We start from the raw sequence: 57,671 nt of genomic DNA on the forward strand, positions 1-57,671 counted from the left end.
AGTGATGATGGCAAAGAGGTCACACCCGTTCCCATACCGAACACGGAAGTTAAGCTCTTTAGCGCCGATGGTAGTTGGGGGCTTCCCCCTGTGAGAGTAGGACGTCGCTAGGCGCAAAAAGTCGCTGCTGACAAACTCAGTAGTGGCTTTTTTATGCCCAAAAACAACAAAATATGAGACATTTCACCAGCACATCTACATCTGGTTGAAATGTCTCTTTTTTTGCTAGATTTGATTCAGTTGAAATACCTTTGCTATGGATACCCAAGCTCCTATTCCTAAAATAGAGGAATCCACTGTTTACTTTTCTTCTTTTGAATACAAAGAAACTGCAAAATATAATTGGGTTACTAGATCTTTTTAAACAGTTGCTGTTCGTAGTTCTACACGTCGAATCTTACCAGAAGTAGTTTTAGGTAATTCATCTATAAAGACAATGCTACGAGGGTATTTATATGGTGCTGTTAATGCCTTAACGTGCTCCTGTAGCTCTTTTGTTAATTCCTCTTCATCGCGATCTCTAAAGGCTTCTCGTAAAATAACAAAGGCTTTCACAATATGTCCTCGGATTTCATCTGGTGCTGCTACAACAGCACATTCTTGTACAGCCTCGTGTTTATTCAAAGCATCTTCTACTTCAAATGGTCCAATTGTATAGCCTGATGAGATAATGATGTCATCTCCCCGACCTTCAAACCAAAAATAGCCATCCTCGTCACATTTGGCCTGGTCACCAGTAATATACCAATCGCCACGGAAGGCAGCTTGTGTACGTTCAGGCTCACGATAGTATTCTTTAAACAAAGCAGGAGATGACTTATGTACAGCGATATCTCCAACTTCTCCAACAGATGCTTCATTACCTTCATTGTCTACAATACGTACAATATTACCAGGAGTTGGAACACCCATTGAACCAGGACGTAACTCAGTATTCTCTAGTGTGCCGATTAGCAGTGTATTTTCTGTTTGACCATAGCCGTCTCGGACTTTAAGACCAAAATTATTCATAAATGCTTCGATAACCGGTCGATTTAATGGTTCACCAGCAGAGACTGCGCTTCGTAATGATGATAGACTGTAATCTTTTAAATTATCAATTTTCGCCATAATACGATATTCAGTTGGTGTACAGCATAATACATTTATCTTTTCATCTTGAAGTAGCTGAAGATATGTTTTTGCATCGAATCCTCCATGATAAACAAATGCAGTTGCACCTAGCATTATAGTAGATAAAAACGGACTCCAAATCCATTTTTGCCATCCTGGAGCTGCGGTAGCCCATACTAAGTCACCTTCACGTACACAGAGCCATTGTGAAGCTGCTGTGCGAATATGTGCATATCCCCAGCCGTGCGAATGAACAACACCCTTAGGTTTACCAGTTGTACCAGAAGTATAAGAAAGAAATGCCATATCATCACGTTTTGTAGGAACTGCAGTAAATGTATCTGGCTGCGTGCTAGCTAATTCATCTAACGACGTCCAATTCCCTGTAGCAGTTCCGATAACCAATTTGTTTTTTAAAGCCTCAACAGAAGAAGTAATACGATCTACTTCACCAGTGAATGCCTCAAAGGCAATCACTGCACTTGCAGAGGAGTGCTCCATACGATATTCTAAATCACTTGCACGCAACATCTCAGAGCAAGATATAGGAACAATCCCAGCTTTTAGACAGCCAAGAAAGACAAAGTATGCCTCAGGTAGTCGTGGAGTAATGACTAATACGCGATCGCCTTTTTGAAGCCCCCTCTTCGTAAAGGCATGTGCGTATTGGTTCATTTTTTGAACAAGTTCAACATAGGAAATAGTTCGGCGCTCCTGTTGAGTATTTAACCATCTTATTGCTTGACGTTCACTATCTTGAGAAAATTTCTCTAATTCCTCAGTAATGTTATAAAATTCTGGTGCGATTAAATTGTTTGTAACCATTTGAACATTCCTCCCCGGAAATAATAGAAAATTCGTAAAACTATTTTTATTTTATCAATTACAATAATATACAGCAAGAATATTAAATACGCAAAATAGAAATATTAGATTTAATAGAGAACTATTTTGATTTTTAATGGTTTCTACAATACCATTCGACAAAAAATATAAAATTTTTTATAAAAAGTGTTGCATAATTTACAATGCTTGCTATAATAATAAATGTACTTAAGAGTTTTTAGAAAACTTAGTTGAATAGCATTGTTCCGAAGTAGCTCAGTTGGTAGTAGCACCTGACTGTTAATCAGGTTGTCGCAGGTTCGAGTCCTGCCTTCGGAGCCATTTTTTTGCCCATTTTTAGGATACTTTTATACATAGTTCAAGAAAATATAAAAAAGTATTGCATTAAGTTAGAAATAATGGTAATATAAATCTTGTCCTGTTTGGAACATTAATGAAATGGCCCCTTGGTCAAGTGGTTAAGACACCGCCCTTTCACGGCGGTAACACGGGTTCGAATCCCGTAGGGGTCACCATTTTAAAGCTTTGTAGTAATGCAAAGGCTTAAAAAGAAAATAAGCTGTTAAGAAATGAACACCTGTTTCTATGGAGGATTAGCTCAGCTGGGAGAGCATCTGCCTTACAAGCAGAGGGTCGGCGGTTCGAGCCCGTCATCCTCCACCATATAGTGTTATTTCGGAGGGGTAGCGAAGTGGCTAAACGCGGCGGACTGTAAATCCGCTCCTTAGGGTTCGGCGGTTCGAATCCGTCCCCCTCCACCAGTTTTATAAATGATTGGGGTATAGCCAAGCGGTAAGGCAACGGATTTTGATTCCGTCATGCCTAGGTTCGAATCCTAGTACCCCAGCCATTTTTTTCTTTTTATGAGCCATTAGCTCAGTTGGTAGAGCATCTGACTTTTAATCAGAGGGTCGAAGGTTCGAGTCCTTCATGGCTCACTTTTCTTAGTATAAATTATTTAAAAAGTGTTACATTAACTACAGATACTAATCTCTTGCTGAAAACAGTAGGAGATTTTTTTTATGTTCAAAATATATGCATAAATATGCAAAAAAATGTACAGTTGAGCCAAGGTAGATATAGGCTTTACAATAACCTTACAACTAGAAGGAGGTATAAAAAGATGAATAAACTTGATATTTCTATTATTGGGGTTCCAACTGATTATGGGCAAGCACGTAGAGGTGTAGACATGGGCCCTAGTGCGATCCGTTATGCGGGAGTTGTGGAACGCTTAGAAGCAATTGGTCATAAGGTACAGGATCTAGGGGATATTCGAGTTAGTCAAACACTTAAAAATGCCGTTGTAGATGAGAAACTACTTAATTTAGAGGAAGTTATTGATGTTAGCACAGCTTTAGCAAATAATGTACATGGAGTATTAGAACAAAAAAGGTTTCCATTAGTATTTGGTGGAGATCACAGTATTGCTATTGGTACACTTGCTGGTCTTGGAGAACATTATAAAAACCTAGGTGTTATTTGGTATGATGCACATGCTGATTTAAATACACCTGAGACAACACCTTCTGGCAATATACATGGTATGCCTTTAGCTGTAAGCATTGGGCTTGGCCATGAGCGCTTAGTTCGTATTCGGGATTTTGCGCCAAAAATTAAACCAGAGAATGTTATCATTATCGGAGCTCGATCTGTAGACCCAGGAGAACGCGAGCTTATTCGTCAGCAAGGGATTAAGGTGTACACAATGCACGAAATTGATCGCCTTGGTATGACGCGTGTTATGGAAGATGCTCTTGCCTATTTAAAAGAACGGAATGTAGATGGCTTGCATTTATCCCTTGATTTAGATGGTCTGGACCCACTGTATACACCAGGAGTGGGGACACCTGTTCCAGGGGGAATTACGTATCGTGAAAGTCATTTAGCTATGGAAATGCTACAAGAATCAGGTATGTTAACATCCGCTGAATTTGTTGAAGTAAATCCGATTTTAGATGAAAAAAACACAACAGCCAATGTTGCAGTTGCCTTAATGGGTTCTTTATTCGGAGAAACACTAGTTTAAAGAAAATTAACAAATAATTGTCTTTCACCACAATGAACAAAAATCTTTTGCTATAATTAAAAATAATAAAAATAAATTGAAACTTTTCTTATCAGAACCTCGTATAGTATAAGACAGTTGTAAAGGTGGAGAAGTCAACACAATGGATGCGTTAGTAAATAAGAGAATAAAACAAGTGCTTAAAGGCGATCAAAACGCATTTGCCGATATTGTGAGTCTCTATCAGCACAAACTGTACCAAGTATGCTATAGGATGTTAGGAAATAAACAAGAATCTGAGGATATTGCTCAAGAAGCATTTGTTCGTGCCTACATGAATTTGCATACTTTTGATCAGAAACGAAAATTTTCGACGTGGCTTTATCGCATAGCGACTAACCTCTGCATAGATCGTATTCGGAAAAAAAAGCCGGATTATTATTTAGATGCAGAAGTAGCTGGTACAGAAGGGCTTGATATGTATTCGCAAATCGCAGCAGATGACCAGCTACCAGAGGAACAAATAGAGCAAATGGAGCTACAGGATCGCATTCAATATGAAATTGGACGTTTGCCAGATAAATATCGTTCAGTTATAGTATTGAAATATATTGAAGAGTTATCGTTGCAAGAAATTAGCGAGATTTTAGATATGCCTCTTGGAACGGTGAAAACGAGAATTCACCGCGGACGTGAAGCATTACGTAAGCAATTAAACAATCTGTAGGAGGGGGAGCGTCATGAATACTTGTCCAGAGCATATTATAGACTATATGCATGATTATTTAGACGGTGACATTAGTCGTGAGCATGAGCAAGAGTTAAAACAACACTTGCATTCATGTAGTGATTGTAAGCAATTGATGCAGGAATTGAGTGAAACAATCGCCTTTGTGAAGAGTGCTTCCCATATTACAGCACCTCCGCATTTTGAAGAATCCGTGATGGCTCGTTTACCGAAACCCAAAAGTCGTGTAGGCATGCAAAAATGGATTCGCCGGCATCCATTATTTGTGGCAGCAGCAGTATTTTGCTTATTCATGAGTGCAACTTTAATAGGGAACTTCATGGATGATCAACATTTCTCTGTGACCAAGCAGCCAAACTTAGTTGTTGATGGTCAGACAGTTATTGTACCTGAGGGAGAAGTGGTGAAAGGCGATATTGTTGTTAAAAATGGTGATTTAATTGTTGAGGGTGAAGTTGATGGCAATGTCACTGTTATTAACGGGCAGTATATGGCTTCTTCGGCAGTTGTATCAGGTAAAATAGAGGAAATTGACGAAGCATTCGAATGGTTATGGTATACAATCAAAAATTCAGTAAAAACCGCTTTGACATTCGAGGATAAAGAAGAAACTAAATAACACTCTATACGTCCTAAAAGATAGTGCACGTGAGAGGCTGAAAGGTCTACTCTTATGAGTAGACTTTTCATTTGAAAAAAGTTACATTTGATAAGAATGTGCTATACTTAAATGTGTATGGATTCGCAATGAAAAGTGGGGGATGCCACGTGCAAATTATCGAACATTTCGCTGATTTAACACCTGTGAATATTGTTATTAACTTCTTAGATGTACTGCTTGTTTGGTACGTTGTTTATAAAATTTTAACCCTCATTAAAGGTACGAAGGCTGTCCAATTATTAAAAGGGATTTTCGTAATTATTATTGCGCGCATCATTACGGACTTTTTAGGGTTAGAAACGTTAGGCTGGATGCTCAATCAAGTCATCGAGTTTGGTTTCTTAGCGATAATTATCATTTTCCAACCAGAAATCAGACGGGGTCTTGAACAAATTGGTCGAGGTAAGCTATTCCAACGATCTACCAGTCAGGTCGAGGAAGAACAAACAAGGCTAATTGAGGCTATGAAAAAATCTGTTAGTTATATGGCAAAACGACGTATAGGGGCGTTAATTTCTATTGAAAAGGAAACAGGTTTAAATGAATATATTGAGACAGGCATAGGTCTTAATGCTACAATCTCTTCTGAATTACTTATTAACATTTTCATACCTAATACACCACTTCATGATGGGGCTGTTATTATACAGAAGGATAAAGTAACTGCAGCTGCTTGTTACTTACCTCTCTCTGAAAGTCCGTTTATTTCAAAGGAGCTTGGGACACGCCACCGTGCCGCACTTGGTCTAAGTGAAGTGACAGATGCGATAACGATTGTTGTATCAGAAGAAACTGGTGCTATTAGTATTACACTAAATGGCAATCTACACCGAAATCTTTCTCTAGAGGAATTTGAAACACTGTTACGTAACATGTGGTTTGGAACAGCACAAGAATCAAATGCAGCCTCTAAGTTGACTTGGAGGGGGAAAAAGAATGGATAAAATGATGGATAGCCCATGGGTGTTACGAATCATCGCACTATTTCTTGCCTGTTTGCTCTTTTTCTCCGTTCGTACGGAGCTAACTTCTTCAAATAAAACAACCTCTAATGAGCAAACAGATGTAATTCGTGATGTGCCTGTCGATGTTTATTATGACAATGAGAATCTTATTGTTACAGGTCTGCCGAAAACTGTTGATGTGACAATAAAAGGTCCAATGCAACTTGTTTTACAGGCAAAGGCAGCAAAAGATTTCTCGGTATTTGTGGATTTAAGTAACTTGCTAATAGGAAAGCATAATGTTAGGCTGCAGTACGAAAATATTTCCAATAAATTACAAGTTACTTTAGACCCAGCGATGGTGAATGTAAATATTGAAGAGAAAGTCACACAGGAATTTCGTGTTGACCCTGAGATGAACAATCGTTTAATCGAAGAAGGATTTATCTTAAAAGGAATGACTGCTAAGCCAGCAACAGTGTATGTAACAGGTGCGAAAAGTGCAATTGAAAGCATTAGTTATGTCAAAGCTACTGTAACAGGCGAGCAAGGTTTAACGGAACCATTCTCTCAGGTAGCAGCTGTTAAAGTGTTAGACCGTGATTTAAATAAATTAGACGTGACAATAGAACCAGAGACTGTGAAAGTAAAAGTTGATATAGCAGAATATAGTAAGGAACTCCCTGTTGTTATGAAGGAAATTGGAAAAGCGCCAGATGATGTGACCATTAATGAATTAACACTTAATCAAAAAATGGTGAGAGTGTATGGAAGAAAATCAATTATAGACAGTTTAAATGGAATTCCTGTAGAAGTGGATTTGTCAAAAATTACAGAATCTAAAACGTATGAATATGATGTAAAATTACCAGAAGGCGTGACAAAAATATCTGACACAAAAATTAAAATAAAGGCAGATATTACAAAGGTAGAGCAGGAGAAAACAACACCAACAACTTCTACTCCTCCACCTTCACCACCTTCTGAGGAACCTAATACCACACCTTCTGATGAAAATACTCCTACTGAGAAAACAGAAGATATTGATTCTTAAACAATAACTGACTATAATTTTATTTTGATTCAGTAGAGATTCATTCTCTATCGGTAGAGTATTCTTTCTCGGATAAGAAAAAGCATGAACGATAATAGATACTCAAGCTAAATCGAAATACTCTATGTTTATTCTTTGCATTTTTAGAAGTTGCTTATAAAATTGAGAGACTTGTTCAAATTCAGATAATAAGCATAGAAATTTAATTAATAGTTACCAGTGAATAAACGAAAATTGACTTTTCCAAAAGTAAGCAGATGGGTGATCTTTTTGTCACATGGATGAACTGATCACCGACATGCATTGAAGGAGAGAATAATCAAAATGGGTAAATATTTTGGAACAGATGGCGTCCGTGGTGTCGCGAACAGTGAGTTAACACCGGAATTCGCATTTAAACTTGGCCGAGTAGGGGGCTATATTTTAACAAAGGATGCAACTGACCGTCCCAAGGTTTTAATTGGTCGTGATACACGTATCTCTGGTGAAATGCTAGAAGGTGCACTTGTGGCTGGTCTTTTATCAATCGGTGTAGAAGTGATGCGTTTAGGGGTTATTTCAACTCCAGGTGTGGCTTACCTTACGAGGATTCTGAGTGCAAATGCAGGCGTCATGATTTCAGCTTCACATAACCCAGTTGCAGATAATGGCATTAAATTTTTCGGTCCAGATGGTTTTAAACTAACAGATGCGCAAGAGGATGAAATTGAAGCATTACTTGATGCACAAGAAGATACATTGCCACGTCCAATAGGGGCAGATTTAGGTTCCGTAAGTGACTACTTCGAGGGTGGACAAAAATATATTCAATACTTAAAACAAACTGTAGATGAAGAGTTTGATGGCATCCATGTAGCACTAGACTGCGCACACGGTGCTACATCTTCTCTTGCTACACATTTATTTGCTGATCTGGAAGCAGACATTTCAACAATGGGTGCTTCACCAACAGGTCTAAATATTAATGATGGTGTAGGATCTACACATCCAGAAGGACTAGCTAAATTTGTCACTGAGAAAGATGCAGATGTTGGCCTAGCATTCGATGGCGATGGTGATCGTCTGATCGCAGTTGATGAAAATGGCAAAATTGTAGATGGTGATCAAATTATGTTCATCATCGGTAAGCATTTAAATGCAGTGGGACGCTTGAAAAAACAAACAATCGTATCAACGGTAATGAGCAATATGGGCTTCTACAAAGCTGTAGAAAGCAATAGTATGAAAAGTGTTCAAACAGCAGTTGGTGATCGATATGTTGTGGAAGAAATGCGTGCCCATGAATATAACTTAGGTGGCGAGCAATCAGGGCATATCGTTTTCCTTGACTATAATACAACGGGTGACGGCTTACTAACAGGTATTCAGCTAGTGAATATTATGAAAGCGACTGGAAAAAAACTTTCTGAGCTAGCATCCGAAATGAAAATTTTCCCTCAGCGTTTAGTAAACGTTCGTGTAACTGACAAGCATGCAGTAACTGAGAATGCTAAGGTTGCAGCTGTTATTGCTGAGGTTGAAGCGGAAATGGCAGGCAACGGTCGTGTGTTAGTCCGTCCTTCTGGTACAGAGCCACTTGTACGCGTAATGGTGGAAGCTGCAACAGAGGCAGACTGTTCACGTTATGTAGATCGCATTGCTGATGTCGTTCGCGCTGAAATGGGTCTAGCAGAATAAAAATCAGTCAAACTCGATTTCCATTACAGGAAATCGAGTTTTTTCTATGGACATACGTACCTAAATAGAATGTTTGAAAGTAATGGGATTGGGAATAGTAGTACAGAATCACAAAAACAAGGAGTGTTTGATGAATATGGCTAAAATTGCTACTGTCATTACTGATATGTTCGAGGATATAGAATATACAAGTCCAAAAGAGGCGTTGGAAGCAGCAGGTCATGAACTAGTAACAATTGATACGAAATCTGGGAAAGACGTACAGGGCAAGCATGGGAAGAAAGTACAAATAGATAAAGCAATTGACGAGGTGAAGGCTGCTGAGTTTGATGCACTGTTTATTCCAGGTGGATTTTCTCCAGATATATTACGTGCAGATGATCGTGTGGTTGCCTTTGTAAAGGAATTTATGGATGATATGAAGCCGACGTTTGCCATTTGTCATGGACCTCAATTACTCATTACGGCTAAGACTTTAAACGGCCGTGATGCAACTGGCTATAAATCGATTCGTGTAGATTTAGAAAATGCAGGTGCTAAATTTCATGATGAGGAGGTATTTGTTTGCCAGAAACAATTAGTCACAAGCCGTACACCAGATGACTTGCCAGCATTTAATAGAGAAATTGTGAAATTACTTGAAAATAAAGAGCGATAAAAAGAGGTAAACTATCAAAATAAGAAAAAATGAATGTTTCCTTATTTTGATATTCATTTTTAATTTCCGCAACTTTAATAATACCGATACCCGCAATTAAAATATCAACCCATCCTCACCCAAGATATATCTTGTATCCATCACCGTGCCCTACTAAACAGCCAATGCATAAGCCTAAAAAGGAAATCCACCATAATTGCCCATACTCCCAAATGTCATGAGTTGCGTACTATTGCAGGAAGCTTTCATTTAAATCAACAGCTTGCTCTGAGTAACCAGTAAATTTTTAATAGTTGTCTCATTATTGTCAATATAAAGGGGTGAAGGGAGATATTTTTATAACGATAATTTGACGGATAGCATATGATTGAGTATGATGGAGAAGTTGAAGATAAGGTCCGACCTTATCCTTTAACGAACGCAGAAGGAGGAAAGAGAGCGTAAAATCGGAAAACAATTATAGCGCCTGAGCTGAGGAAATTGGACGGAGAAATCTTCAGCAGACGAGGTGGAGGTTTATCGAAAATTCGGCGGATGCCTCCCGATCGACATACCCGATTGTCATTTTTCATTTTGAAAGCATTCGAGTGATTGAATGTACAGAAAATGGAAAAGGTATTAGTGAAAGCAAAGATAAATAGAGAAACTTCACGTATCGATTGACTACTTTTCAGTCGGCTGAGTAAGTAGTAGTAAGGTGCATGTAGTTGTATGCTTTTTTTCTAAGAAAAAAAGCATTACTTCTCCATTCACAAAAATTCGATAAGCTGAGGTCTAATTTGTCATTGCATGAAATTGACGATATCGGAGGAAATAAATTTTATGTGTGGAATTGTAGGTTATATTGGTGAATCGGATGCAAAGGAAATCCTATTAAAAGGTTTAGAGAAATTAGAATACCGTGGCTATGACTCAGCAGGTATTGCTGTACGTAATGAAGAAGGCGTAACGGTTTTTAAAGAAAAAGGACGTATTGCTGACTTACGTGAGGCCGTGGACGAAGAAATTGCAGCGAAAATTGGGATTGGCCATACACGTTGGGCAACGCATGGTGTGCCAAATCGTTTAAATGCTCACCCTCATCAAAGTGCATCAGGACGTTTTACACTTGTGCATAATGGGGTTATTGAAAACTATCATTTATTACAAAAAACTTATTTAAAAGGCATTCCAATGAAATCTGATACAGATACAGAGGTTATCGTGCAATTAGTAGAGTTATTTGTGAAAGAAGGTCTGAGCACAGCAGACGCTTTCCGTAAAACTCTATCTCTATTACATGGTTCATATGCACTTGCACTATTAGATGGGGAAGCGGCAGATACAATTTTTGTAGCAAAAAATAAATCACCTCTATTAGTTGGAGTAGGTGAGGGCTTCAATGTTGTAGCTTCTGATGCAATGGCAATGCTACAGGTAACAGATCAATACATTGAGCTTCATGATAAAGAGGTCGTAATTGTACACAAGGCTAGCGTGGAAATTACAAAATTAGATGGTTCAGTAATAGAACGTGCACCATATACAGCAGAGCTTGATATGAGCGACATTGAAAAAGGAACTTACCCTCACTACATGCTAAAAGAAATGGATGAACAGCCAACAGTTATTCGCAAAATTATTCAAGCGTATGAAGGTGAAAATGGCGCATTAACAATCGACGCAAATATTTTAGAAGCATTAAGAGCAGCAGATCGCCTGTATATTATTGCAGCCGGCACAAGCTACCATGCTGGCCTAATCGGAAAGCAATATTTTGAGAAAATGGCGGGTATCCCAGTAGAAGTGCATATTTCAAGTGAATTCGGATACAATATGCCTCTATTATCAGAGAGACCATTGTTTATTTTTATTACACAATCGGGTGAAACAGCAGACAGCCGTCAAGTACTTGTAAAAATTAAAGAGCTCGGCTATCCAACATTAACGATTACAAACGTACCTGGCTCAACACTATCACGTGAAGCAGATCATACCTTGTTATTACATGCAGGGCCAGAAATTGCGGTAGCCTCCACAAAAGCTTATGTAGCACAAGTAGCCGTTCTTGCTGTAGCAGCCTATGTAACAGCTAAGGTAAATGGCAAAGGCTTAGAATTCGATTTAAAACAGGAGCTTGCAATTGCCGCAAACGGTATCCAAACAATTATCGATTCTAAGGATGTATTAGAAGATATCGCAGAAGACTATTTAAAGATCGCACGCAACGCATTCTTCATAGGTCGTAATATTGATTTCTATGTAAGTCTTGAAGGTGCTCTAAAGCTAAAAGAAATTTCTTACATCCAGGCAGAAGGCTTTGCTGGTGGTGAACTGAAACACGGAACAATTGCCTTAATCGAAGAAGGTACACCAGTATTCGCCCTTGTCACACAAGAAGATGTAGCGCTAAATATTCGTGGTAATGTGAAGGAAGTAACAGCCCGTGGCGCATATCCATGCATTATCGCGATGGCTGGCGTTGATGAAGATGGTGATCGCTTAGTAATTCCCCATGTCCACGAATTACTAACACCACTTGTTTCTGTGGTGCCATTACAATTAATTAGCTACTATGCTGCATTACACCGCCGTTGTGATGTCGATAAACCACGTAACTTGGCTAAATCGGTGACTGTGGAGTAATATAATGAAGTTACATTTTCTGTGATGTGTGTACACAACTTAATTGTACCCTACACAACTCAACTGTACCCTGTACAACTCAATTGTACCCTAGTATATTTAAGTTAGTAGCTAATTTATGTAGGGCTGGTATATAAAATAAAATTAGTTGATTTTAGGCTTAAAAAGCTAGTGCCTTCCTCTATTGTATAAAGGAAGGCACTTTTAAATTATGGCTGTTTTTTAAAATTGTTACTGTTCAATCATAATGGCAGAGATAATCTACAAATGTTTGTAGATTGAATCTTTTTTGTTTTGATGTTTCGTAAGTCGATTATACGAATATTGATTCCTGTGATTTTCCATTCAAATCTTAACAAGAATGCTTGTTGTATTAAACTGCCCCGTTAGCGCCGGAAAAGTGCTGATTACAATCTTAGGAAATATACACGATTTAAACGTTAAGCCATAATCGTGTAAATATTGGTGTATCAAGTGTTTACGCTTCATGTATAAAAAACTGTATAAATAATGTTTATAAGAAAAGCCGCGAAACGTTGTTTTAACAACATTGATGGCTTTTAAATGTGCGCCAAGACTTGCGTTTGGGAACGCTTTTTAGTTTATTGATGTATACATTATAAATCCTTGTTGCACTAAAGTACCACGTTAGTTAATTAATAATATATTTTTTCACTAAATAATAGTAACAAAAAAATTATGCAACGCGTGCAACAACACAACCGACCATAATGAACCTGTCTTTTTATAGACAAAACCAAAAAGTAAACCTAATGCAAAAACATATATATGGGTCCCAGCTATAAAGAAATCATAGAATCCAGCATTGTAAATCCAAATTGGGTAGTGAATGACCAAAAATAGTAAAGCAGTCACAATATTTGCTTTCCAAAAAGCCATTTTTTTATTGATTTCTTGTAAAATTAATCCCCTGAAAACAATTTCTTCAGCTAGCCCTGCCATAAGAAAACCATTAAGGTAATCATCAAGGGATAATGAAAATTGAAATGATTGCTGATTAATAATATATGTTTCAAATGCAAAATATAAGCCAACTAACAGTGAAAGAACTACTCCCCAAAATAAACCTCTTTTAACATTAACGTTCACTCTTAAGTGGTCAAATGGGTTAGTATGTAAATAATATTTTATGTATAACCAAGTTGGAACAATCCATACGAACCCCTTAACCAACGCCTCTAATAATGGGGAGATTATTTCACCGAACGAATAAATGTAGTCAATTAACCATAATTCTTTAATTGTCCATGCCAAATAAAATATGAGTAGAAACCCTATCATTGTTTTTACATCATTATTTTTCACTTTACGTACAACACTTAATTGCGATTCCATTTATACCTCCATTAATGTAGTTATTTCCTATTTTTGAATATTTACCAAGATTGCATTTGGGAACGTTATTAGGTTTATTATGTATATCTTATAAATCACTTTTTCCGGTAATTGCTGAAACCTAAACTTAGGCATCTCGTTTACGGTAAGATACAATAGATACTGTAATAAAGATCAGTGTCCATAACATCAAAACACCTGTCCCTTGCATTGGTGTAAGGACATTTATTTCATCAGAGGAAGGCGGCATATACATATAATATCCTGCCGTATCCGGAAAATAATTTTTAATACCGGGTAAAAAATCTCTCAATAATGGACTGACAATGAAATAATGACCAAGCAGTACCACTAAAGCAGGAGTGGTTCGTCTGAGTAGAACACCTATAGCTGCACTGAGAAGGGTGGTTAATGTTAGATAGCCGGTTGCACCTACTAAAATTTTTATTATAGCGTCTATTTCAATCACTAATGCTGTGTCTCTCATCATAATAAAAGCATATAGTACACCTGATGCAGCAATAATAAACGCCATAGGAATGGTTACAATTGCCAAAGCTAAATGCTTCGTGGATAGTTGAAACCCTCGCCAAGGGATCGTAGTTAAAGTAGTTCGAATCTGTCCACCCGTATACTCTGAACAAGTAGCTAAGATACCTAGAATAATGAACCCTGCTTGAAGATATCCCATAGAAGCAAGTCCTATTTTCAGTATACTTTGCGTTCCTGCTGCCCCTTGTAGACCAGCAGAAGTAAAAGCTGCTGCTAAACCTAAATTTAGAATGAATGTCCCCATAAGAGTGAGCCATACCAATGGTAATGTAACTAATTTTTCCAGTTCAGCACCGAGGATTAGTGTTATCTTTCTACTAGAAGAGACACTCATGATGTAACGTCTCTCCTATGGAATACAATGGCTGCGACAATGAAAAGAACAGCTACCCAAGCAAACATGATTAAACCACCTGTGAATGGGGTGTGAAAACTGTCGCTCGTAAATATAAACATATCAAGGCCAGCCTTATCTGGTAAGTAAAACGCTAATTTTGTAACCTTAGCAAGGAGGTAAGAGACTGTCACAACTGATGAATTTATCATGAGCACAGCAAGCGGGATAATGCCATTCTTAGTTAGAACCGTAATCCCAAATGCTAAAAGAGCAGTAAATATCCAGTAACAAACCGCGCCAATCAGTCTAGATGCTTCAAATGCAGGGGCGTATTCACCAAGAATAAGATTTGTTGCTGACACAGTTGTTAGAATAGCAACAATGGAAAGCAGTATGCTGATCACTGTCACTGCACTTGCTTTTGCCAGCAAAAAGTGGAAACGGGATGAAACAACAGTTAAACTCGTTGTAATCTGATTCCCTCCACCAGATTCACTGCTCTCTGTCAAATACTCACTGCTGACAGCAAGCACACCAAGAATAATGACACCTTGTACACCAAGACCTAAACCAATATAGCCAACTTCCGATAGACGTGTGCTAACTCCAGCTATAATCTTCTCTTTTTGTGCTGTACTGTCCAAGGCAGCAATGACCGCTGGGGCAAATGCTCCAATAAGAAAGGCAAGCCAAATACCCGGCAGGGAGAACAATTTAGATAGTTCCGCGTTAAATGCTCTCATACAACATCACCTGCATTTTTAGATGTCAGGGCAAAAAAAGCTCCCTCCAGCGTGGAATGATTACCTATTACTTCTTTCAATGTTCCATTTGCAACGATTTTTCCATGATTAATAATCACCACATCATCAACAGTCTCTTCAAGCTCTCCCATTAGATGACTGGATAGTAACACCGTGTTGCCAGACTCAGCGCGTTCACGTAAAAATGTCCGAATCCAACGAATTCCTTCTGGGTCGAGCCCGTTTACAGGTTCATCTAAAACCAATATTTTTGGATCACCAAGTAGTGCAGCTGCCATTCCAAGTCTTCTTCCCATACCCAGGGAATAACTCCCAACTCTTTTACCAGCTACATTCGTAAGACCTACTATTTCCAGAACTTCCTCGACACGTGAGCGAGATAATCCTGAGGCACGAGCAATCCAACGCAGATGTGCTCGTCCTGTTCGCATGCGATGAGCTCCAAATCCATCAAGTGCGGCACCTACTGTTACTAGAGGATTATGTAATTCTGCGAATGTCTTTCCATTAATTAGTGCACTCCCTGAGGTGGCACGATCTAATCCAAGCAGGATGCGAAGTGTAGAACTTTTACCTGCCCCATTCGGACCTAAAAAACCAGTTACTCTACCTGGTCTAGCTTTAAAACTGATACCTGATAAGATTTCTTGAGCTCCGCGATGTTTGACTAAGTTATTAATCGTAAGCAACCACAACACTCCCTTTCTGTTATGGTTCTAATTATAAAAAAGCAAAGTTAAATCTCGGTTATCTTGCTGTTTACTTCTGGGTTAACTTTAGGTTAAGCTCTACCAATAGCTACTCTTGTACCATTTTCATTTGATGTAAAGTCAGCTTTCAGCTTCATTTTTTTCAACATATAATTTGAAGCCGATAAACCAATCCCTGCCCCACCCTTATAGGAAGAGTTATCCATACCTGGACCTCTGTCTGCAACAATGATCAGTTCTTTTTCTATATCAACCACAATGTTTGTATATTTTCCCTCTGCTGCATGGCGAAGAATATTCTGAAATAAATTATCCAGAACCCGTGTTATCCATTTAGGATCTGCTTCCCAATAAAAAGTCTTCTCTGTCGGTAAATCAACATCTAACTGAATTTCTTTTTCTTCAAATGCAGGATACCACTCAGCGACAGATGCTCTTACTAATCGTACAATATCTGTTGAAGTGGGATGAAAAGGATGTTTCCCTGATGAGAGCAATGTATAGGCAAGTAAATCATCCATTAGATCTCCGACTCTTGTAATCGTATGGTTCATCTCTGCTAATGAGTCTTGCCCTTCAAAACTCATGGATTCTTTATTTAATCTGGTGATAAGTCCTCTCAAAATGGTAAGTGGCGTTCGTAAGTCGTGAGATAAATTCGCAATGAGTCGATGGCGTAATAATTCCTCTTCATATTCTCGCTTGCGACTGCCTTCAAGCTGCTGAATCATCCAATTAAAAGAACTTCCTAACTGGTCTATTTCATCCATACGATCCGTTTGAACAGATATTGGTTTAGGAAATGAATTATGTTTAGCTGAAAATGACATGACTTCCTGTAAGCGGGTGAGACGTTTACGAAGTCTCAAGAAGAACAGCCAAGAACTTACAACAAATGCGACAATAATAAAACCAAACAAAAGTACGGTAAAGTAAAACAGATTTAACATATTCATTTCTTTTTCATTGCTATCAGGAACGAACGCAGTGAAGAAAATCAGCACAAGAAGAGGAAAAAAGATAAATAGAAAATGCACTTTTAGAAAACGACTAAATAATGATCTATTCTGTTTCATAGTTTCACCCGATAGCCTATTCCCTTCAATGTTTCAATAATTTCTGGGGAATCTGGATGACGTTCCAACTTTTGACGCAATCGATGGATATGCACCAGTATTGTTTTATCACCAGTTATGTAAGTTTCGTTCCAAATCGCTTCATAAATTTGCTCTTTTGGTAACACTTGATTAGGGTGGCGTAAGAAATACATTAAAATTTGATGTTGTTTCCCTGTCAATATAATTTCTTCTCCTGTGTACTTGTCATATACCATTTGGACTTCTGGATCTACTTCAATATGATTTCCTAATGCAATTCGTTCGGAATGTATACCACCACTTCGACGGATTAATACTTCTAATCTTGCAACTAATTCATCCGTATGGAATGGTTTCGTTAAATAGTCATCAGCAAATTGTAAACCATCTACCTTATCATCTATTGATGTTCTGGCAGATAATAGCAATATCGGAACAGCAGGAGCTGCCTTTTTTAATCGTTTTCCCACAGTAAATCCGTCTAAACCGGGTAACATGATATCCAAGATAACTATTTCATGCTGATTTACTTCTTTTTCAGCCCCTTCGCCAGAAAGCAGCCACTGAACTGAAAATCCTCGCTGTTCCAATTCTCCTTTTACCCAACTGCCTATTTTCTCATTATCTTCAATATATAACACGCTTCTTTTCAAGTAACATTTCCCTCTCTAAATTTCAAATTTATCTTGCATCATTTACAGTAACAATTGGATGCTTTTGTGTGCCTTTGAAATTGCTTTCTATTTTTTTCTGAAAATTAATCTTGCATTCTTGCATTCTTCATAATCTTTATCATTTTTAAAAAGTAATGAATCTGTATTTATAATCCAAGTTAATGTTTCCATGTTCAACTTATATCTTTTTGTATCGCTCCAAAATTTTTTTCTCCCAATAGCCATTTTAGCATCAATAATTTTTCGTAACTTCATATCTAAAATTTCTACACTTTTCTTCATTCTAAGCCTAAAATCAGTCATAAATAATAATTCCCCTTTGCTTAATATTTTATTTGGGAATAAAGTGTATTCCCACCACTATTCTACCGAAAGTATGTAAGATGGTAAAAAAAGTGAAGAAAAATAATTATATAGTTCTATACAAAATATAAGTATGTTCATTATAAGTAGACTCTACCTAAACAAGCTTGAATGTAGTAATACTAAGGTTTAGGATATTTACTTTAAGTTGTTCAATTGTTACTTAGAATAGAGTTTGATTATGGATGTTTTATCAAGATTTGTTGTAGCTTTTGAATAAAGTTTGATAAAAGATAAGTTGCAAACGCTAATTTTATACAGAAAGAAACCAACTGTTTTGAAACAAAGTTTGATCAAAATAGTCGGTTCTTTATTTATCTAGTTTGGTCTTTATAATAAAGATTGTTTATTTCGGTATGCGAAACTTCAATTAAAGCACTACACTATATTGAATAACAACATTCTTTTAGAAAACAGCCTTATAAAAAGTTTATACATACGAAAGCCTAATGAAAACCCTTAGGGATTTCATTAGGCTTTAGATTAACCTTTTAAGAACTTCTGAAGCCACACTTGTTAAATATCTGAATATTTGGTATTAATAGTGGAAAGAAGTCGATTGGTGGCGGTATTTTGTCAGTAAATAAATATACTTGGACAGAAGAAAAAATAGCAAAATTTTATGCGGAAGGAAGAGGTTCTGGGGAACTGAATCATTATCTACCGTGGATTAAAACAAATGAAATACCCAGTAATGGACGAGTACATCTTCCTCGTGATTGGAAAACTAATAGAATTCATCATCTTTTATCTGATTTAGAACTTTCTTATTTTTTTTACTTGGAGTGGAGTAAAAAGGTAATTGATATAAGAGAACAATTTCCACTAGAACGTAAAAAGACAATGAAAATTGCTTCTGAGAAAGGAATTAATCACCCATTTGAAAATGAAACCCAAACCAATATTGTAATGTCTACAGATTTTCTAGTCACAATTAAAAATGAAAATAAGGTAATGCACATAGCGCGTTCAATAAAACCAAGCAGTGAATTGGAAGACCCTAGAGTTATGGAGAAATTAGAAATAGAAAGGCAATATTGGGAAGATTATAACGTGGAATGGTGTCTTATAGATGAAAAAGTTATGGACACACAGTTTGTAAAAAATCTTAAATATATACATGGACATTATTATCTTAATGAAAAAAAGGAAGAAGAGATGAGTTTATATTTACTCACCTACCTAGGAAATATACAACAGCAAAATCCCGAAAAACAGTTAATTACATGCTGCAATGAGTTTGATTCTCTTTATAATCTTGAGGATGGTTCTGCAATTTATTATGTGAGACATTTATTTGCAAGACAATATATTGAAGCCGTAAATATGGAATTTCCTATACAACCAATAAAGATAAATCTTATAGATATTGTTATTGATAAAGGAGGTCTTAATGAAAATTATGGTGGTTCTATCAGTTAATGAAATTATTGTAGATGTTGATACAAATAATTTCTATAGAATTATATGGATTGATAGCGGTTACATGATTGTATATGTTATCGATATTAACGACCCTATCGCAATCCCCTTTATAATGCTCATTAAAGAAATTGAAGAAAGAATAGAAACTGCAGAAATAGTAGTACAAATAGATAAAGGTATCTTTCTAAAAAGAGAACCTACAAAAAAGGATATTGAACATAGAGACAGAACTTGGGATGCAATTAAAGAATTAGTAAAGTTAGAACCGGAAATTTACGATAAAAATAAGCGTAAAAAATTAATTATAGAGGAAATGGTTAAACATGGTGTGAAGTCTCATAAAACTCTTTATAAATATTTAAGAAAGTATTGGCAAAGAGGTATGATTAAGGACTGTCTATTTCCAGACTACGCATTAAATAAAGTGGTATTGAATTATAAAGTAAATGAAAAAGTTAATTCCATTAGCGGAAGCAGAGCTGGTTTGAGCATGTATACATATTTTTCATGGGGTATCTCGAAGTCCTAAATCCAGTACATCAAAGGTTACCGCATCCGTTTTTATTTTGGGGTCAAACCATCACAAAAAAAGTCATGATGTCTGTCTGGTTCATGAATGTTTATATTGTTTATCGTTTATACGGAAGTGACGAGTTTGTATAAAGCCGTTCGTAGAGAATGTGTATTGTTATGTAATCTAATTTGGGGTACTATCTACTCAGGCTAAACGATAATGATTATCATTATAAATAATCGAATTGTTTTGCTACTATACATAAATTATGGGAGTGAATTTAATCATGGCAAGATTGATACTTATGAAAACAGGATGGATATCACTTATAACCGCAGGAATGATTACGATGGCAGGTTGCACCTCGACAGGCGATCAAGCTGTGGGGACGGCCAATCAGCCTGCAAACGCAACGGCAGTGACAAGCGAAGGCACGCCTCAGAACGAAACACGCGTCGTTACAGATGGATTCGGAGAGGTAGAAATTCCGAAAAATCCGAAGCGAGTCTCAGCTCTTTATCGTGAAGATTATTTGGTTGCACTTGGGGTAACGCCCATTGTGCAATACTATAACCCTATGTGGGGCAAACAGGATTATTTGAAACTGGATGTGCCATTGTTCGACGTGACTGGGAACATCGAAGCTTTGCTTGTATCCGAGCCAGACTTGATTATCGGCGCTGGAGAGGTAGATGCCGAACAATACGAGCTCTATTCCAAGGTTGCACCGACGTTCCGCTTGCCGGACGATGTACTTGTGGATACGCGCAAAACATTGACCTTAATCGCCGATTTGCTTGATCTAAGCAATAAGGCGAAGCAGGTTCTTGCTGATTACGATGCACGTATTGCGGATGTGAAAACAAAGCTGAACGCGGCGATTGGCGATGAGAAGCTTGTTGTTCTGCGAATGAACGTCGTAGACAAATCGATTAATATTTTTGGCATTCATAACACGTTTGTCGGACAAATCTTATATGAGGATCTTGGGCTGAAGGCTCCAGGGTTCGCTGAGGCAATGACGGAGGGCAATATCGTCTTGTCGAAGGAGGTCATTCCAGAACTTGACGCGGACCATATTATTTTGCTTCCATCCAATGGGACGTGGGAGGAAGAGAGCAACGCGAGAGCTCTTGAGGAAATGAAGGCAGATCGGTTATGGCAGACCGTTCCTGCATTTAAGAATGGCCATGTATATCCAGTAGAGAGATCGTATTGGCAGACGGGAGCCATTACGGCTAACGAGTTAAAGCTGGATGATTTACTTCGATTACTGGCTCCTTAGTACGAAATAGGGTGATTACGTTCCTTGGCATGATTCATCGCCATAATTAGGAAATTTAACTGTACCCTTTGTAAAGGACAATTTTAAGAAAGGCTAGACACTTTTTTGAAGCTGCCGTCTGTATTTTGCGGCAGCTTTTTCAATTTCTATTTACATTTTTTTCACTAAGCTTAATTCACCTTCTGATGAACGTCTTGTATTTGTTTTTTGCATATATTGTAAACTTACTACTCCAGTTATACGGGAAGCGTTACGCCAACGTTTCTCCTGAATACGCTTTAAACCAATTATTTCAACATCTAAACCTGCTGCTTTAAAATTTCTTTAGGTAATTTACCATTTTCAGTTTCGCAATAAAATGAAGGTTAAATTCTTTTGTATATGTAATCGTAGCCTGTATATTTGGATTGCATTTTATTTTTTTCTGATCTGCTTTAGTAAAGTATTTATTAGACATTTCTACTTCGACTTCTTTTTCCTCAACTTAAAAGGTACAGTTTAAGGTTGATGGGAGGCTCTTTTTGATTTACACTAAATTCATTGAGAATGAATATCAATTAAAGGGCGGTTGTTAGTAACAATGGATATTGAACAGTGCGAGCAAGCGGAGATGGCACCATTAGTCCAATATATGCTGCGATCGATCCGCTTCATCGTTGTGGGCGAACAAGCAGAAATGAATGATTCGGATGGCAGCAATAGAAACGATACAGAAAGCTTTGAACTCCTCTTTATTATGAGTGGCACGGGACAAGGAAAATGTTATTTACAGGGACCTGGCAGATATTTCACTATTAATCATAAGGTTTCGAACTGCAGTTACTACCAGGTGCGCTTCGTAACGAGAGGCTATGATGCAGCTTCAGGTTTGCTACCGGATAAGCAAGAGCTTGCCTGCTCACCCTTCGTAAAGACAATGGAGATCCTTAATGAGTTATATGAGCTCCGCAGAGCGAGCGACGAGCTCAAGCTGTTCCAACGATTTGTGAAATTCCAAGAGTTGCTGCTCTTTCTATTCCACCAAAATGCACCTGCAATCGAAGAGAGGGGAACGGATACCGAGCATCATGGGGTAGGGCTCAGTATACGGCACATTCATCAATATTACCGTGAGCTGCTGACTGTGGAAGAGCTGGCCTCCCTCGCAGGCATTGATCGTTGGAAGTATACCCGTCTGTTCAAAGAGGCTACTGGTCAAGTACCACTTCAGTACTTGAATGAAGTACGGATTAATCAAGCCAAGAAGTGGCTGGCGAGCGCCGATGACAAGTTGCTCGATATTGCGCTAAATGCAGGTTTCAGCAATGAATATTATTTCAGCCGTCGTTTCAAGCAGACGGTAGGCATATCACCCGGACAATACCGTCGCAGTCGCAAGGGAAAGCTTAGAGTAATAGCGCCATATTTGGAGGATTTCATCGTCGCGCTGGATATGGAGCCTATCGCCCAATATTGGCATGTTAAATGGGGAAAACAAGACTATCTAGGCTTAAACCATATTCCGACGTTTGAGGAGAACAGGGGCAATCTTGACAAGCTTTCCTATTATAAACCAGATTTGATATTGCTTGTGGATCGTTACGAACAACAGCAATATGCTCAGTGCCGACGCATATCCAACACGTGCATCCTGCGTGAGCATACGAATAATTGGCGTACACTGCTACGTACCGTCGCCGATTATTTCGGGCGAGCGGAGTTGGCCGATGAAGCTATCGCAAATTATGATTTCAAAGCAAGGAGTGCGAGTCAAGCGCTGAGTCATCTTATGAAAGGTCAGAGTGTTGCTTTTTTGCGTATCTCGGCGGACCAGATCATCCAATATACGGAAGGAGGGCAAGGTTTTGTTTCAACAGTTCTCTATGGCGATGTTGGATTGCGCTCCCACTCCGCAGTAGGTTTAGCTTCAAAAGCGAACAGGCCAGGTATGTTCACTCTCTCTGTAGAAGATCTGCGTATGTTATCCGCAGATCACCTGTTCATTACTTTCGATAAATGGCATAGCCAGGAAGAAGGTAAGGAGAGGGAACTGCTTGAGAAGCCAGAGTGGCGTAATCTGCCAGCTGTTAGAAACAACCGTGTTTACGAGGTTGATTTTCTAACTTGGATGAATAATGGAATTATTTCCAACAGCAAAAAACTCGATGATATACTGCGATCGTTAGTTTGATTTGGTTTTGCTTACGGGTCTCAACTAATACTGTTAACGGTAAGCACCTCATCCAAGGTATTAGCCAGACTATTGTTCGGTTACTTGGTGGATCACTATTAGTTTCAGTGCCGTTTATTTATAGTCAGGCTTTGGGTGCAGAAAATAAAATGAAATCAGAGATTTACCAAAAAGTTACTTATGAATCAGAAGTATTTAATTACAACGATTTAGTACGTCTAATATCCAATAGTTTAATTGAAACAGGCTATGGTCTAAGTGTAAGTCATAAAGAGTTACCAGATAATCGACATTTAATACAAGTAAAATTTCCGAGATATAATGTTACCCCAAAGGTCACAAAGGAACTAATGCAACGAATTGAAAATGTAATAAGTTCGAATAACTTTGATAAAAGGAACTTATTAATTAAGGTAACGGGTTATATTGATAAAGCTGAACAGTCTTCCCCACAGGAACAAGAAGAATTAGATACATTTTACAAGGAACTTAATAGAGATGGAGGATTTTTTGAACAGGTTGGAAAAGAGTTAGACAAAGCTGGATACTCTTATGAAGCGGGATACGGTATAGTTGGTATGGTTTATTCTACAAATGATGTAAGTTTAAAAATTATTGCAGAAAATGAAGAAGTAACGGAGAAAATACAAGTTGAAATAAATCGCATTTTCAAAGATAAAATTACAAAGTTTAAATTAGATGATGTGACATTTACTGTTAAAGCAATCCATATTAATGAGCTAATTAGTGAAATAAATGATTCTTAGTTGAATAGAACATACAAATCCATACAAAATAACGTTTCCCAAATGAAAGTTTGGAGGCGAACTCAAAGGCCACTAATGTTGTTAAATCAATGTTTGTGGCTTTTCTTATGAACATTGTTTACACGTTGTTTTATGCACTTTTGTTAAAAGTCAGTCATAGCAAAGGTTTTGAAGTATTTGAAGTAATGTTGCACCATCATCTTTGATGAATAAATAAAAATTGAAGTCTTATCGTGTAAATCCGCATAAATCTGACGAGTCCCCTTTTAGAAACTGCATATATTTTTATGCAGTTTTTTCTTTACTTTTAAATAATTATTTTGTAAGATAAAGCCAACTTCAAAAGTGGCCAGACCACTTTTATATTCATTCAGTAAAAGACGCCATCATCTGAAGGTGGAGGATTTTGTTTCTTTTATAGTAGGTATCCAAACACCTACTGAATGAAGATAAAGCCTTTGGATACATTGTTTATCTGCACGAAAGGAAAGCGACAGCAATAATTATTCCAAGGCGAATAGATTGACCGAGGAGTTGATCGTATGGAAAAAAAACCGAACAAAAGAAAGTGTTTTTAGATATCGTCCAACAATTACGACAACTTATTAAAATGGAAGAAATACAGGCTGGAGAAAAACTACCTTCCGAACGAGTTCTTTCAGAGCGTCTAGGTGTAGGGCGATCCTCTGTGAGAGAGGCATTGCGAAGCTTAGAATTGTTAGGTCTTATTGAAACGAAACATGGGGGAGGTACGTTTCTAGCTTCTACACATAAGAATCAGCTCGTAGAAATACTGTCAATGTTTATATTAGAAGATGAAAAATGGAAAAAAGATGTCGAATTAACGCGACAAATTCATGAAAAGGAAGCCATTCGCGTAATAAGTTGTACAGAGACTCTGCGAACACTACCTGTGTGGGACAGTTTTTTTGTAAGGCTAGAAATAGAAAGTACGATTAATTGTCAAGATGTATTACGAGAAATAATAATCACGGCGGGAAATCGTCTTTCACTAAAAATCTGGTTTCAGTTAGCAGCTTATGATGGTGACCGTGTAAATCAAAGCTCAACAGAAGAAGAAAAAATAATCATTCAAACTATGTTGAAATCGATGCAGATTGGCTATGAAGCATTGCAAGCTTACGAGCAGTGGATGAAGACTTTACAAAGCATGTAGACAACAAAGGGGGAGACGAATATGGCAATACGTAGCTTATTTAGTAAAAAGAAAGAGGACGGACAGGAAAAGGGATTTCCTGAAGGACTTATGACAAAATGTCCAGAATGCCGTCACATTCAGTTAACAAAGGAATTAGAAAAAAATCATAAAGTGTGTACAAAATGCGATCATCATTTCAAAATGACTGCACAGGAGCGCGTAGCATATTTCTTAGATGAAGGTTCATTTGTTTCAATGGATGATCATTTACAAACAAGTAATCCGCTTAATTTCCCTGATTATGTAGAAAAAATTTCAGTGGCTAAACAACAAACGGGATTAAGCGAAGCTGTACTAACTGGGTTAGGTACTCTTAATGGGGAAGAAATTGTTGTAGCAATTATGGATTCTCATTTCCGTATGGGCTCAATGGGTTCAGTTGTAGGAGAAAAAATCACACGCGCCGTTGAAAAAGCTATTGAATTACGTGTACCGGTTATTATCTTTACTACTAGTGGTGGAGCGCGCATGCAAGAAGGTATTCTATCATTAATGCAAATGGTAAAAACGAGTGCGGCATTAAAACATCATAGTGAAGAAGGACTATTGTTTATATCTATCATGACGCATCCTACATACGGTGGCGTTTCGGCAAGCTTTGCTTCTATTGGAGATATTAATATTGCTGAGCCACAAGCATTGATTGGCTTTGCTGGTCGTCGTGTAATAGAAGAAACATTAAGAGAAAAACTACCAAATGATTTCCAAACATCGGAATTTTTACTAGAGCATGGTCAGCTTGATGCAATTTTCCATCGAAAAGATTTACGAAATCAAGTAGCAATGCTTGTAAAAATGCATACGAGAGGTGGCGTGCAACATGACTAAAAAAAATTTAGCTTTTGAAGAACCAGTAATACAATTACGAGAAAAAATTGATGAATTAAAAACGATTGCTACAAAGGCAGATGTAGACATGACAGGCGAAATCGAAAAGCTTGAAACACGTCTAACACAGCTAGAACAATCTATTTATGCCAATATGAAGCCATGGGATCGTGTACAGGTTGCTAGACATCCAGAACGACCAACAACTTTACAATATATAGAAGCTATGTGTGAAAACTTTATTGAGTTACATGGAGATCGTACATTTGGTGATGATGCAGCAATTCTTGGAGGAATTGCTCTCTTTGAAGGACAGCCCGTAACAATTGTTGGACACCAGCGCGGAAAATCAACTAAAGAAAATATTCGACGAAATTTTGGTATGCCACACCCTGAAGGATATCGTAAGGCATTACGCTTAATGAAGCAAGCTGAGAAATTTAAGCGCCCGATTATTTGTTTTATTGATACAAAAGGAGCCTATCCGGGTAAGGCAGCCGAGGAACGCGGCCCAAGTGAAGCCATTGCTAGAACTCTCTCTGAAATGGCGATTCTAACAGTACCAGTTATTAGTATTGTTATTGGGGAAGGGGGAAGTGGGGGTGCAATTGCATTAGGGGTAGCTAATCGAGTCTTTATGTTAGAGAACTCAACGTATTCGGTTATCTCGCCTGAAGGGGCTGCATCGATCTTATGGCGAGATGGTAGCCTAGGGAAGCAAGCAGCAGAAGCAATGCGTATAACAGCACCTGACTTAAAAGAGCTTGACGTTATTGATGGAATAATCCCTGAAATAACTGGTGGAGCACACCGCAATGTTGCGAAGCAAGCATTTTATATAAAAGAAAGTATAAGCGTCACACTAAAAGCATTGAATTCTCTAAATGGCGAACAATTAATTGAAGATCGCTATGAGAAATTCAGAAATATTGGACAATATACAGAAGCTTAAATTTATTTTTAGGTTTTTGGACATGTGAATTTGCTCGTAAAGAGATAAAAATTGTATCTTAAATAAATTAATATCTTAATGATGGAAGAAAAAAGAGTTGTAGTTTGTAAAAAAGATTGATCATTTATATTTAAGTTCGATTATTTATAATAAAGATCGATAATTTGTAATATAGTTTGATAAAATAACTTCGCATTTAAATAAAACCCATTCATTTCTATCAAACTTTTTTCAAAATGCGTGGGTTTCTTCTATTATAAAATCAACGTTTGCAACAAACTTTTAATCAAACTTTATTCCAAACTCTGGCCGACCTTATAATACGAACGGTGCAGGTTAGTTAAATAAGACATACTTAAACAAATCATGTGAGTAGTTTGATAATACTATAATAATTAAACAAGTATTCTGAACTCGTTTGGTCAAATATATAACTTTCAAGTAAACTTAATAAATACTAATAGGTGGCTAAACATTTTTGTTGTTATTCTTTATTTTGAAAATGAACGATTTTTCCCAGTTAGTCGTATTACATATAAATCATTATTGTATGGAGTAGATCTCATGGATGAAAAGGATTTAATTCGAAAGGCGAAAAAAGGAGATACATTGGCTCTTTCGAAACTGCTACAACAGAATTATTCGTTCCTCGTAAAGTATTTAATGAAAGTTACCCTTCATCCACAAATCGCAGAAGATTTAACACAAGAGACGATGATAAAGTGTATTGAAAAAATCCAACTGTATAATGGTGAATCCAAGTTTTCCTCGTGGCTCATCACAATCGCAACGAACCTTTTTATCGATCAACAGCGTAGAAAGAAGCGGGAGAAAAACTGGCTAGAGCAGGAACAAGCGCTCCGAAAAATGAAATGGAATGCAGCCATTATGAATGAAGAATGGACTGATGTACTTGATGTACTTGCTCAAATTAATGAAGAAATACGCATGCCAATCGTGTTAAAGCATTATTATGGATATTCATATGAGGAAATTGGAAAAATGATGGGTATTGCAGCAGGAACAGTAAAATCTCGAGTTTCAAATGGTCTAAAAAGTGTACGAAAGGAGTTGGCTGAACTTGAAGGAGTATGATTCTAAAAATAATAATTCTATGTTGGATGATGAAGATGAATTAACGGTTAAGCAATTAATAGATGGTTTAGAAAAACTGGATCAATGGAATCCAGTATCTACTCCAAACTTACAATGGTTTCAACAAAATGTCGAATTAGAGAAAAAAAGAATACGAAAAAAACAATGGAAAGACCTCCTCATGTTTATCTCTGTTGCAGTATTTGTGCTTTCGGTTGGGATTGCTGTCGTTTATCGTCAGCCAATTCTTTTTCTTTATTTTCAGCTTGTGGGGATTATCTTATTGCCCTTAGCTCTTAACGAAACTAGAAAGAAGGTCAGTAATAATGAGCTCAAACGAACTAAGTAACACACCGCTTTGGTTATTGGTCTTGATTGCATTCATTCTGATTTGCCAAGGCTCATGGATGTTTTGGGATGCACGGAAGAGGGGACACAATGCTTGGCTATGGGGCTTTTTAGGCCTTATTACATTTCCAATGTATCTTATTATCTATCTTATTTTTGCAAGAAAAATATTTAAAAGAAAGGTCTCAGGATCAAATTCCTGAGATTTTTTTGTTTATTTTTTCTTGAGTGAACGATTAGAAGAACGTAATCGTATTAAGGGTGAATAAACAATTTGAAGGAGGGAAACAAGAATGAACTGTTTAATAGAGTCTTATAGTAAATAAAACAAATATTGATATTTATAAGAATCTTATACTGAAATCAAGGAGGTTACTTATGACAAAGCAAAAAAGTGTTAAAGGACTATTCATTTATCTCTTGCTTGGAATCATTGCATTCGTTCCCTTATATCTTAAGGCACTATCGACACTATCGACAAACCCGGCCCAATTAGAGCAAGCGAGGGAAATGATGGGGATTTCAGGATCACCTGAAATGTTAGCCTTACTTGGCACACTTCCCAATTATATTTTCTTAATCATTGCTCTTGTTATAGGTTTTTTTACTGCTCATAAAGTTGGTTTAAAATCTGTGATTATGCACCCGAATGCTAGAGAAAAGTCAAAGTCAGAGTGGATAAAAGGTATTAAACTAGCTATCGTACTCGGTTCGATTGCAGGAGTTGTTATAAGAGGATTCGATTATCTTTTATTCCCACTCTTGCCGGAGGGTCTAAAAGAACTAATACATCCTTATAATGCAATAGAATTTTTAGCAGCTTTACTCTACGGAGGGATTGTTGAGGAACTATTAATGCGTTTTGGGTTTATGAGCTTGTTGATTTTTATTTTCTGGAAACTATTTGATCGAAAATCAGCAAAACCTTCGAACTGGGTCTTTATCCTTGCAATATTTGTTAGCACATTATTATTTGCAATAGGTCACTATAGTGGAACTGCAAGTGTGATAGAAATGAACGCATTTATTTGGTCCCGAATGATCTTATTGAATGGTTTACCCGGCTTCTTCTTTGGCTGGATTTATTGGAAGCACAATCTAGAACTTGCGATGCTTGCACATATGTTTGCTCATATTGCCATGCATTTTCTAATGTTGATTGTCTCCTTTTTTATGTAAAAATATATATGGTGCATATACACTTTGAAAATTTGCTTGTGTAAAATATAACTATATGAGGAGCTAGACAGGAAAGGCAAAGGGTATATGATTGAAAAAAGCAAATGGATATACTGCCCAATTTGTAGTTCAAAAACACGCAATAAAGTATATGCAAATACTATATTAATTAGTTTTCCTCTTTTCTGTCCAAAATGTAAACAAGAAAGTTTAGTAAACATAAAAAAATTTAAAATTATCATAGTTAAAGAGCCAGACGCTAAGACGCAGAGCCGATAAATTGAGATGTATGTTAACCTCAATTTAAATCCTATATGGTTTTAATACGTTACTTCAAGCAACTGGATTTAATCGAATCATCAATGGATTGCTACCTTCTGATCAAACAATTGAAAATGGCTATACCGAAAAAGAAATCAGTGATAATAAATTATTTTCTTATCATGTTGTCAACGATACGATCATTAATCAGGCTTTGAGTTTAAATGACAATGTCAATGAGGTAAACAGCATCGTCTTCCCTTCAGAAGTACCTGTACTGAAACTAATATCCTCAGACTTTCAAAAACGAGTAAAAGATGGAGATGAGATTCAAAAAAGTCACGTAAAACGACTTGGTGCAAATGCCGGGTCCCAAATGATTGACGGCTCTCATGGATTCTTTCAAACGCATGTCACAGAGATCCATGATGCCACAAGTACTTTCCTTAAAAAATCGACTAAGGACTTGTTACAAATACAGACTAAAGGGAGCTAGAAATATAATCTCAGCTCCCTTTTTGTTTTAAATACAATTATTCATAATCTCAATATAGAGAATGAAAATGGGGGGTAAATGTTTCCTTAAAGTGAATGAAAACGTTCCTCAAAAATATAGCCCTTCAATGCAAATAGACGCATTCCTTATTAGAGAAATGCACCCGATCGCTGAATATCAATTCTGTGATTTGTCTTTTGCTTGTTAAAGTAAAGCACCTCGTTAATTAAATAGGGATATTTTTCTAGATTGTTTCCAAAATCTCTTTTGCAATTTCATTAAGTTCTTCTGCGAGTTCATTATCTGTAGGTGTTTCAGCCACTCTTGTTAAATACTCTCTAAACTGAACTCTTGACTCTACTGGCAATTTGATAATTAAAAAATGTAGAATAAACCACTTCCAGTTATCATCATCTGAAGATAAAACATCTTGCACATGTGGGGCAATTTCTTCTGGAAAAGTTAAAAGTAATTCTAATACCCTTGGTGTCACTGGCCAATTCATATCTTGAATCCATTCGAGAAGGTAGGCAGTAAAGGCAATATTTTATCTCTATCCATTTTTTTAATCATTTCTACTCTATCATGATCATGCTTAGTCTTGGCAAAAGATCTTCAAAGTTTTCCATTTGCGTCTCTCCCTTAGATTTTTATACATGGCAATCTATTTATTGTATAGTCTTTATTAAACTAATCTGTACGTTAGTTTAAGTGAGAAACTTCACAATCTTACTCTATAATTCAACAATAATATCCAATTTTATTGAAAACGTTCCTCAACAATCTGGTCCTTTCCATGAATAAAGACGCTTTCCTTATTAAAGAAAAGCGCCAGATTGCGGAATAGTGGAAAATACGAAAGAGCTGCAAAATGTCATTTCTAAATTTTTTCTAATGCACCCCATCCTTGATTATAGTAACATCTTTTTTAGTCTCGCTAAAATTCCTTTAAGAAATAAAGCATTTTTTTCAATTCCACGGCGTTTACACCACCCGATACTATTAAAGCATCTGTAAATCGATAAAAAGGCAATACAATTACCTGTTAAAGGATATCTAAAATAGCCTTTACCCGTTATTTATTTTGGTGCAATTATTTCTTTACCACCCATGTATGGTCTTAAAACTTCAGGAATTACTACGCTTCCATCAGCTTGTTGATAGTTTTCTAGGATAGCGGCAACTGTACGACCAATGGCAAGACCTGAACCGTTTAATGTATGAACATATTCTGGTTTTGCATTTGGCTCACGACGGAAGCGGATATTTGCTCGTCGTGCTTGGAAATCCTCAAAGTTAGAGCAAGAAGAAATTTCACGGTACATGTTTTGTGCTGGAATCCAAACTTCTAAATCATATTTCTTCGCTGCAGTAAATCCTAAATCAGCAGTACACATTTTTAGTTTACGATACGGTAAGCCTAGTAATTGCAGTACTTTTTCAGCATGACTTGTTAACAACTCTAGCTGTTCATATGACTCCTCTGGTTTTACAAAGCGTACTAATTCCACTTTGTTGAATTGATGCTGACGGATTAAACCACGTGTATCACGACCCGCAGAGCCTGCCTCTGAACGGAAGCACGCACTATAAGAAGCAAAGCCTTGTGGTAAAGCCTCAGCCAGTAAAATTTCATCGCGATAGAAGTTTGTTACAGGTACCTCTGCTGTTGGAATCATGAAATAATCTGTTTCCTCTAATTTAAATAAATCTTCCTCAAATTTAGGAAGGTTTCCAGTACCCGTTAAGCTATCGCGATTAACAATGACAGGTGGCAGCATTTCCTCATAACCATGCTCTTCTGCATGTAAATCCATCATAAAAATCATCAGTGCTCGTTCTAAGCGAGCTCCAAGACCACGGTAGAATAAGAAACGGCTACCTGTTACTTTTGCACCTCGTTCAAAGTCAACAATCTTCAAATCTGTAGCAAGATCCCAGTGTGCTTTAATGTCAAAATCAAATGTTGGAATTTCACCCCAAGTATATTCTTCTACATTGTCTTCTTCTGTTGTCCCTACTGGTACAGATTCGTGTGGAATGTTTGGCAAGCGCATCATCATATCTTTAAAGCGCTCTTCAACATCATTTAGTTGAACATCTAGCTCTTTAATTTCATCGCCTACTTGACGCATACGAGCAATAACTTCATCTGCATTTTCCTTGTTGCGTTTCATAATTGAAATTTGTTCAGATACTTTATTTCGTTCTGCTTTTAATTCTTCTGTTTTAGCAATTAACTCACGACGCTTTGCATCTAAATCCTCAAAGTCATCTAAGTTGCCTAAATCTTCATTACGTGTTAATAGCATTTCTTTAATTTCCGCGAAATTATCGCGTACGCGTTTAATATCTAACATAGTCATACCTCCAGTAGTTTAATGACACTGCATCCATTAAGTCTTGGTTTAATTGCGTTGCAAGCTAAACTCGAATAGCTCTGCTTTGAATCAAAATAAACACAAAAAAGCCCCCATCCCTAAAAAGGGACGAGAGCTACCCGCGTTGCCACCCTAATTGATTAGGCATATACCTAATCCACTTATTTCATAACGGCATTTCAGCCGGCTACAGCCTACTTTACATTATTTCGACTGTGCAACTCCAGGACGGATTCACAAGTGCTTCTATCAGCTTCCACCAACCGCTGACTCTCTAAAAAAAACGTGCTTGCTACTACTTCCCATCATCGTGTTCAGTTATTTGAATTTTAACCATACTGTACTATATGAAAACAGATTTCGCAAGTCATACCATAGGATACAAAATATTCTAGAATTCTTGAATCACGTTTAATTCCGGATGAAATGCACAACCCAATAAATGACCATTTCGCGCTAAGATAATTTCCCCTCATATTCAGTGGATTTCAACATTTTTACAGACTGTTTTAATATGAGGAGCCCGAAGTCTTCAATTAAAATTATAATTCATCTAGAATACCTCTTTAAGTCTCTTTCTATTGTTTAGTTTAAGGACAATCCTTCACAATCTCAACTATACTTTAACAGAAAAATCCAAATACCTTAATACCTTTCAAGTTACTCCACTATGGTCTGTTGGTAATATAAGGTTAGCCAGATTTTTCTGGTTGACCATTTTCTTATAGGTCTTATTATTACAGTATTCGGGGTAGAACGTCTGGCCCGTGGGACTTGATCCCATCCGCAAAACTGTTCACCCCCTACTTGTATAACTGCGCAGTATAGTAGAAAAAGGGGAAATTGTTAGCAATGTAGAATATAAGGATTAATACAGAGCCAACTATTTTACCCTGGCATCGAGACGGGGGATGGTATTATCAGAAAAAAGTTCGCTCAAGGGATACTACTATTTCATCACGTTGTGTCTCTTACATGAAGCGAAAGGAGTGGATATACGCATGAAAGAACCATCTGAATTGCTTATTGAAATGCTTGGCTATCCGTATAATCCCAGAAATGTTCAAGCTTTGCTGCAATCATTCGGTGTCAAGCGAATGCCAGCCCCGAACAGCTATTTCAAAGACGATATTATCTGGTCAGTGAAAACATCAATACGCATTGATATTTATCGCGCACCTAAAATAAATGATCTGACTGGACTCAAATATACAGATCAAGATGAATGGATCATTGGCGCCATACATTTTCTTGCGCCCGGGTCGGATGACAGAATTAAAGCTCCGTTTTCCGGAAAGCTTCCCAAGGGAATCACGATGAGCTCAACACCAGATCAGTCGATAAAGGCATATGGTCAACCTGAAGTGGATGAAGAATGTAAGTGGTCTGGATTTTCCGGTCGAATTTTGGCATGGCGAAAGCCGGGAATAAATATTGCAATTGAATATGCGGACAGTGAAATTGATAGCGTGATGAGAAGCTACACGGTCTGTCTAATTGGCTGCATAGGCGCATGGCGAAACGATAATCCAGAGGTCTTTGCTCCCTGATTGCAGGTCAACATCGCTGAGGCTGCGTATGGTAGTTAGCCCTCTCTTAAATGAATGGCTAATGGGGGCTTTTATGCAACAAGGGTTTCAAAAATAATCAAACTTTTTTATAAAGAATTTAATCTACCACATTAAATAAGAGCATGTTTTGATTGATCTTTTTTCAATACATGCTCTTTAAACTTGTTCTCATATCAAATTTGGGTTAATTTAACAAAACCTTATTTCAAAGCTAAATAACGCACCCATTAGCAATCCATCATAACGAAGAATTACTTCATTTCGTTTCATATTTACTTATTACTTTGGCTGTTAGTATGACCGTGCTTGCTAAATACTCTTATAATTAATTGTCCTAAAATATAAATAATTGAAACAAATATAATGGCAGCATCTCTGCCAAAGGGTTTAAACCAACCTCCATCATCAACTATAAAAAAATAGCCAAATATCAAAGAAATAACGGTCATAATAAAATTCAAGCCAAAGAACAAAGGAAGTTTAATATTTCTCGATGATATACCTACAACAATTATGAACACTAAAAATATCGGAAACAAAAAATCAGCGTGTTGCCTAGCAAGATGACTATTATATTCGTAGAAATGAAATAAGAAAGGAACTGGAAATAAAGATAAAATACCTATAATCAACCTCTTCAATTTATAGATCCCCCATATTAAATTATTAAGGAAAAACCACCTTATAGTGTAATTTTACACTATAAAGAGGTTCTTTCAATATACTGTGGTTATTTATTTCCAATTTTTATTTAACTCCTGCTCGGTTAACACAAGAAGCGACTGCTTTTATTGCACAATGCAGTCGTTACTTTAAGTACATTTGTTCACAAACTTTTTCTTTTAGACTGTTCTTTAATATAAGGTGTTTCTCTATAGCAATGCATATCACATGAACTACCTCTTATTATTGTACATAAATATTTTTATAATTTCTTTTAATAGTGTCACACTTCATAATCCCTAATTGTCTTAGTTTTTAGAGATATTAATTTTGTAATTATGATCATTAGGAGGTTTATTTATGAAAATATTACTTGCTGGCTCTACCGGTGTAATAGGAAAAATGGTGATTCCGATGTTAATAGAAGAGGGACATGAAGTAATCGGGATGATTCGAACAGAAAAACATGTTAAGACAATGCAAGAGATGGGAGTAAAACCAGTAGTTGCAGATGCATTTGATCGAGATAGTGTTTATGCAGCCTTAATTGAAACTCAGCCTGATGTTGTCATGCATCAACTTACTGCACTAAATAGTGGCGATATAAACGATAATTCTAAAATACGGATAGAAGGAACAAGAAACCTTGTTGATGCAGCTAATCATATTGGAGTAAAAAAGATAGTTGTACAAAGTATTTCATGGGCTTATGAGCCTGGGAATACACTAGCTACAGAAGAAACACCTTTAGATACTAAAGCCTCATTACCTCGCAAAAAAACAATTGATGGAATTATTTCATTAGAGGAAAAGGTAAAAGAAATGCCTGATTTCGTTATCCTTCGCTATGGTATGTTATATGGTCCTGGAACTTGGCTTTCGAGTAACGGCCTAATTGCTAAACAATTACAGAGGCAGGAACTACACGCAACTGATGGGATGACATCCTTTATTCACGTAAAAGACGCAGCAAAAGCAGCTGTATTAGCTTTAAATTGGCAGTCAGGTTCTGTAAACATTGTAGATGATGAACCTGCAAAAAGTTCTATTTGGCTTCCCTATTTTGCTGAAGTTATTGGGGCCCCCCTCCCGCCTATAAATGATACTTATAATTCTTGGGAACGAGGAGCCTCAAATGAAAAAGCAAAAAAACAATATGGCTGGGAACCTATTTACCCTTCTTGGACAAAAGGATTTAAATTGTTGCATCATTATTAATAATAAAATGAACTACCAATATAAGAAGGTTAAATTTATGAAAATAAATAAAATTTATAAGTCTTTTATTTACACTGTTCTAATTGGACTTTTTACTTCTTGTTTCATATCGTTTATCCTTGTTTCTATAAACTTAGGATATAGCCATACATTTTTTATTCATTGGCTACCAATGTGGGGAGAAGCATTTTTATGTGCTATACTTTGTGCTTACATTTTTCCACGGATTATAAATAAACTTATGACATTCATTACTTTTGTAGAGAAATGATAGATAAAAAAATGTATGTAGAATATTCCTCAGATTATGATATGCATAATATTAGAGATGGAAGGGTTTATCATGTTGTTCAATGAATTAAATATAGAAGACTTATATAAAGAGTATAAGAATTATTGTATATCCATAGCATACTATTTACTTGGTTCAATGACAGATGCTGAAGATATTGTTCAAGATACTTTTTTGAAATTAAAAGAACATGAAAATATTGGGGAAGATATTACTAATTTTAAAGCTTATATAAATAAAATGATCGTTAACCGCTGTATGAATGAACTAAAATCAAGTAGAAAAAGGAAAGAAAATTATATAGGTACATGGTTACCCGAACCTATACTACAGACATTCAATAGTGGGCCTCTTGATAATCTAATCCAGTCAGATCAATTAAGCTATTCATATATGGTTCTTATGGAAAACCTTTTACCTAAAGAGAGGATAGCTTACGTATTAAGAAATGCTCTAGGGCTAAAGCATAGTGAGATTGCCGATATTCTAAAAACAACAACTGTTAATAGCCGTAAGATATTGAGTAGAGCACAAATTAAAATGGGAAGAAAAAGCGAAAAAGATTTAACTGTTAGTCTTCAGAAAAATTATATAGAACAATTTATATGGGCATTATCCAACGGGGATATCCAAGGAGTAACCCACTTGTTATCTAATGATGTTCTATTTGCTGCTGATGGAGGAGGTAAAGTAAGAACGGCAATAAACATCATTGAAGGTAAAGAGCGAGTAGTAGCACTTATTTCAGGAATTTCAAAAAAGTTTTTCTTTGGAAAAAATGCTACGGCAGCTATGATAAATAATCAATATGGTATTGTAGTCACTGAAAATGAAAAAGTAACAGGCGTTTTTTGTTTTGACTGGAATTCTTCATCCCGAACGATTAACAAGATCTTCTATGTGGTAGATCCAGATAAGTTAACATAGCCTATTTAGGGTTGCGTTTGAATACGGATTGTTCTTTTTTAAGAACTGTCCGTATGTTTTCTTATTGAAAGAACCTGCACCGTTCTTTTAAGTACACTTCTTCAAAATCTTTATAGTAAAATTAATGTAAATTTCCAACAAAAGACCATCTCACCTTTTTAAAGGTGAGATGGTTTTAATCAATCTTTAATAAAAGCCACATTAAAAGGGTATCGATTTAAAATAGATATTCGAAAAAACGTCTTGTAGTGTTTGAAAGTTATGCTCAAGGTGTGTTTTTATAATTTTTGCGTAAGAATCTGTGTTTGCAGTGATTTTACAACACAACTAAGGTATGTGTAGACAAAAGTTGCTTAATATTTTATGGAGTTAAAGGGGCGATTTAGTAACAAGAAAGGCTTTTGAATGACGTTCAATTTTGTACCGGAATCTGATTATTTGCATCTATGTTCTAAAGTATTTATTTATAATAATAAGGGGAAAATACCTACAAAATTCACATTAGAGGTGGCGATAATTCTTGAGAAAGTTAGTCATAATAGTCATGGTAATTTTTGAATTATTTTTCCCGATGCAATTGCTGTTAGTAAAGGCGAGTATTCAACCACAATTAGAAAAAGAGGATGTTTCATTTATTCAAGTAAACCGTTTAAACGGGGAAACCCGTTTGTTTAAGGAAAATGATGGATATGAGGAAGTGATTATCGGTAAGGTTGTTAAGTGGATAAACACCTCAAGTCCTTCAGAAGGAGCAATTGAGTTAGAGTTAAATAAAACTTCGATAGTCTCGATAATGAAAATAAAAATGAAAAACGGAGACGTTGCAGTTATTGAACCAGCTTATAATTGTGTATCACTAAACCAATTAAAGACATGCACAATTGCAGATGGTGAGGTTATATATACAAGTAATAATAAAAAGGTTCGATTGAAATCAGTAGAACTTTATGATTGGCTCTTAGTTGGCTGGAAATATGAAAGTGTTGGGGCACCAAAAGACGAGTTACTTGAAGAAACTTTATATGCCAGATATTTTTCCTATATCGACGAAACTTACTCAGATTTTATCATGTGTCCTAAAATAGATAAAGTTGAAAGAATAGATGGCGATACAAGGAGACATATTGTTTATGCAAGTGCGTTAAATTATAGTGCACATCATGGTGACACTCCCTTTGATAGAATCCATATCATGCTGACTGATACTCCAGAAAATGGTATTAAAATAAATAAAGTGACAATACAAAAGGGTATTTCTGAAGAAGAAAGTGCTATACAATGTAGGCGAGAGAGCTAAAGGATTTCGTTAAACTAACAGGTGCTTTAGTCGAATAACTGCCAACTAAATTGTAGCAGGCACTTATATTTTATAACAAAATCATTTATTTATATTTAATGGAATAATTATGAGGGTGATAAGATAATAAATTTTCATAAGGAGATTAGACTATGGTAAAAAACAAATTACTAAGAATGGACAATGTCGGTATCGTTGTAGAATCCCTTGATGACGCAATCACTTTCTTCGAGGAGATTGGCTTGAATCTCGAAGGGCGAGCCACTGTTGAAGGTGAATGGGCTGGTCGCGTAACCGGATTGGGTTCTCAGTGCGTAGAAATTGCTATGATGGTTACCCCAGATGGCCACAGCAGACTTGAACTTTCTCGATTTCTCACCCCACCTACTATTTCAGATCACCGAATTGCTCCTGTAAACGCCCTCGGTTATCTACGCGTCATGTTCACCGTTGAAGACATTGACGAAATGGTAGCCAGACTTACTAAGTATGGTGCTCAGCTCGTTGGCGAAGTGGTTCAGTACGAGGAATCGTATCGCCTTTGCTACATTCGTGGAATTGAAGGACTTCTAATCGGTTTGGCGGAACAACTCGGTAATAAATAAGTAAGGTGACTATGTAGGTGTTTTAGATTATGGTCAAGAATTTGAAACGACTTTTACATGGGATAACTTGGATGTTGTAAAAGTGATTACATTTGATGGGAAGTACTTCTTCTCAACAGATCTATCTCTGTTATCAATCAAGCGGAGCACATGGCAGAAGAAATTATTGAATTAGTACAAAAATAATAAAGTGAAACTTCAATCAGTGGGGGTTTCCCATTCTCCACTGATTGGTAGTTTTCACTTATCAGGCTTATACGACCAGATGATTTCCCACCTATCCTTATCGTTTTCTCAATTCTTGAGATGGGCGTCTATACTTGCCATTTCGCTTTTGTCATGTAGTAAGGTGGGAACGGCTATGAAGTATAAGACCCACAATCTATTATAGGAAAAGCCCAAGTCAGGCTAAGAAAGATTAAGCATGTATATGATTCTGTCAGGTTAATGTATTCTATTCGTGTACTGTCGTACAAGTCCCTCCCTTCAGATTTACAATAGAATTCGGAATCGGAATCTTGTCATCAAATTGCATGAGAAGCCCCAATCATGATTACAAATCCTTATAAAGAGGCCAGCACGTCCAATATTTGCGAAGGCTCCAGTCTCCGTTTATAGTCAGCTTCGATATAGGCTAGGCGAATGATGTTCGAGCGATCGATGACAAAAGTTGTTGGAAGTGGAAGCGTCCAAGAGGAATCGCCATTATAATCGTCAAGCGAAATACCAAGGGACTGATAAACGTTGCGTATTGATTCGGAAAGCTCGAATACGATGTTGTATCGGGATGCAACTTCGTTACCAGTATCGCTTAAAACTGGAAAGGTGATACTGTTATTCGTTTGCATAGTAGTTGAATAGTCTGGGGATTGCGGACTTATCGCAAGTATCCGAGCTCCTGACGCTTCAAATAGTTCTGATGCTTGCTGATAAGCGCGTAGAGTAATATTGCAAAACGGACACCAAACTCCGCGATAGAACAATAGGATAACAGGGCCGTGTGCCGTATAATCATACAAGGTAACGTTTGTACCGTCCTGATCTTTCAGCGAAAAATCGGGAGCTTTTGTTCCAACCTTCAGGCCAGTGGCGAGACCTGATGCTCTCAATTGAATGATCGATTGTTCAAACATCGTTACCGTTTCTGGAGTGAGCATCTTTTCCATCTGTTTAGTGGCGTTATCCAAATCAAAGTGCAAGGGTGAAAGAGGTAAATTTTTCATCGAGATCTCTCCATTTCGTCATATTATTTAACTCTTCTCCATAATACGGGGTAGACGAAATGAAAAGATGTAATTTAGTTTACAAGTTACTATCATTTGAGCAAACTGACGTGAGAATGGTACGGCAAACAGCCACTGTACGGAATCCTGTACGTATTATACCGGTCTCCGAAAGTTCTTTTAGAGCCATGGACACGGCTTCTCTTGAAGCTCCAACCAAGTGAGCAATCTCCTGATGGGAAATGAGCATGTCGATTCGACAGTAATCGTTACCTTCATCCCAAACTCCGAACCGATCAGAAAGTTCCACCAGAACATGAATGATTTTATCATGCAATTTTCCAATGGCTAGATTTTGGACAAGGCTGCTCATGTATGATAACCGTTCACTCATGGCTTTAATCATATTCATCATGAATCGTGGACATCGAATGAGGTAGCTCTCGAACCGCTCTTTGTCCATTACACAAATGTCACTTTCTTCGATTGTTTCAATAAACAGTTCCCGTGTACCCAATGAAATATCACCTATCTCACCAAAAATGTTCCCCTCGCTCAAGATATCCAAAGTGAACTGCTTCCCCTCATTATTTAGTTGATAGAGACGCACTTTTCCCTTCTTCACAAAGTACAGCTCTTCAGTGAACGTTTCAGGTGTTTGAATGAACGTATGTTTTGAAAAAGTTGTGATTGAAGTCAATTCGTCCATTGTGATCAAATCTTCCATGGAAAGTGAACGCAGCAGGTTAAACTGAGACAAATATTGAATGCGATCCATCAATCGTTCCTCCCTTCCTCCCTTTTATATTCCTATATTTGGTTTTATCTTTTGGTAGCAGCTTTTCGAGCAGAGACTCAAATCTCGTATCACATATATTCATAATACAACTTCTTATAAAAGAACCCATATTACAATATCAAATCAGGAGTAGACCCTGTTCTGTTGCACGTTCCACGAAAAACAACTTTTTGAGGATAAATCAGGATCACTTTCTAAACACAGTAGTGGTCCTTTTTTGTTTCGATTGAAATGATAAGCGAGGGAGTGTTCCAGTACCTACAACTGAATGGTAAGTTATAAACGTGAAGCAAGAAATATAATGTTTCAAAGCAACGCAAGTTACGAATAGAATTAACATGGTGACTTTCAATTATCAGATGTCAATAGGTTGCTTTTCTAACTGATTTAAAGTCATAGTCCTTGAATCCTTTTATTATGAAAATATTTGGGGAAAAGTAAGGTCCCTCTGAATTTCCCCTTAATAAAAATTGGCGGAACGTGTGAAATGGATAATGCCATGTTTTATGTCTCTGTTTGTATATTTCTGTCAAAAGAAATATATTAAAGCTATGGAGGTGCCATGAATGGATTATATAACAACAAAAGAAACTGCGAACAATTGGGGAATTACAGACAGAATGGTAGTGTATCATTGCTCCGCTGGGCGGATTGAGGGAGCTAAAAAAATGGGAAATACATGGCTTGTTCCGATTGACGCTGAAAAACTGGCTGACAGAAGATATAGGAGCAGTAAAGTAAAGGATGGTGAAAATAAATGAAACGGATATTTTTGGTCGAGGACGATAAGGCAATCGCTAAAAACCTTATACTTTTGCTTCGCTCGGAGGGATTTACAGTTATTCACGCCTCTACGCGGAGTGAGGCCCTTGCTACGCTTTCTAGGAATAAATTTGACTTGGCGTTAATTGATATTTCTTTGCCCGATGGAAATGGCTTTACGGTTTGCACGGAAGTCAAAGAAAGCCATGATGTTCCTGTTATCTTTCTGACGGCTTCTGGCGATGAGGCGAGTGTTGTTACCGGGCTGAACATGGGTGCGGACGACTATATCACCAAGCCTTTTCGTCCGCGTGAATTGATTGCGCGAATTGGAACCGCCTTGCGAAAAAGCGGACGTTCTGGGTCGGATTTTGAAATTCGCGAGCTTCATGTCGATACAGCAAGCGGCATTGTGAAAAAAAATGGCAACGAGGTTTTTCTTTCAGCATTAGAATACCGCTTGTTACTGGTGTTTATTAACAACCCAAAAATTATTATTACGAGGGGCAGGCTACTTGACGAATTGTGGGATGCGGCAGGCGAGTTTGTCAATGACAATACACTGACCGTGTACATCAAACGCTTGCGGGAGAAGATAGAGAACGACCCATCAAGCCCACAAATAATTCTGACTGTTCGCGGGACGGGGTATAGATTGGGGCGCGAATATGCTTCGAAATAGAGAGTTTCGACAGTTTGTCATTTTGTTCTCCTTAATCGCTATCGCCTTAGTAATGGTGGGATTTGCAATCAATGCGGCAGCGGGAATCCTTGCCATTGCTTCTGCCGCCACCTTTGGTACAGCGTTTTTTGCGTTTACCAAAGCCCGATATAAAAGCATTGCGCGGATTTCAAATCAAATCGACCTAGTGCTTCATAATGCTGACCATCTGTATATTGGTGAATCGGACGAGGGCGAACTTTCCATTCTGCATAGCGAGATAACAAAAATGACGTTGCGTATTCGAGAGCAAAACGACGCGCTGAAAAAAGAAAAAGAACATCTTGCCGATTCGCTTGCCGACATAGCCCACCAACTCCGAACCCCGCTCACATCTGCAAACCTCATTCTGTCATTACTAGCGAATAACCCTGATGAAAACGAACGGAAAGCATTTATACGAGAAACAGAGGAATTGCTTGTTCGGATGGATTGGCTAATTACTTCTCTATTGAAATTATCTCGCTTGGACGCGGGCATAGTGGTGTTCCAAATTGAGCAGATAGATGTCAACAACTTGATATGTGCTGCGCTTCGCCCGTTTCTAATCTCAATGGAACTGCACGATATTGATTTGCAAATTGACGCGCCGAAAGGGGTAATTATTCAGGGCGATTCTGGTTGGCTTTCGGAAGCAATTCAAAATATCCTCAAAAATTGCATGGAAAGCGCAGGCGAGAACGGGAAGATTGAGATTGTCTGCATGGACAACCCACTGTTTACCCAGATTACTATCCACGACAGTGGCACAGGTTTTGAAAAAGAAGATCTACCCTACCTGTTTGATAGGTATTATCGTGGGATAAACCCAAACGCTACAGGATACGGGATTGGATTGGCTCTCTGCAAGATGATTATAACACGGCAGGGAGGGACGATTACCGCAAAAAATCACCCGCAGGGCGGTGCGATATTTGCCATTCGTTTTCCAAAGTGACGAATCTCTCATCTGAAAGTCACAGAGATGTAAGTTGAAGGTTCTATTATATGGGTAAACCATGTGAAAGGAGACTCACATAATGGAGTTCTTAAAAATTGAAAATCTATCCAAGGTCTACGGTAAGGGTGAAAACCAAGTTGTCGCGCTTGACCATGTTTCGCTTACAATCCAAAAGGGGGAGTTTACCGCAATCATCGGCTCCTCCGGCTCCGGTAAATCCACATTGCTTCACATCATTGGGGGCGTGGACGTCCCGACAAGCGGAAAAGTATATTTGAACGGGCAGGATGTATATGCCCAAAGCAATGAGAAGCTCGCTATTTTCCGCAGGCGGCAGGTCGGACTGATTTACCAGTTTCACAACCTCATTCCCACTCTAAATGTGGTGGAAAATATCACCTTGCCTATCCTGATGGATAAGCGGCAAGTCAACGAGGAACGGCTGAATGACCTGCTCGAAATGCTTGGGTTACAAGACCGCAAGACGCATTTACCCAATCAGCTTTCAGGCGGTCAGCAACAGCGCGTCTCCATAGGACGCGCTTTGATGAACGCCCCGGCTGTTATGCTTGCCGACGAACCCACGGGCAGTTTGGACAGCCGGAATGGGCATGAAATCATCAAATTGCTGAAAGAAAGCAATAAAAAATATGGGCAGACCCTGCTCCTTGTCACGCATGACGAAAATATCGCCTTGCAAGCAGACCGCATTATCGGTATATCAGATGGCAATATAGTGCGAGACGAGAGGGTGCGGTCATGAACATTTTCAATAAAGTTACCCTGCAAAGCATGAAAAAAAGCCGTACTCGAACGATTGTCACGATTATCGGAGTTGTTCTGTCCGCCGCCATGATCACAGCCGTAACTACCTTTGGCGTTTCCCTGCTGAATTATATGACAAACGGCGCAATCCAGAAATACGGCAATTGGCACGTTGAGTTTTTGGATGTCCCTTCTTCCTTCGTACAGGAACGAACCCACGACGAGGAAGTCGCTGACACCGCGGCATTTGAAAATATCGGTTACGCAACGCTTGACGGCGGTAAAAACCCCAACAAACCGTACCTCTTTATAGCCGGATTTAGCAAGGAAACTTTTAGTACTTTGTCCATCAACCTGATGTCCGGTAGGCTGCCTGAAAACAGCGGGGAGATTCTTGTTTCGGGGAGCGTCGCAGTAAACGGTGGCGTTAAATTCTCAGAGGGAGACACGCTTTCACTTGCTGTTGGAAGTCGCATGGACGGAAATAAAAATCTCGGTCAACACATCCCTTACATTTCCGGGAAAGAAACTTTTGTGCCAGAAGTCGAGAGAACTTATACGGTTGTCGGTATCTACCAAAGACCAGGCTTTGAGGAATCTTCCGCACCGGGATACACCTTGATAACCAAAGCGGATGTACAAGACAAAGTGGACAACTTCAGTCTATTTGTCAAGCTGAAAAATCCGCGCCAGCTCCACGCTTACGCAAGCAGCAAAGCCGGAAGCGAAACTTACGTCTTTAACGATAATGTGCTGCGCTTCATGGGTCTTTCGGACGATAATTTGTTCAACACGCTTCTATACGCGGTGGGCGGCATTGTGGTCGTCATCATCATGATAGGCTCGATTTTTCTGATTTATAACGCATTCACCATCTCGCTGAACGAACGCACACGCCAGTTCGGGATTCTCTCGTCAGTGGGAGCCACAGCAAGGCAGCTGCGAAATTCGGTGCTGTTTGAGGGGCTTTGTATCGGTGCGATCGGTATACCGATTGGCGTTATCGTCGGTATAGGCAGCATTTGGCTTGTGATTTCCGTTGTCGCCAAGAATTTTGGGAACATTCTCTATACCAACGTCCCTTTTACCATGACGGTGTCAGTCTCCGCAATTGTCGTTGCGGCGGCGGTCAGCATGGTTACGATTCTGATTTCGGCTTATATTCCGGCGCGAAAGGCTGCAAGCACTCCCGTTATGGAAAGTATTCGCCAGACGAACGAGGTCAAAGTTGAATCCAAAGCCGTGAAAACTTCAAAGCTTGCGGAGCGTATTTACGGCTTGGAAGGTACTCTTGCACTAAAGAATTTTAAAAGAAACAAGAAACGCTATCGCAGCATTGTACTATCCCTTGTTTTAAGCGTTGTGTTGTTTGTATCGGCCAGTTCTTTTGTCACGAATATGAAACAGGTGTCGGAGCGGGCAGTGGAGTTTACTACCTATGACATCGGTTTTGCCGCGCAGGATATGGGAGATAACGAAATGTTGTCACTTTACGACAAACTAAAAACCGCTTACGGTGTTTACGAAAGCTCGTATCAAGCACTTTTGGTGTATTCATGCGCGGCCAAAGCAAGTGATCTTTCAGACGATTACTGGGAATACGCGAGTTCATATTCGCTGGACGGAACGGTTAATCTGCCAATGGACATCCAGCTTCTTGATGATAACGCCTATCTAAATATTATCAAAGACTTGGGCTTGCCAGTAGAGGAATATACTGGGCAAAATGCGAAAATGATCGCCGTTGCCAAAATGCAAGACCGCAGCAATCGGGTGAAAGAGGTTGACCAATTTAGTGATATGTTCACGGGTTCTTCCATGAATTTTACCATCGCTCCCAAAACGAATGGCGAGCCGAAGACGGAACAGAGGCAAAACGTAAGCATTACGTTTGTCGAGACCGTGCCGCCTGACACACTCCCCATCATAGGAAACTCCGAGCAGAGGCCATACTTTTTTAGGGTGATGGCACCCTATTCACTCAAGGAGAAGCTTGAAACCTCCGATACCCATGTAGCTGTTAAGGGCATGACCTTTAGCTCAAAGAATCCCTCGCAGTCGGTGGCTGAAATGAAATCGATGATTCAAGGGGCGGAAGTTAAAGCAACGTACCACCTGTACAATAGCTATGACATGATGGATGAGAACCGCAATTACATCTTCATTGCCAACGTGTTCGCATATACTTTTATCATTATGATATCGCTGATTGCGGTTGCTAATGTGTTCAACACAATTTCCACAAATATCAAGCTGCGCCGCCGAGAGCTTGCCATGCTCCTTTCTGTGGGGATGTCTGAACGCGATTTCCAAAAAATGATGAATTTCGAGTGTGCCTTTTATGGCATGAGGGCGCTACTCTTCGGACTTCCCATAGCAGCAATCTCTTCTTGGTTGATTTACAAAGGAATGTTCGTCGGAGGGGCGGACAATATCGATTTTGTGTTCCCATGGGGCAGTCTGGCAATCAGCGTGTTCAGTGTGCTCTTTGTGGTGTTCATGACAATGCTGTATGCCATTAGCAAGATAAAAAGAGAAAATATTATTGACGCGCTTCGGGATGATATGACTTGATTCATAATCTTCCCAAAGGCCATTTGATTTTGTAATTGCAGAATCTGTCTTCTGCCCGACAGCAGGAAGAAAAAAACGTTGCTGGGCAGATACTTTTTTCCGAAACAGAAACATTTAAACAAAGGTTAACCGTCACCCGTGCGGAGAATATGTTTTTAGACAATTAAGTTTGTTACAATATAATAAGTCTTTTTAAAAATACAAAATATATGTGTAATGTACATCTGTTTGCTTATAAACGAAATAAGTGAACAGATTTTTGTTTTGAAACGATTATTGACATTTATCCAATTAAATCATTGCGTTTTTTCCATTGTTTCTCCTATTCGCACAAACTATAATAATGTTGTAAATGATAATCATTTTCAATTAAGAGTAAGAAAGGAAAGGGGCAACAAGTGTGAAGAAACATCGTGAAAAGCAAATTATACTATGGGTAGGGAGTTTCCTCCTATTGTTGATAATATCGGCATGCAGTACTTCTAATGCTAATAGCAACAAGTCTAATGAGCAGGAAGAGGAAAGTGAGAAAACAGTTCAATATACAACGATTACAGGTGAACAGGTTGAAATACCTGCAGATCCAAAACGAGTGGTTTATATTGGTCAGACAGTTGGTGATTTCTTGGTGATGGATATTCCAATTGTTGGTAATAATCTTCCCAAAGATTCTCCTAGTTACTATGAAGGCAAACTTGAAGGAATCGTTGATATTGGAAATCCTGCTGACTTAGAGACGATTCTGACTTTAAAACCTGATCTGATTATTAATGGCTATTACAAGGCGGATCCAAATCTTAACGAAGAATTGTCAAAAATCGCTACTACGATTCCCTTTAACCCTGCTCTTCCTTATACAGAACGAGTAAAAGAGATGGGGAATATCCTAGGTAAGCAGGAAGAAGTAGCTCAATTGCTTGCTAAGTTTGAAACAAAGTCTAAAGAAATGTTTGACAAGTTTCAATTAACAGAAGGAGAGACCGCAACAGTTTTCTATCAGCTAGGAAAGACGCTTTATGTTATGGGTGATCGTAGTCTAGGTGCTATTATTTATGGGAAAAATGGCTTTGCTGTCCCACCAGCAGTACAGAAGAATATTATTGATGTAGAAGGGGTATCTTTCCTAGAGGTTTCCGAAGAGGTGCTTCCTGAGTTTGCTGGTGATCATTTGTTTGTAATTGTACAAGAGGATAGTGAAAGTGAAGCAGAAGCTGATCGACTGCTTCAAAGCCCAATTTGGGGAACTTTGCCTGCAGTCAAAAAGGGAAATGTTTATGTTGTTCCTAATGAATGGAATACAGATAATTTATTAGCTTTGGAGCAATTGTATAAAAAGCTACCAGAATGGATGGACAAACAGTAAAAATTGTATTTGCCCAATCAATTTTTTAAACCGTTTGTATTCTAAAATAGCACATACTCGAACAATAGTTGATAGAGGATCATTATATGTTACAATAATGATAATGAGAATCATTTTCAAAATTTGGAGAGTTGCTTATGAATCTAGCACCCCTATATATTAGGCTACAACATTATGATCGATTTCAAGTTGATCAGATAATGTCAGCTAGTAGCCACAATAAGGGAATAAATGATAATGAAATAAATTTATGCACATTATTGATAGCACTTAGTCATGACATACGGCTGTATGTAGATAAAATGGCTATCGATCTACGACAAGGAAGCTGCATTCTAATTTTACCTGTACAAAGCTACACTGTAGAATCAAGTAACAAAGAGGCACAGCTTGCGCGTTTTACCTTTGAAACTTTTAAAATAGAAGGAATGACTTTAAACCGGGTTGTCCATCCACCATTGCTTTGTGGCTATCCCTATAATCTGTTATTTTCTCAAGTCAAGCAAGTATTAGGAAATGAAGCATGGATAAATAATCAATTTTGTTCCTCTCTATCCACATCAGAAATGGCGATGATGCAAGGTAGACTTCAGCTGATACTAGGGTTGATGGCTCAGTTAGATGAGCAAGCTGCCCAGTGGCAGAACAAAGAAAAGATAAAATTGGTTCAACAAACTGTACAGTACATAGAACAGCATTATGATGAGGACTTGTCAGTAGAACAACTGGCTAACATGGCTGGAATGGTCAGATGGCAATATAGTCAAAAGTTTAAGACATTGACTGGCAAAAAGTCGACTGATTATTTGACTCAATTACGTATAAACCAGGCAAAAGAACTTCTCCGTAATACCACCGATCCATTGAGCAAAATAGCTCGTCAGATTGGGTTTAAAGATGAATACTATTTCAGTCGGTGCTTTCATAAATTAACTGGAAATACCCCTCGCGAATATGCAAATATTCATCTTCATACTCCAGAAAGAACCGTTATCGATTCACTGGGCAGAAAGGTTCTTGTTCCTACAGGTGCAACACGTATTGTGACTGATGGTAAATTTACACTTGGGGAATTACTAGTTCTAGGCATCTCCCCTATAGGAGCGGCCATCTCTGTCATGAAAGATAACGTGATTTATCATAATAAGCTGCGAAATATTCAAAGTATCGGGCATTGGGCAGACCCAGATAAAATAGCACCTCTGCAGCCTGAATTCATATTGCTTAGCTACTATCCACAAGATTTGCAGGAACTGGATGCTCTTGCTCCAACTGTTGTACTGGACAAGAGGTTTAGATTGTTCGAGCGGTTACGGTATATTGCTAAACTATTTGAACGGAGTAGAGCGGCAGAGAAATGGATTACTACATATGAGGACAAAGTAAGATTGGTACGTAGGCAATTAGCCAATGCTTATGTTGCTGGGGAGACGGCTACTGTTTATCTCAAGTTAGGTGCAAAATATTATGTTATGTGTCAGACCGGGTTGGCTGCCAGCTTATATGAATCTCTTGGTTTTCGTCCCACTCCCAAAGTAATTCAGCTAATTCAGCAAGGGCAAGCATGGATAGAAATTCAGCAACATCAAATAAATCACTATGCTGGAGAGCGTAATTTTATCTTGGCTTCTCCCCAAGAATTGAAAAATATTACTCACTGTCCACAGATCGCCACTTTAGCCGAGTTAACTCCCAGTAAGACTCATTTCGTAGATTTTACATGGAATCATTGTGATCCTATCACACGTGAACGGTTGTTAGAGGTTCTACCGTCTATTTTTAAGAAGAGGACTATGTGATTACTTAGTAACTCATTATCAATTCAATTATGTGTCTTGAAAATTCAAACAAAACCCAAAAGTAATCATACAAAGAATAGTGATAAATTGGATATTAAGAAGCTACAAAGAGGTCATACAGCGGTGTACTACTCTGAACAATGTAACTTCGAGCTATAGAATCTTAAAATAGAAAACAGCAAATTTTAAAATTTACGCGACATACGTGATATTTTTTATAAATGTTGCCGACTTCCTTAGTTTTTGTATAAAAATAAGCCACGTATTTTGAACGAAGTTAGGTCAAAAATACGTGGCTTCACCTGTTTATAATAAAAATTGATTAATTTCGAATACAAATCTTCAACTAAATCACTTCTATTCATAATCTCGTTATTTCTTTTGTTAATCGAGCGCCTGTATTTAAATCATATTTTCCAAATTCATAAGCTTGTACCACTTCTATTATTTTAGAAGTATCCCCTATAAGTAAAATGTGATCTACAGTGTACTAGTTTATACATTTCCTACTTTTTTTGTGAATATTTAAATATAATCACTATACCGCTAAGAACAATAATTAATGAATAAATTAAGTAAAAGATATTTTTTTCAACACCTATTTTATTCATGAAATAAATATATATAAATACCCAGAAAAGGATTACTAACGTTCTCGTCTAAATCTACCTCCAATTATAAACTCATAAATATCAATCCAACCATTGTAAGGTTTAAAGCTTTACTATCTAAACATTCTGCAATTTTAGCCCCTACATTTGATAGAATACAATGAATTTTCATCTGCAAATTCTACAACACTCAACCGCTTTACCATTTTGCATAAGGCTCATTATCAAGGCTATTTATACTTTGGAATTATTAGTGGTTACTGAGTTTAATTATAGCAAAAAATTCAATTATTTATATTTTAGGTTTTTTTAGTTAATCCCAAAACAAAAATTTATTAATCAGAGTACAGTAACGTCTTGTAGATTGTAAAGATAATGTAAAATGAAAATAGTAAATGTTGCATTAAATAGTAAATTAGTAAATAATGACATAAAAAGAGGTAAAAGTGAACGAATGAAAGGAAAAGAAAAATAATGATTCGATATCAAGAAAAGGACTTTACATTATTTGAAAGTCAATTATACCAAACAACTTCAATTGTCATACATACAGATGATTGTATCGTAATTGTTGATCCTAATTTATTGCCTATAGAGGTAGAAGAAATCCGACAGTTCGTAAACGGAATAAAAGATAATCGTCCTATCTATCTTCTTTTTACACATTCCCATTGGGATCATATTATTGGATATGGTGTTTTTCCAGAAGCAACTGTTATTGCAAGAGATGTTTTTAAAGATAGAGAGGATAAGGAAAATATTTTACAACAGTTGAAAGACTTTGATGTAAAACATTATATCTCTCGAGACTATCCGATTATCTATCCGCATGTAGATATTGTGGTGTATAAAGAAGGGCAAGTATTAGAATTTGGCAATACTTCTTTAACATTTTATAAAGCTGATGGACACTGTGATGATGGTTTATTTATCGTCGTAGAACCTTTAGGATTATGGATTGCGGGTGATTATTTTTCTGACGTAGAGAATCCGTCTATTCATCTAAGTAACGAGGCATATGTGGAAACACTTGAAAAAACTGAGTCTATATTAGAAAATCACGATATCCATTTCCTTATCACTGGTCATGGTCAAATGGCAGACAGCAAAGAAGAAATATTAAAACGGAAACTAGAATCTTTAAATTATATTAAAGAAACGAAGACCCAATAATATTCAATTCTTGCTTCGACTACGAACCTATTTTTTATGGTTACGTTTGCAAGTAATTAATTTTATTTTCAATGATAATTTCCATAATACCTAATCATATGAAGCAACAGTACTAGAGGCAGCACCCACTACGGTTAGAAAGATTAACATCTTGAGACAGGGAACCCCATTACTAAGCTGCGATCCCACTGGTTAGCTCTTTTACCGTATAACCTCGTTCTAATAAAAATATAGCTACTTTAGCAGCTGTGTTATACCTGACACCAACAATCTAGCAGCTCTTGTTTTGGAAAAATATTTGCATCCTTAATCTATTTATATGTTTAGGACCGTTCTTATATTGATTTCAACATTAGTTCTAGATGGATTTAAATTTTTAATTAATTTTTATACCAAAAGCTACATATGATGTAGTAGCTAATAATTTATAAAATCCTGTGTTTATATGCAGGATTTTTTTCTATTTCACATTTGATAAAATTGACCCAAAAACTAAAATAATTTATAGAATTATTTCAGAACGTACAGCTAATCTCTCGTTATTTCGATCTAATTTTCAAGGTCATACAATATTGTAAACATTACCACATTAAGTATAAAATAGATGGGTTTTATATGGTATAATTTCAAATGTTGCTTTAGCAAATATGAATAAGGGAGAGAAAAGATATGATGAAAAAGATAATGAAACGAACGAGTGCTGCGTTGCTTGGCGCTTCATTAATGCTGACTGCGGTTATGCCAGCGGTTCATGCAGAGGAGCAATCACCACCCCTAGTACCTTTAATTAGTGATTGGGCTATTGAAACATTAAACGAGGGTGAAAAATACGGGATTTATCCAACTGATTGGTATTATAAGGGCTTCCTTCAAGAAATTCCGGTGGAGAAGGTAAATGAACTACTGGCATTAACAGAAAAGAAAATTGCCTCTTTGGGCTTAAAAGAAAATAAACAGTATAAGCCAGTCAGTGTGAAAAATGATAACACACGCGGTGATATTGTGAATCGCTTGTATAATATCGTGGCACGCTATGATTTACCTGTTGGCACAGATGCCGTTCAATTTATGAAAGAGCATAACATATTACAAGGCTCTAAAAGCGGATTACAGTTAGAGAAAAAGGCAACGACACAGCAGGCTGTTCTACTAGCTGTTCGATTTATTAAGAATACATATGAGCTTGCAGAGCAAGGATCGAAGGGAGTAGCCTGGGTAGTTGAGGATGAGGATACACGTGTATATTTACTGGGTTCCATTCATCTAGGTACACCAGATTTATATCCATTCAATAAAAAACTAATGACAGCGTTTGAAGAAGCGGACGCACTATTAGTAGAGGCAAATATTCTGGATACAAAAGGGCTTGAATACTATTCAGAAAAGGCAATGTATACAGATGGCTTAACACTGAAAGATGCTGTTGCGCCAGAAACTTATGCAAAGCTAGAGAAAGTTGCAGCGCTTTATGATCTCCCGATGGAAGAATTGGCATTACAAAAGCCTTGGATGCTTTCAAATACGTTATCATTGCTGGCTATGGATGATTCCTATGGTATGACGCCACAAGAAATGGCGATGCATGGTATTGATATATACTTTTTATTGAATGCACAGCTAAAACAAAAGCCAGTGATTGAATTAGAGGGTACTAAGGCACAAGTTGATATGTTTGACGGGTTATCACCAGAAGCACAGGAACAATCTTTAGTCGCTGTACTGGATAGCATACTCACGCCATCTGGAGAAAATCAGTCTGAATTCCTCGGAGAGTGGTTTACAAGCTGGAAGCAAGGGGAGGTTGAAAACTTCGCAAAAAGCTTCCGAGCGATGGAAGGAGAATCTTCAGAATACAACGAAATGCTATTTGGTTTACGTGATGAACAAATGGCAAAGAAAATCATGAACTTACTTAAAGAGAAAAAAGGTACGTACTTTGTTGTTGTTGGTTCAGGTCACTTTTTAATCGAGAAAAGCGTTCGCTATCATTTGGAGAAAAACGGATACGAAGTGAAGCCGTTTTATCAATAAACTCTAAAAGAGATACAGGCTGTGTAGTTCTATACTATTGCAGTTGATTCATCATATCTAACGAAAGTTGAATTTTACTATTGGTTGTTTCTTTACTGAATAATCGAATTTCGGCATCAGTTGCACGATTTGATGCCCCCATATACTATTCCCATCAGGGTGCAAGCCGTGATAACTGCAGCTATAGTTGGCCGAGTCGTCCGTGAAGAAGGATTTGTTTTATCGTTGAGTAAGAGAAAAACAGGTTCTTCTCCGGCGTATTAATGATTTTGGTGGTGGCTTAAGACATATCTCTTTCGTATTGCCTATAAAACCAATGCTCGACAGAAAATGGGTTTTGAAAAGTAAAAGGACAAATGCCTATCATGAAATTCTTTGTTGATTTATTGGTGATATGTTAATCTATTCAAAAGACAGATACGCTTCTTTAGTGGATTGATTGGGTTAAAGCTTTCATTTTAACTAAAAAGGTGGTTTCTGTCTTTTTATTTTGTTTGATGGTAATTATTTGAAGAGTATTTGCTCATTTAGAGCATATTAGTTAGCTTTATTATTGATAATTAAGGAGGACTAGGAATATGGAGGCAATAGTTTTATTCTCTGCATTATTTTTAATGCCTGTAATTGCATTTTTTTTTATGTTCCGCTTTTTAAAGCATTTCTCCAAACAAAACGAAGGAATAGCATTAACTTCATTTCTATTTGCTCTTATAATCTGGACTTTTAGTTCAAGTATCTTATTAGCAGGTGGAGGTTAGTAAGGGGCATGAGAAAAATTGAAGGGTAGCTCTTTTGAACCACCCTTCTCTTATATTTCCTATCAATAATCTTGATGCGTCCAATACCACTGCTTGCGGAGATTCATGCTTCAAATCAAATGCCCATCCTATACCATTTCCAGGTTTGTAGTCCCCATACCCTGTGTAATTATACGTTACTGTTTTTACTCTTGTTTATTTTCTTCTGTAAGGTTAAAAGGTGGATTCTGTCTTTTTATTAGATATTCGCTTTAGTGCCTGATTCTTCCAGTGTCTCTTCGTGTGGCAAACACACTTTTCAAATTAGTGCACATATAAACATAAAAAAAATCCAAACTAATGTTACGTCAAAATTTTAAGGAGGTTACCTTGGCTAATTCAAGACACTCGAAACCAGATGATAGATCCAATAACGTTGAACGAATTGGTGATATCATTAAGAACACTGAAGAAAAACTACATGAAGCGGAAATTAGTCTGGAATTTGCAGATCCTATGCAAAGTGAAATGATTAAAGAAAAGAATAAGCGACGTCAAAAGTCAATTGAAGGATTAAAAGAAGAAATGAAAGATGAAATGGCAGCGCGTAAAAAAGGGGAAGTGTAGAGAAGAACACTTAGCTACTAACTTCTCTCATCTTTCTAAAAGTGCCTCCAATAAAAGCAGATGGTTTAGAAGCTCTATAATGGGCCTCTATATTGCCATCTGCTTATTAACATTTAATTGGTAATTAAAGGGAGAGGGCAAAAAATAAAGTTTGACTGTTGAATCATCTTTTTATTTTATTGATATAATAATTATGCAAGGCTATTCTGAAAAGATTATATACTTTAACAGCTTTATGGTAAATATTATAGAAGAAAATCATGCTATCAATCCAAGTGCTCTAAAGGTTTTCCGTTACAAGGGTAATCTAATATTCAGGCTTTGCATAATCACTTTGATATAAAGAATAATTTATAAAAATGCAATGAATTGTTATGTCCAATAATAGGGTATATGTATATCTTGAGTTTAACTTCAAAATTGAATTTTTTGTTAATTTCTCTCTCTTTTTACCATTACCATGCAAATTGATGATATACTATATCACGATAATAGTTTATGGAGGCGGTATTATGTATTACAGTAATGGTAATTATGAGGCTTTTGCACGTCCTAAAAAACCTGTAGGTGTTGATGAGAAATCAGCGTATCTTGTTGGTTCAGGGCTAGCTTCACTGTCAGCCGCATGTTTTTTAATTCGTGATGGTCAAATGAAGGGAGAGAATATTCATATTCTCGAAGAACTAGATATCTCAGGTGGTAGTCTTGATGGTATTTTAAATCCGACAAGAGGCTTTATTATTCGCGGTGGTCGAGAAATGGAAGATCATTTTGAATGCCTATGGGATCTATTCCGTTCCATCCCATCTTTAGAAATAGAAAATGCTTCTGTTTTAGATGAATTTTATTGGTTAAATAAAGAGGATCCTAACTATTCAAAATGTAGATTAATTGAAAATAGGGGCCAAAGACTTGAGGATGATGGGAAGTTTACGCTATCTGATAAAGCATCTGAAGAAATGATTAAATTATTCTTTACGCCTGAAGAGAAATTAGAGGATGTAAAAATTACAGATGTTTTCTCTGAAGAGTTCTTTGAATCGAATTTCTGGCTCTATTGGTCTACGATGTTTGCTTTTGAAAAATGGCATTCTGCAATGGAAATGCGTCGTTATATTATGCGTTTCATTCATCATGTTGGGGGTCTACCTGATTTATCTGCTTTGAAATTTACAAAATATAATCAGTACGAATCTTTAGTACTTCCTATGATTAAATATTTGGAAAGCCATCATGTTGATTTCCAATTTAATACGGTTGTAGAGAATGTTTTAGTTGATAAAGTTGGCGATAAAAAAGTAGCCCATACTTTAGTATTAAAACAAAATGGTGTGAAAAAGAATATTGAGCTAACAGAAAATGAATTAGTATTTGTTACAAATGGTAGTATCACGGAGAGTACAACTTATGGTGACAATAATACGCCAGCTCCTGTAAGTACTGATTTAGGCGGAAGCTGGTCACTTTGGAAAAACATCGCTTCCCAAGATTCTGAATTTGGTCGACCAGAAAAATTCTGCGATAATCTTCCGGAAGAAAGTTGGTTTGTTTCAGCAACACTTACTACATTGGATGATCGAGTTGCTCCGTATATTGAAAAAATCAGTAAAAGAGATCCATATGCTGGTAAGGTAGTGACAGGTGGTATTGTAACGGCTACAGATTCTAACTGGATGCTAAGCTATACATTAAACCGACAACCTCATTTTAAAGATCAACCAAAAGATCAATTAGTAGTTTGGATTTATGGTTTACTATCTAATAAACCAGGTGATTTTATTAAAAAGAGTATCACTGAATGTTCTGGAAGTGAGATAGCGCAAGAATGGCTGTACCATATGGGTGTACCAGTAGATGAAATACCGG

Annotated in this window: 52 protein-coding genes, 6 tRNA genes, 1 rRNA gene, 1 pseudogene and 1 other annotated feature (1 of these 61 running past the window's edge); of the genes and pseudogenes, 46 read left to right on the plus strand and 14 right to left on the minus strand. The window is 37.4% G+C overall.

The features are described 5' to 3' along the window. A 5S ribosomal RNA gene (rrf, locus tag B2R82_RS08355) occupies positions 1-113 on the plus strand; the annotation flags it as partial. Between the two features lie 247 nt (positions 114-360). Here the strand turns inward: rrf and mbcS are convergent. Further along, the gene (gene mbcS, locus B2R82_RS08360) at positions 361-1,938 is read right to left on the minus strand and encodes an acyl-CoA synthetase MbcS (RefSeq protein ID WP_286924427.1); all 1,578 of its coding nucleotides are present in this window, start codon (positions 1,936-1,938) and stop codon (positions 361-363) included. Between the two features lie 265 nt (positions 1,939-2,203). Between mbcS and B2R82_RS08365 the strand changes: the two genes are divergently transcribed. From B2R82_RS08365 to glmS, 14 genes are all read left to right on the plus strand, one after another. Beyond that, positions 2,204-2,280 (plus strand) — tRNA-Asn (locus B2R82_RS08365). 119 nt (positions 2,281-2,399) lie between these two features. Continuing rightward, positions 2,400-2,474: transfer RNA gene (locus tag B2R82_RS08370), tRNA-Glu, on the plus strand. A 72-nt stretch (positions 2,475-2,546) separates the two neighbouring features. Further along, positions 2,547-2,622: transfer RNA gene (locus B2R82_RS08375), tRNA-Val, on the plus strand. 14 nt (positions 2,623-2,636) lie between these two features. After that, positions 2,637-2,720 (plus strand) — tRNA-Tyr (locus B2R82_RS08380). 14 nt (positions 2,721-2,734) lie between these two features. Next, positions 2,735-2,809: transfer RNA gene (locus B2R82_RS08385), tRNA-Gln, on the plus strand. A 15-nt stretch (positions 2,810-2,824) separates the two neighbouring features. Continuing rightward, a tRNA-Lys gene (locus tag B2R82_RS08390) sits at positions 2,825-2,897 on the plus strand. Positions 2,898-3,082: 185 nt separating this feature from the next. Beyond that, complete coding sequence (gene rocF / locus B2R82_RS08395; RefSeq protein WP_286924428.1) at positions 3,083-3,988, plus strand: arginase; 906 nt, start codon at positions 3,083-3,085, stop codon at positions 3,986-3,988. 142 nt (positions 3,989-4,130) lie between these two features. Further along, positions 4,131-4,694, plus strand: a complete 564-nt coding sequence (sigW, locus tag B2R82_RS08400) for an RNA polymerase sigma factor SigW (RefSeq protein ID WP_054771242.1) — start codon at positions 4,131-4,133, stop codon at positions 4,692-4,694. A 13-nt stretch (positions 4,695-4,707) separates the two neighbouring features. Next, complete coding sequence (locus B2R82_RS08405; protein ID WP_054771243.1) at positions 4,708-5,334, plus strand: anti-sigma factor family protein; 627 nt, start codon at positions 4,708-4,710, stop codon at positions 5,332-5,334. Between the two features lie 149 nt (positions 5,335-5,483). After that, a complete protein-coding gene (gene cdaA / locus B2R82_RS08410) occupies positions 5,484-6,320 on the plus strand; it encodes a diadenylate cyclase CdaA (RefSeq protein ID WP_286924429.1) in 837 nt (278 codons plus the stop codon). Next, positions 6,313-7,374 (plus strand): CdaR family protein, encoded by a 1,062-nt coding sequence (locus B2R82_RS08415; protein ID WP_286924430.1) that lies wholly within the window; start codon positions 6,313-6,315, stop codon positions 7,372-7,374. Before cdaA ends, B2R82_RS08415 begins: the two co-directional genes overlap by 8 nt. Positions 7,375-7,698: 324 nt before the next feature. After that, a complete protein-coding gene (glmM, locus tag B2R82_RS08420) occupies positions 7,699-9,051 on the plus strand; it encodes a phosphoglucosamine mutase (RefSeq protein ID WP_286924431.1) in 1,353 nt (450 codons plus the stop codon). Between the two features lie 136 nt (positions 9,052-9,187). Beyond that, positions 9,188-9,709 (plus strand): type 1 glutamine amidotransferase domain-containing protein, encoded by a 522-nt coding sequence (locus B2R82_RS08425; RefSeq protein ID WP_286924473.1) that lies wholly within the window; start codon positions 9,188-9,190, stop codon positions 9,707-9,709. A gap of 822 nt (positions 9,710-10,531) precedes the next feature. Next, positions 10,532-12,334 (plus strand): glutamine--fructose-6-phosphate transaminase (isomerizing), encoded by a 1,803-nt coding sequence (gene glmS, locus B2R82_RS08430; RefSeq protein ID WP_286924432.1) that lies wholly within the window; start codon positions 10,532-10,534, stop codon positions 12,332-12,334. Between the two features lie 675 nt (positions 12,335-13,009). On the opposite strand, the gene B2R82_RS08435 is transcribed toward glmS, so the two are convergent. The 7 genes from B2R82_RS08435 to B2R82_RS08465 form a co-directional block, all read right to left on the minus strand. After that, positions 13,010-13,690, minus strand: a complete 681-nt coding sequence (locus tag B2R82_RS08435; protein WP_286924433.1) for a CPBP family intramembrane glutamic endopeptidase — start codon at positions 13,688-13,690, stop codon at positions 13,010-13,012. Between the two features lie 127 nt (positions 13,691-13,817). Then, complete coding sequence (locus B2R82_RS08440; protein WP_286924434.1) at positions 13,818-14,576, minus strand: ABC transporter permease; 759 nt, start codon at positions 14,574-14,576, stop codon at positions 13,818-13,820. Further along, positions 14,573-15,322, minus strand: a complete 750-nt coding sequence (locus B2R82_RS08445) for an ABC transporter permease (RefSeq protein WP_286924435.1) — start codon at positions 15,320-15,322, stop codon at positions 14,573-14,575. The genes B2R82_RS08440 and B2R82_RS08445 overlap by 4 nt, the downstream gene beginning before the upstream one ends. Next, positions 15,319-16,032, minus strand: coding sequence for an ABC transporter ATP-binding protein (locus B2R82_RS08450; RefSeq protein WP_286924436.1), 714 nt, complete (start codon positions 16,030-16,032; stop codon positions 15,319-15,321). The genes B2R82_RS08445 and B2R82_RS08450 overlap by 4 nt, the downstream gene beginning before the upstream one ends. A 92-nt stretch (positions 16,033-16,124) precedes the next feature. Further along, positions 16,125-17,129, minus strand: coding sequence for a sensor histidine kinase (locus B2R82_RS08455; protein ID WP_286924437.1), 1,005 nt, complete (start codon positions 17,127-17,129; stop codon positions 16,125-16,127). Then, on the minus strand, positions 17,126-17,803 hold the full coding sequence (locus tag B2R82_RS08460; RefSeq protein ID WP_205446128.1) for a response regulator transcription factor: 678 nt from the start codon (positions 17,801-17,803) through the stop codon (positions 17,126-17,128). Before B2R82_RS08460 ends, B2R82_RS08455 begins: the two co-directional genes overlap by 4 nt. Positions 17,804-17,890: 87 nt before the next feature. Next, the gene (locus B2R82_RS08465; RefSeq protein WP_286924438.1) at positions 17,891-18,127 is read right to left on the minus strand and encodes a hypothetical protein; all 237 of its coding nucleotides are present in this window, start codon (positions 18,125-18,127) and stop codon (positions 17,891-17,893) included. Positions 18,128-18,760: 633 nt separating this feature from the next. On the opposite strand from B2R82_RS08465, the gene B2R82_RS08470 reads away from it, so the two are divergent. From B2R82_RS08470 to B2R82_RS08535, 13 genes are all read left to right on the plus strand, one after another. Beyond that, on the plus strand, positions 18,761-19,609 hold the full coding sequence (locus B2R82_RS08470; RefSeq protein ID WP_286924439.1) for a TnsA endonuclease N-terminal domain-containing protein: 849 nt from the start codon (positions 18,761-18,763) through the stop codon (positions 19,607-19,609). Continuing rightward, positions 19,581-20,141, plus strand: a complete 561-nt coding sequence (locus B2R82_RS08475) for a hypothetical protein (protein ID WP_286924440.1) — start codon at positions 19,581-19,583, stop codon at positions 20,139-20,141. The genes B2R82_RS08470 and B2R82_RS08475 overlap by 29 nt, the downstream gene beginning before the upstream one ends. Before the next feature lie 289 nt (positions 20,142-20,430). Continuing rightward, complete coding sequence (locus tag B2R82_RS08480; RefSeq protein ID WP_286924441.1) at positions 20,431-21,411, plus strand: ABC transporter substrate-binding protein; 981 nt, start codon at positions 20,431-20,433, stop codon at positions 21,409-21,411. 580 nt (positions 21,412-21,991) lie between these two features. Then, positions 21,992-23,581, plus strand: coding sequence for an AraC family transcriptional regulator (locus B2R82_RS08485; protein ID WP_286924442.1), 1,590 nt, complete (start codon positions 21,992-21,994; stop codon positions 23,579-23,581). Positions 23,582-23,730: 149 nt separating this feature from the next. Then, positions 23,731-24,348 carry a hypothetical protein gene (locus B2R82_RS08490; protein ID WP_286924443.1) on the plus strand — a complete coding sequence of 206 codons (618 nt, stop codon included), beginning with the start codon at positions 23,731-23,733 and terminating at the stop codon, positions 24,346-24,348. Positions 24,349-24,916: 568 nt separating this feature from the next. Then, on the plus strand, positions 24,917-25,525 hold the full coding sequence (locus B2R82_RS08495; RefSeq protein WP_286924444.1) for a FadR/GntR family transcriptional regulator: 609 nt from the start codon (positions 24,917-24,919) through the stop codon (positions 25,523-25,525). 21 nt (positions 25,526-25,546) lie between these two features. Beyond that, positions 25,547-26,395 (plus strand): acetyl-CoA carboxylase, carboxyltransferase subunit beta, encoded by an 849-nt coding sequence (gene accD / locus B2R82_RS08500; RefSeq protein ID WP_286924445.1) that lies wholly within the window; start codon positions 25,547-25,549, stop codon positions 26,393-26,395. Then, entirely contained in the window at positions 26,388-27,347 is a 960-nt protein-coding gene (locus B2R82_RS08505; RefSeq protein ID WP_286924446.1) for an acetyl-CoA carboxylase carboxyltransferase subunit alpha, read from the plus strand. Before accD ends, B2R82_RS08505 begins: the two co-directional genes overlap by 8 nt. A gap of 564 nt (positions 27,348-27,911) precedes the next feature. Next, the gene (sigY, locus tag B2R82_RS08510; RefSeq protein ID WP_286924447.1) at positions 27,912-28,442 is read left to right on the plus strand and encodes an RNA polymerase sigma factor SigY; all 531 of its coding nucleotides are present in this window, start codon (positions 27,912-27,914) and stop codon (positions 28,440-28,442) included. Further along, on the plus strand, positions 28,429-28,791 hold the full coding sequence (locus B2R82_RS08515) for a YxlC family protein (RefSeq protein ID WP_286924448.1): 363 nt from the start codon (positions 28,429-28,431) through the stop codon (positions 28,789-28,791). Before sigY ends, B2R82_RS08515 begins: the two co-directional genes overlap by 14 nt. Positions 28,792-29,168: 377 nt before the next feature. Next, positions 29,169-29,969: a CPBP family intramembrane glutamic endopeptidase gene (locus tag B2R82_RS08525; protein ID WP_286924449.1), complete on the plus strand. Its 801-nt coding sequence runs from the start codon at positions 29,169-29,171 to the stop codon at positions 29,967-29,969. An 87-nt stretch (positions 29,970-30,056) separates the two neighbouring features. Further along, entirely contained in the window at positions 30,057-30,248 is a 192-nt protein-coding gene (locus B2R82_RS08530) for a cysteine-rich KTR domain-containing protein (RefSeq protein WP_286924450.1), read from the plus strand. An 88-nt stretch (positions 30,249-30,336) separates the two neighbouring features. Continuing rightward, a complete protein-coding gene (locus B2R82_RS08535) occupies positions 30,337-30,726 on the plus strand; it encodes a hypothetical protein (RefSeq protein ID WP_286924451.1) in 390 nt (129 codons plus the stop codon). A gap of 244 nt (positions 30,727-30,970) precedes the next feature. Here B2R82_RS08535 and B2R82_RS08540 read toward each other — a convergent pair whose 3' ends face one another. The 3 genes and pseudogenes from B2R82_RS08540 to serS all read right to left on the minus strand — a co-directional run bounded on the left by B2R82_RS08540 (position 30,971) and on the right by serS (position 33,086). Beyond that, complete coding sequence (locus B2R82_RS08540) at positions 30,971-31,231, minus strand: DUF5071 domain-containing protein (RefSeq protein WP_286924452.1); 261 nt, start codon at positions 31,229-31,231, stop codon at positions 30,971-30,973. Positions 31,232-31,637: 406 nt separating this feature from the next. Next, positions 31,638-31,762: pseudogene (locus B2R82_RS24090) on the minus strand (aminoglycoside phosphotransferase family protein); the annotation flags it as partial. Positions 31,763-31,805: 43 nt separating this feature from the next. Continuing rightward, on the minus strand, positions 31,806-33,086 hold the full coding sequence (gene serS, locus B2R82_RS08545; protein ID WP_286924453.1) for a serine--tRNA ligase: 1,281 nt from the start codon (positions 33,084-33,086) through the stop codon (positions 31,806-31,808). 122 nt (positions 33,087-33,208) lie between these two features. After that, positions 33,209-33,425: a binding site (T-box leader), on the minus strand. Positions 33,426-34,108: 683 nt separating this feature from the next. Between serS and B2R82_RS08550 the strand changes: the two genes are divergently transcribed. Then, positions 34,109-34,657, plus strand: coding sequence for a hypothetical protein (locus tag B2R82_RS08550; protein ID WP_286924454.1), 549 nt, complete (start codon positions 34,109-34,111; stop codon positions 34,655-34,657). A gap of 293 nt (positions 34,658-34,950) precedes the next feature. Here the strand turns inward: B2R82_RS08550 and B2R82_RS08555 are convergent, their stop codons facing one another. After that, positions 34,951-35,319, minus strand: a complete 369-nt coding sequence (locus B2R82_RS08555; protein ID WP_286924455.1) for a hypothetical protein — start codon at positions 35,317-35,319, stop codon at positions 34,951-34,953. A 382-nt stretch (positions 35,320-35,701) separates the two neighbouring features. Between B2R82_RS08555 and B2R82_RS08560 the strand changes: the two genes are divergently transcribed. From B2R82_RS08560 to B2R82_RS08580, 5 genes are all read left to right on the plus strand, one after another. Continuing rightward, positions 35,702-36,559 (plus strand): NAD-dependent epimerase/dehydratase family protein, encoded by an 858-nt coding sequence (locus B2R82_RS08560; protein ID WP_286924456.1) that lies wholly within the window; start codon positions 35,702-35,704, stop codon positions 36,557-36,559. Between the two features lie 37 nt (positions 36,560-36,596). Then, positions 36,597-36,830 (plus strand): DUF2798 domain-containing protein, encoded by a 234-nt coding sequence (locus tag B2R82_RS08565; protein ID WP_286924457.1) that lies wholly within the window; start codon positions 36,597-36,599, stop codon positions 36,828-36,830. 72 nt (positions 36,831-36,902) lie between these two features. Then, positions 36,903-37,778, plus strand: coding sequence for a sigma-70 family RNA polymerase sigma factor (locus B2R82_RS08570; RefSeq protein ID WP_286924458.1), 876 nt, complete (start codon positions 36,903-36,905; stop codon positions 37,776-37,778). A 520-nt stretch (positions 37,779-38,298) separates the two neighbouring features. Then, complete coding sequence (locus tag B2R82_RS08575) at positions 38,299-39,075, plus strand: hypothetical protein (RefSeq protein ID WP_286924459.1); 777 nt, start codon at positions 38,299-38,301, stop codon at positions 39,073-39,075. A gap of 152 nt (positions 39,076-39,227) precedes the next feature. After that, a complete protein-coding gene (locus B2R82_RS08580; protein WP_286924460.1) occupies positions 39,228-39,680 on the plus strand; it encodes a VOC family protein in 453 nt (150 codons plus the stop codon). 563 nt (positions 39,681-40,243) lie between these two features. Here B2R82_RS08580 and B2R82_RS08585 read toward each other — a convergent pair. Both B2R82_RS08585 and B2R82_RS08590 read right to left on the minus strand, forming a co-directional pair. Further along, the gene (locus B2R82_RS08585; RefSeq protein WP_286924461.1) at positions 40,244-40,903 is read right to left on the minus strand and encodes a peroxiredoxin-like family protein; all 660 of its coding nucleotides are present in this window, start codon (positions 40,901-40,903) and stop codon (positions 40,244-40,246) included. 79 nt (positions 40,904-40,982) lie between these two features. After that, on the minus strand, positions 40,983-41,681 hold the full coding sequence (locus B2R82_RS08590; RefSeq protein WP_286924462.1) for a Crp/Fnr family transcriptional regulator: 699 nt from the start codon (positions 41,679-41,681) through the stop codon (positions 40,983-40,985). A 587-nt stretch (positions 41,682-42,268) separates the two neighbouring features. Between B2R82_RS08590 and B2R82_RS08595 the strand changes: the two genes are divergently transcribed. The 12 genes from B2R82_RS08595 to B2R82_RS08650 form a co-directional block, all read left to right on the plus strand. Next, positions 42,269-42,463: a DNA-binding protein gene (locus tag B2R82_RS08595; RefSeq protein WP_286924463.1), complete on the plus strand. Its 195-nt coding sequence runs from the start codon at positions 42,269-42,271 to the stop codon at positions 42,461-42,463. Next, a complete protein-coding gene (locus B2R82_RS08600) occupies positions 42,460-43,146 on the plus strand; it encodes a response regulator transcription factor (protein WP_286924464.1) in 687 nt (228 codons plus the stop codon). The genes B2R82_RS08595 and B2R82_RS08600 overlap by 4 nt, the downstream gene beginning before the upstream one ends. After that, entirely contained in the window at positions 43,133-44,122 is a 990-nt protein-coding gene (locus B2R82_RS08605) for a sensor histidine kinase (RefSeq protein WP_286924465.1), read from the plus strand. The genes B2R82_RS08600 and B2R82_RS08605 overlap by 14 nt, the downstream gene beginning before the upstream one ends. Positions 44,123-44,204: 82 nt before the next feature. Then, complete coding sequence (locus B2R82_RS08610; RefSeq protein ID WP_286924466.1) at positions 44,205-44,888, plus strand: ABC transporter ATP-binding protein; 684 nt, start codon at positions 44,205-44,207, stop codon at positions 44,886-44,888. Further along, positions 44,885-47,464 (plus strand): ABC transporter permease, encoded by a 2,580-nt coding sequence (locus B2R82_RS08615; protein ID WP_286924467.1) that lies wholly within the window; start codon positions 44,885-44,887, stop codon positions 47,462-47,464. The genes B2R82_RS08610 and B2R82_RS08615 overlap by 4 nt, the downstream gene beginning before the upstream one ends. Positions 47,465-47,864: 400 nt before the next feature. Beyond that, positions 47,865-48,827 (plus strand): ABC transporter substrate-binding protein, encoded by a 963-nt coding sequence (locus B2R82_RS08620; RefSeq protein ID WP_286924468.1) that lies wholly within the window; start codon positions 47,865-47,867, stop codon positions 48,825-48,827. Between the two features lie 137 nt (positions 48,828-48,964). Further along, positions 48,965-50,626, plus strand: a complete 1,662-nt coding sequence (locus B2R82_RS08625; protein ID WP_286924469.1) for a helix-turn-helix domain-containing protein — start codon at positions 48,965-48,967, stop codon at positions 50,624-50,626. Between the two features lie 1,085 nt (positions 50,627-51,711). Further along, positions 51,712-52,410 carry an MBL fold metallo-hydrolase gene (locus B2R82_RS08630; protein ID WP_286924470.1) on the plus strand — a complete coding sequence of 233 codons (699 nt, stop codon included), beginning with the start codon at positions 51,712-51,714 and terminating at the stop codon, positions 52,408-52,410. Positions 52,411-53,079: 669 nt separating this feature from the next. Further along, positions 53,080-54,441, plus strand: coding sequence for a TraB/GumN family protein (locus B2R82_RS08635; RefSeq protein ID WP_286924471.1), 1,362 nt, complete (start codon positions 53,080-53,082; stop codon positions 54,439-54,441). A 578-nt stretch (positions 54,442-55,019) separates the two neighbouring features. Next, positions 55,020-55,199, plus strand: coding sequence for a TcpD family membrane protein (locus B2R82_RS08640; protein WP_283870015.1), 180 nt, complete (start codon positions 55,020-55,022; stop codon positions 55,197-55,199). A 369-nt stretch (positions 55,200-55,568) separates the two neighbouring features. Then, positions 55,569-55,805 (plus strand): small acid-soluble spore protein Tlp, encoded by a 237-nt coding sequence (tlp, locus tag B2R82_RS08645; RefSeq protein WP_054771266.1) that lies wholly within the window; start codon positions 55,569-55,571, stop codon positions 55,803-55,805. A 512-nt stretch (positions 55,806-56,317) separates the two neighbouring features. Further along, positions 56,318-57,671: the 5' portion of an oleate hydratase gene (locus B2R82_RS08650; RefSeq protein ID WP_286924472.1), read on the plus strand. The gene runs 419 nt beyond the window's last position; 1,354 of the gene's 1,773 nt are visible here — the first part of the coding sequence; the start codon lies at positions 56,318-56,320; the stop codon falls past the right edge of the window.

The organism is Lysinibacillus sp. UBA6686 (genome assembly GCF_002455205.1).
GTDB classification, from domain to species: Bacteria; Bacillota; Bacilli; order Bacillales_A; family Planococcaceae; genus Lysinibacillus; species Lysinibacillus pakistanensis.

Bases quoted from the DNA above. Each gene is read 5' to 3' on its own strand.
- B2R82_RS08480 (WP_286924441.1), top strand. From the start codon at position 20,431: ATGAAAACAGGATGGATATCACTTATAACCGCAGGAATGATTACGATG.
- B2R82_RS08625 (WP_286924469.1), top strand. From the start codon at position 48,965: ATGAATCTAGCACCCCTATATATTAGGCTACAACATTATGATCGATTT.
- B2R82_RS08425 (WP_286924473.1), top strand. From the start codon at position 9,188: ATGGCTAAAATTGCTACTGTCATTACTGATATGTTCGAGGATATAGAA.
- B2R82_RS08455 (WP_286924437.1), bottom strand. From the start codon at position 17,129: ATGAAACAGAATAGATCATTATTTAGTCGTTTTCTAAAAGTGCATTTT.
- B2R82_RS08565 (WP_286924457.1), top strand. From the start codon at position 36,597: ATGAAAATAAATAAAATTTATAAGTCTTTTATTTACACTGTTCTAATT.
- B2R82_RS08435 (WP_286924433.1), bottom strand. From the start codon at position 13,690: ATGGAATCGCAATTAAGTGTTGTACGTAAAGTGAAAAATAATGATGTA.
- B2R82_RS08490 (WP_286924443.1), top strand. From the start codon at position 23,731: ATGAAATCAGAGATTTACCAAAAAGTTACTTATGAATCAGAAGTATTT.
- B2R82_RS08630 (WP_286924470.1), top strand. From the start codon at position 51,712: ATGATTCGATATCAAGAAAAGGACTTTACATTATTTGAAAGTCAATTA.
- B2R82_RS08640 (WP_283870015.1), top strand. From the start codon at position 55,020: ATGGAGGCAATAGTTTTATTCTCTGCATTATTTTTAATGCCTGTAATT.
- B2R82_RS08505 (WP_286924446.1), top strand. From the start codon at position 26,388: ATGACTAAAAAAAATTTAGCTTTTGAAGAACCAGTAATACAATTACGA.
- B2R82_RS08465 (WP_286924438.1), bottom strand. From the start codon at position 18,127: ATGACTGATTTTAGGCTTAGAATGAAGAAAAGTGTAGAAATTTTAGAT.
- B2R82_RS08530 (WP_286924450.1), top strand. From the start codon at position 30,057: ATGATTGAAAAAAGCAAATGGATATACTGCCCAATTTGTAGTTCAAAA.
- B2R82_RS08440 (WP_286924434.1), bottom strand. From the start codon at position 14,576: ATGAGTGTCTCTTCTAGTAGAAAGATAACACTAATCCTCGGTGCTGAA.
- B2R82_RS08560 (WP_286924456.1), top strand. From the start codon at position 35,702: ATGAAAATATTACTTGCTGGCTCTACCGGTGTAATAGGAAAAATGGTG.
- B2R82_RS08580 (WP_286924460.1), top strand. From the start codon at position 39,228: ATGGTAAAAAACAAATTACTAAGAATGGACAATGTCGGTATCGTTGTA.
- B2R82_RS08525 (WP_286924449.1), top strand. From the start codon at position 29,169: ATGACAAAGCAAAAAAGTGTTAAAGGACTATTCATTTATCTCTTGCTT.
- B2R82_RS08635 (WP_286924471.1), top strand. From the start codon at position 53,080: ATGATGAAAAAGATAATGAAACGAACGAGTGCTGCGTTGCTTGGCGCT.
- sigW (WP_054771242.1), top strand. From the start codon at position 4,131: ATGGATGCGTTAGTAAATAAGAGAATAAAACAAGTGCTTAAAGGCGAT.
- rocF (WP_286924428.1), top strand. From the start codon at position 3,083: ATGAATAAACTTGATATTTCTATTATTGGGGTTCCAACTGATTATGGG.
- B2R82_RS08485 (WP_286924442.1), top strand. From the start codon at position 21,992: ATGGATATTGAACAGTGCGAGCAAGCGGAGATGGCACCATTAGTCCAA.
- glmS (WP_286924432.1), top strand. From the start codon at position 10,532: ATGTGTGGAATTGTAGGTTATATTGGTGAATCGGATGCAAAGGAAATC.
- B2R82_RS08605 (WP_286924465.1), top strand. From the start codon at position 43,133: ATGCTTCGAAATAGAGAGTTTCGACAGTTTGTCATTTTGTTCTCCTTA.
- mbcS (WP_286924427.1), bottom strand. From the start codon at position 1,938: ATGGTTACAAACAATTTAATCGCACCAGAATTTTATAACATTACTGAG.
- serS (WP_286924453.1), bottom strand. From the start codon at position 33,086: ATGTTAGATATTAAACGCGTACGCGATAATTTCGCGGAAATTAAAGAA.
- B2R82_RS08475 (WP_286924440.1), top strand. From the start codon at position 19,581: ATGAAAATTATGGTGGTTCTATCAGTTAATGAAATTATTGTAGATGTT.
- B2R82_RS08415 (WP_286924430.1), top strand. From the start codon at position 6,313: ATGGATAAAATGATGGATAGCCCATGGGTGTTACGAATCATCGCACTA.
- B2R82_RS08570 (WP_286924458.1), top strand. From the start codon at position 36,903: ATGTTGTTCAATGAATTAAATATAGAAGACTTATATAAAGAGTATAAG.
- B2R82_RS08540 (WP_286924452.1), bottom strand. From the start codon at position 31,231: ATGAATTGGCCAGTGACACCAAGGGTATTAGAATTACTTTTAACTTTT.
- sigY (WP_286924447.1), top strand. From the start codon at position 27,912: ATGGATGAAAAGGATTTAATTCGAAAGGCGAAAAAAGGAGATACATTG.
- B2R82_RS08445 (WP_286924435.1), bottom strand. From the start codon at position 15,322: ATGAGAGCATTTAACGCGGAACTATCTAAATTGTTCTCCCTGCCGGGT.
- B2R82_RS08600 (WP_286924464.1), top strand. From the start codon at position 42,460: ATGAAACGGATATTTTTGGTCGAGGACGATAAGGCAATCGCTAAAAAC.
- B2R82_RS08610 (WP_286924466.1), top strand. From the start codon at position 44,205: ATGGAGTTCTTAAAAATTGAAAATCTATCCAAGGTCTACGGTAAGGGT.
- B2R82_RS08615 (WP_286924467.1), top strand. From the start codon at position 44,885: ATGAACATTTTCAATAAAGTTACCCTGCAAAGCATGAAAAAAAGCCGT.
- B2R82_RS08550 (WP_286924454.1), top strand. From the start codon at position 34,109: ATGAAAGAACCATCTGAATTGCTTATTGAAATGCTTGGCTATCCGTAT.
- glmM (WP_286924431.1), top strand. From the start codon at position 7,699: ATGGGTAAATATTTTGGAACAGATGGCGTCCGTGGTGTCGCGAACAGT.
- B2R82_RS08585 (WP_286924461.1), bottom strand. From the start codon at position 40,903: ATGAAAAATTTACCTCTTTCACCCTTGCACTTTGATTTGGATAACGCC.
- B2R82_RS08595 (WP_286924463.1), top strand. From the start codon at position 42,269: ATGGATTATATAACAACAAAAGAAACTGCGAACAATTGGGGAATTACA.
- B2R82_RS08405 (WP_054771243.1), top strand. From the start codon at position 4,708: ATGAATACTTGTCCAGAGCATATTATAGACTATATGCATGATTATTTA.
- accD (WP_286924445.1), top strand. From the start codon at position 25,547: ATGGCAATACGTAGCTTATTTAGTAAAAAGAAAGAGGACGGACAGGAA.
- B2R82_RS08590 (WP_286924462.1), bottom strand. From the start codon at position 41,681: ATGGATCGCATTCAATATTTGTCTCAGTTTAACCTGCTGCGTTCACTT.